General features: G+C 57.3%; 52 protein-coding genes, 5 tRNA genes and 1 riboswitch (2 of these 58 only partly in view). Of the genes, 24 read left to right on the top strand and 33 right to left on the bottom strand.

Translation table 11 applies throughout. From position 1 onward, the window contains the following. Both gcvH and gcvT read right to left on the bottom strand, forming a co-directional pair. A protein-coding gene (gcvH, locus tag ASB66_RS13885; protein WP_060717003.1) for a glycine cleavage system protein GcvH crosses the window boundary here: on the bottom strand, positions 1-282 show its 5' portion. Its footprint begins 81 nt before the window's first position; only the first 282 of its 363 coding nucleotides appear in the window; it begins with the start codon at positions 280-282; its stop codon lies off the left edge, out of view. A gap of 16 nt (positions 283-298) precedes the next feature. Next, positions 299-1,438, bottom strand: coding sequence for a glycine cleavage system aminomethyltransferase GcvT (gcvT, locus tag ASB66_RS13880; RefSeq protein ID WP_060717002.1), 1,140 nt, complete (start codon positions 1,436-1,438; stop codon positions 299-301). Positions 1,439-1,589: 151 nt separating this feature from the next. Beyond that, a riboswitch (glycine riboswitch) is annotated at positions 1,590-1,676 on the bottom strand. 266 nt (positions 1,677-1,942) lie between these two features. On the opposite strand from gcvT, the gene ASB66_RS13875 reads away from it, so the two are divergent. Further along, positions 1,943-2,455, top strand: coding sequence for a copper chaperone PCu(A)C (locus ASB66_RS13875; protein WP_060717001.1), 513 nt, complete (start codon positions 1,943-1,945; stop codon positions 2,453-2,455). 102 nt (positions 2,456-2,557) lie between these two features. Here the strand turns inward: ASB66_RS13875 and ASB66_RS13870 are convergent, their stop codons facing one another. Both ASB66_RS13870 and ASB66_RS13865 read right to left on the bottom strand, forming a co-directional pair. After that, positions 2,558-2,770 carry a hypothetical protein gene (locus ASB66_RS13870; RefSeq protein ID WP_060717000.1) on the bottom strand — a complete coding sequence of 71 codons (213 nt, stop codon included), beginning with the start codon at positions 2,768-2,770 and terminating at the stop codon, positions 2,558-2,560. A 210-nt stretch (positions 2,771-2,980) separates the two neighbouring features. Next, complete coding sequence (locus tag ASB66_RS13865; RefSeq protein WP_156544892.1) at positions 2,981-3,286, bottom strand: hypothetical protein; 306 nt, start codon at positions 3,284-3,286, stop codon at positions 2,981-2,983. 203 nt (positions 3,287-3,489) lie between these two features. Here ASB66_RS13865 and crcB point away from each other — a divergent pair, with 203 nt between their 5' ends. From crcB to ASB66_RS13845, 4 genes are all read left to right on the top strand, one after another. Further along, the gene (gene crcB / locus ASB66_RS13860; RefSeq protein ID WP_060717069.1) at positions 3,490-3,867 is read left to right on the top strand and encodes a fluoride efflux transporter CrcB; all 378 of its coding nucleotides are present in this window, start codon (positions 3,490-3,492) and stop codon (positions 3,865-3,867) included. 130 nt (positions 3,868-3,997) lie between these two features. Then, complete coding sequence (locus ASB66_RS13855) at positions 3,998-4,990, top strand: RluA family pseudouridine synthase (protein WP_060716998.1); 993 nt, start codon at positions 3,998-4,000, stop codon at positions 4,988-4,990. Further along, positions 4,987-5,640, top strand: a complete 654-nt coding sequence (locus ASB66_RS13850) for an HAD-IA family hydrolase (RefSeq protein ID WP_060716997.1) — start codon at positions 4,987-4,989, stop codon at positions 5,638-5,640. The genes ASB66_RS13855 and ASB66_RS13850 overlap by 4 nt, the downstream gene beginning before the upstream one ends. A gap of 9 nt (positions 5,641-5,649) precedes the next feature. Next, the gene (locus ASB66_RS13845) at positions 5,650-6,435 is read left to right on the top strand and encodes an ATP12 family chaperone protein (RefSeq protein WP_060716996.1); all 786 of its coding nucleotides are present in this window, start codon (positions 5,650-5,652) and stop codon (positions 6,433-6,435) included. Between the two features lie 18 nt (positions 6,436-6,453). Here ASB66_RS13845 and ASB66_RS13840 read toward each other — a convergent pair whose 3' ends face one another. Together ASB66_RS13840 and ASB66_RS13835 are read right to left on the bottom strand one after the other, a co-directional pair. Beyond that, on the bottom strand, positions 6,454-6,759 hold the full coding sequence (locus tag ASB66_RS13840) for a DUF1883 domain-containing protein (RefSeq protein WP_060716995.1): 306 nt from the start codon (positions 6,757-6,759) through the stop codon (positions 6,454-6,456). 357 nt (positions 6,760-7,116) lie between these two features. After that, on the bottom strand, positions 7,117-8,436 hold the full coding sequence (locus tag ASB66_RS13835) for an MFS transporter (protein ID WP_060716994.1): 1,320 nt from the start codon (positions 8,434-8,436) through the stop codon (positions 7,117-7,119). Positions 8,437-8,899: 463 nt separating this feature from the next. On the opposite strand from ASB66_RS13835, the gene ASB66_RS13830 reads away from it, so the two are divergent. After that, a complete protein-coding gene (locus tag ASB66_RS13830) occupies positions 8,900-9,526 on the top strand; it encodes a LysE family translocator (RefSeq protein WP_060716993.1) in 627 nt (208 codons plus the stop codon). A 110-nt stretch (positions 9,527-9,636) separates the two neighbouring features. Here ASB66_RS13830 and ASB66_RS13825 read toward each other — a convergent pair whose 3' ends face one another. From ASB66_RS13825 to ASB66_RS13810, 4 genes are all read right to left on the bottom strand, one after another. Then, positions 9,637-9,963, bottom strand: coding sequence for a flagellar basal body rod protein FlgC (locus ASB66_RS13825; RefSeq protein WP_060716992.1), 327 nt, complete (start codon positions 9,961-9,963; stop codon positions 9,637-9,639). A 131-nt stretch (positions 9,964-10,094) separates the two neighbouring features. Further along, positions 10,095-10,931, bottom strand: coding sequence for a RadC family protein (gene radC / locus ASB66_RS13820; RefSeq protein WP_060716991.1), 837 nt, complete (start codon positions 10,929-10,931; stop codon positions 10,095-10,097). Between the two features lie 3 nt (positions 10,932-10,934). After that, entirely contained in the window at positions 10,935-11,771 is an 837-nt protein-coding gene (map, locus tag ASB66_RS13815) for a type I methionyl aminopeptidase (RefSeq protein ID WP_060716990.1), read from the bottom strand. Between the two features lie 124 nt (positions 11,772-11,895). Next, positions 11,896-12,786 (bottom strand): LysR family transcriptional regulator, encoded by an 891-nt coding sequence (locus ASB66_RS13810; RefSeq protein WP_060717068.1) that lies wholly within the window; start codon positions 12,784-12,786, stop codon positions 11,896-11,898. Between the two features lie 106 nt (positions 12,787-12,892). Here ASB66_RS13810 and ASB66_RS13805 point away from each other — a divergent pair, with 106 nt between their 5' ends. Then, positions 12,893-13,930 carry a YeiH family protein gene (locus ASB66_RS13805; RefSeq protein ID WP_060716989.1) on the top strand — a complete coding sequence of 346 codons (1,038 nt, stop codon included), beginning with the start codon at positions 12,893-12,895 and terminating at the stop codon, positions 13,928-13,930. Here the strand turns inward: ASB66_RS13805 and sfsA are convergent. After that, the gene (sfsA, locus tag ASB66_RS13800) at positions 13,920-14,630 is read right to left on the bottom strand and encodes a DNA/RNA nuclease SfsA (RefSeq protein ID WP_060716988.1); all 711 of its coding nucleotides are present in this window, start codon (positions 14,628-14,630) and stop codon (positions 13,920-13,922) included. The two genes, ASB66_RS13805 and sfsA, sit on opposite strands and share 11 nt — an antisense overlap. 24 nt (positions 14,631-14,654) lie before the next feature. Beyond that, entirely contained in the window at positions 14,655-16,457 is a 1,803-nt protein-coding gene (locus tag ASB66_RS13795) for a PHA/PHB synthase family protein (RefSeq protein WP_060717067.1), read from the bottom strand. Positions 16,458-16,852: 395 nt separating this feature from the next. Here ASB66_RS13795 and ASB66_RS13790 point away from each other — a divergent pair, with 395 nt between their 5' ends. From ASB66_RS13790 to recJ, 4 genes are all read left to right on the top strand, one after another. Continuing rightward, positions 16,853-17,269 (top strand): hypothetical protein, encoded by a 417-nt coding sequence (locus ASB66_RS13790; protein ID WP_060716987.1) that lies wholly within the window; start codon positions 16,853-16,855, stop codon positions 17,267-17,269. Positions 17,270-17,549: 280 nt separating this feature from the next. Then, positions 17,550-18,767 (top strand): LL-diaminopimelate aminotransferase, encoded by a 1,218-nt coding sequence (locus ASB66_RS13785; RefSeq protein ID WP_015916051.1) that lies wholly within the window; start codon positions 17,550-17,552, stop codon positions 18,765-18,767. Positions 18,768-18,839: 72 nt separating this feature from the next. Then, positions 18,840-20,162 carry a homoserine dehydrogenase gene (locus ASB66_RS13780; RefSeq protein ID WP_060716986.1) on the top strand — a complete coding sequence of 441 codons (1,323 nt, stop codon included), beginning with the start codon at positions 18,840-18,842 and terminating at the stop codon, positions 20,160-20,162. A 40-nt stretch (positions 20,163-20,202) separates the two neighbouring features. After that, entirely contained in the window at positions 20,203-22,005 is a 1,803-nt protein-coding gene (gene recJ, locus ASB66_RS13775) for a single-stranded-DNA-specific exonuclease RecJ (protein WP_060716985.1), read from the top strand. 763 nt (positions 22,006-22,768) lie between these two features. Here recJ and ASB66_RS13765 read toward each other — a convergent pair. From ASB66_RS13765 to gloA, 5 genes are all read right to left on the bottom strand, one after another. Then, positions 22,769-22,843 (bottom strand) — tRNA-Glu (locus tag ASB66_RS13765). Positions 22,844-23,019: 176 nt separating this feature from the next. Continuing rightward, positions 23,020-23,094: transfer RNA gene (locus ASB66_RS13760), tRNA-Glu, on the bottom strand. Positions 23,095-23,306: 212 nt separating this feature from the next. Continuing rightward, positions 23,307-23,381, bottom strand: a tRNA-Glu gene (locus ASB66_RS13755). A gap of 102 nt (positions 23,382-23,483) precedes the next feature. Beyond that, positions 23,484-24,428, bottom strand: a complete 945-nt coding sequence (locus ASB66_RS13750) for a hypothetical protein (protein WP_060717832.1) — start codon at positions 24,426-24,428, stop codon at positions 23,484-23,486. 152 nt (positions 24,429-24,580) lie between these two features. Next, positions 24,581-25,021, bottom strand: a complete 441-nt coding sequence (gene gloA, locus ASB66_RS13745; protein WP_060717831.1) for a lactoylglutathione lyase — start codon at positions 25,019-25,021, stop codon at positions 24,581-24,583. A gap of 308 nt (positions 25,022-25,329) precedes the next feature. Here gloA and ASB66_RS13740 point away from each other — a divergent pair, with 308 nt between their 5' ends. The 5 genes from ASB66_RS13740 (at position 25,330) to ASB66_RS13720 (ending at position 27,082) form a co-directional block, all read left to right on the top strand. Further along, positions 25,330-25,908 carry a cold-shock protein gene (locus ASB66_RS13740; protein ID WP_015916056.1) on the top strand — a complete coding sequence of 193 codons (579 nt, stop codon included), beginning with the start codon at positions 25,330-25,332 and terminating at the stop codon, positions 25,906-25,908. A gap of 25 nt (positions 25,909-25,933) precedes the next feature. Next, a complete protein-coding gene (locus ASB66_RS13735) occupies positions 25,934-26,401 on the top strand; it encodes a DUF192 domain-containing protein (RefSeq protein WP_234613988.1) in 468 nt (155 codons plus the stop codon). Between the two features lie 96 nt (positions 26,402-26,497). Next, positions 26,498-26,574 (top strand) — tRNA-Pro (locus ASB66_RS13730). An 85-nt stretch (positions 26,575-26,659) separates the two neighbouring features. Further along, positions 26,660-26,965 (top strand): ETC complex I subunit, encoded by a 306-nt coding sequence (locus ASB66_RS13725; RefSeq protein WP_060717829.1) that lies wholly within the window; start codon positions 26,660-26,662, stop codon positions 26,963-26,965. Between the two features lie 40 nt (positions 26,966-27,005). Beyond that, positions 27,006-27,082: transfer RNA gene (locus tag ASB66_RS13720), tRNA-Arg, on the top strand. A gap of 174 nt (positions 27,083-27,256) precedes the next feature. Here ASB66_RS13720 and ASB66_RS13715 read toward each other — a convergent pair. The 3 genes from ASB66_RS13715 to recG form a co-directional block, all read right to left on the bottom strand. Then, entirely contained in the window at positions 27,257-27,496 is a 240-nt protein-coding gene (locus tag ASB66_RS13715) for a hypothetical protein (RefSeq protein ID WP_060717828.1), read from the bottom strand. 230 nt (positions 27,497-27,726) lie between these two features. Then, positions 27,727-27,858 carry a hypothetical protein gene (locus tag ASB66_RS27010; RefSeq protein WP_267889558.1) on the bottom strand — a complete coding sequence of 44 codons (132 nt, stop codon included), beginning with the start codon at positions 27,856-27,858 and terminating at the stop codon, positions 27,727-27,729. Between the two features lie 112 nt (positions 27,859-27,970). Next, positions 27,971-30,076 carry an ATP-dependent DNA helicase RecG gene (gene recG, locus ASB66_RS13710; protein ID WP_060717841.1) on the bottom strand — a complete coding sequence of 702 codons (2,106 nt, stop codon included), beginning with the start codon at positions 30,074-30,076 and terminating at the stop codon, positions 27,971-27,973. A 372-nt stretch (positions 30,077-30,448) separates the two neighbouring features. Here recG and ASB66_RS13705 point away from each other — a divergent pair, with 372 nt between their 5' ends. Both ASB66_RS13705 and mfd read left to right on the top strand, forming a co-directional pair. Next, positions 30,449-30,796: an FAD assembly factor SdhE gene (locus ASB66_RS13705; protein ID WP_060717840.1), complete on the top strand. Its 348-nt coding sequence runs from the start codon at positions 30,449-30,451 to the stop codon at positions 30,794-30,796. Further along, positions 30,793-34,320 (top strand): transcription-repair coupling factor, encoded by a 3,528-nt coding sequence (gene mfd / locus ASB66_RS13700; RefSeq protein WP_114386611.1) that lies wholly within the window; start codon positions 30,793-30,795, stop codon positions 34,318-34,320. Before ASB66_RS13705 ends, mfd begins: the two co-directional genes overlap by 4 nt. A 43-nt stretch (positions 34,321-34,363) precedes the next feature. On the opposite strand, the gene ASB66_RS13695 is transcribed toward mfd, so the two are convergent. The 5 genes from ASB66_RS13695 to ASB66_RS13675 form a co-directional block, all read right to left on the bottom strand. Continuing rightward, positions 34,364-35,002, bottom strand: a complete 639-nt coding sequence (locus ASB66_RS13695; protein ID WP_114386609.1) for a LysE family translocator — start codon at positions 35,000-35,002, stop codon at positions 34,364-34,366. Positions 35,003-35,104: 102 nt separating this feature from the next. Further along, on the bottom strand, positions 35,105-35,875 hold the full coding sequence (locus tag ASB66_RS13690; protein ID WP_060717825.1) for an alpha/beta hydrolase: 771 nt from the start codon (positions 35,873-35,875) through the stop codon (positions 35,105-35,107). Further along, entirely contained in the window at positions 35,875-36,798 is a 924-nt protein-coding gene (locus ASB66_RS13685) for a DMT family transporter (protein WP_060717824.1), read from the bottom strand. The genes ASB66_RS13690 and ASB66_RS13685 overlap by 1 nt, the downstream gene beginning before the upstream one ends. 93 nt (positions 36,799-36,891) lie before the next feature. Continuing rightward, complete coding sequence (locus ASB66_RS13680; protein WP_060717823.1) at positions 36,892-37,563, bottom strand: DsbA family oxidoreductase; 672 nt, start codon at positions 37,561-37,563, stop codon at positions 36,892-36,894. A gap of 75 nt (positions 37,564-37,638) precedes the next feature. Continuing rightward, positions 37,639-39,459, bottom strand: coding sequence for an extracellular solute-binding protein (locus tag ASB66_RS13675; protein WP_060717822.1), 1,821 nt, complete (start codon positions 39,457-39,459; stop codon positions 37,639-37,641). Positions 39,460-39,809: 350 nt separating this feature from the next. Here ASB66_RS13675 and ASB66_RS13670 point away from each other — a divergent pair, with 350 nt between their 5' ends. Continuing rightward, positions 39,810-40,445, top strand: coding sequence for an invasion associated locus B family protein (locus ASB66_RS13670; protein WP_060717821.1), 636 nt, complete (start codon positions 39,810-39,812; stop codon positions 40,443-40,445). A gap of 77 nt (positions 40,446-40,522) precedes the next feature. Here the strand turns inward: ASB66_RS13670 and hspQ are convergent, their stop codons facing one another. The 3 genes from hspQ to ASB66_RS13655 form a co-directional block, all read right to left on the bottom strand. Beyond that, the gene (hspQ, locus tag ASB66_RS13665) at positions 40,523-40,852 is read right to left on the bottom strand and encodes a heat shock protein HspQ (RefSeq protein WP_041697996.1); all 330 of its coding nucleotides are present in this window, start codon (positions 40,850-40,852) and stop codon (positions 40,523-40,525) included. 188 nt (positions 40,853-41,040) lie between these two features. After that, the gene (gene glnA / locus ASB66_RS13660) at positions 41,041-42,450 is read right to left on the bottom strand and encodes a type I glutamate--ammonia ligase (RefSeq protein ID WP_060717820.1); all 1,410 of its coding nucleotides are present in this window, start codon (positions 42,448-42,450) and stop codon (positions 41,041-41,043) included. Between the two features lie 61 nt (positions 42,451-42,511). Beyond that, complete coding sequence (locus tag ASB66_RS13655) at positions 42,512-42,850, bottom strand: P-II family nitrogen regulator (protein WP_015916113.1); 339 nt, start codon at positions 42,848-42,850, stop codon at positions 42,512-42,514. Between the two features lie 336 nt (positions 42,851-43,186). Between ASB66_RS13655 and ASB66_RS13650 the strand changes: the two genes are divergently transcribed. After that, on the top strand, positions 43,187-44,668 hold the full coding sequence (locus tag ASB66_RS13650) for a bifunctional ADP-dependent NAD(P)H-hydrate dehydratase/NAD(P)H-hydrate epimerase (protein WP_060717819.1): 1,482 nt from the start codon (positions 43,187-43,189) through the stop codon (positions 44,666-44,668). On the opposite strand, the gene ASB66_RS13645 is transcribed toward ASB66_RS13650, so the two are convergent. From ASB66_RS13645 to uvrA, 3 genes are read right to left on the bottom strand one after another with little or no spacing between them, the layout of a single operon-like run. Further along, entirely contained in the window at positions 44,665-45,204 is a 540-nt protein-coding gene (locus ASB66_RS13645; protein ID WP_081089006.1) for a GNAT family N-acetyltransferase, read from the bottom strand. The two genes, ASB66_RS13650 and ASB66_RS13645, sit on opposite strands and share 4 nt — an antisense overlap. A gap of 7 nt (positions 45,205-45,211) precedes the next feature. Beyond that, the gene (locus ASB66_RS13640; RefSeq protein ID WP_060717818.1) at positions 45,212-46,015 is read right to left on the bottom strand and encodes a DUF72 domain-containing protein; all 804 of its coding nucleotides are present in this window, start codon (positions 46,013-46,015) and stop codon (positions 45,212-45,214) included. Positions 46,016-46,036: 21 nt separating this feature from the next. Next, positions 46,037-48,958, bottom strand: coding sequence for an excinuclease ABC subunit UvrA (uvrA, locus tag ASB66_RS13635; RefSeq protein WP_060717817.1), 2,922 nt, complete (start codon positions 48,956-48,958; stop codon positions 46,037-46,039). Positions 48,959-49,239: 281 nt separating this feature from the next. Between uvrA and ASB66_RS13630 the strand changes: the two genes are divergently transcribed. Both ASB66_RS13630 and ASB66_RS13625 read left to right on the top strand, forming a co-directional pair. Next, positions 49,240-49,770: a single-stranded DNA-binding protein gene (locus ASB66_RS13630; RefSeq protein ID WP_060717816.1), complete on the top strand. Its 531-nt coding sequence runs from the start codon at positions 49,240-49,242 to the stop codon at positions 49,768-49,770. Positions 49,771-49,812: 42 nt separating this feature from the next. Continuing rightward, positions 49,813-50,067: an RDD family protein gene (locus tag ASB66_RS13625; protein WP_060717815.1), complete on the top strand. Its 255-nt coding sequence runs from the start codon at positions 49,813-49,815 to the stop codon at positions 50,065-50,067. Between the two features lie 74 nt (positions 50,068-50,141). Here the strand turns inward: ASB66_RS13625 and ASB66_RS13620 are convergent, their stop codons facing one another. Beyond that, positions 50,142-50,771 carry a MarC family protein gene (locus ASB66_RS13620; protein WP_015916119.1) on the bottom strand — a complete coding sequence of 210 codons (630 nt, stop codon included), beginning with the start codon at positions 50,769-50,771 and terminating at the stop codon, positions 50,142-50,144. A gap of 278 nt (positions 50,772-51,049) precedes the next feature. On the opposite strand from ASB66_RS13620, the gene gyrA reads away from it, so the two are divergent. Then, a complete protein-coding gene (gyrA, locus tag ASB66_RS13615; RefSeq protein ID WP_060717814.1) occupies positions 51,050-53,842 on the top strand; it encodes a DNA gyrase subunit A in 2,793 nt (930 codons plus the stop codon). 124 nt (positions 53,843-53,966) lie between these two features. Here gyrA and ASB66_RS13610 read toward each other — a convergent pair whose 3' ends face one another. Next, on the bottom strand, positions 53,967-56,426 hold the full coding sequence (locus ASB66_RS13610; protein WP_060717813.1) for a heavy metal translocating P-type ATPase: 2,460 nt from the start codon (positions 56,424-56,426) through the stop codon (positions 53,967-53,969). A 185-nt stretch (positions 56,427-56,611) separates the two neighbouring features. Between ASB66_RS13610 and ccoG the strand changes: the two genes are divergently transcribed. Continuing rightward, on the top strand, positions 56,612-56,658 hold the beginning of the coding sequence (gene ccoG, locus ASB66_RS13605) for a cytochrome c oxidase accessory protein CcoG (protein WP_114386605.1). The gene runs 1,540 nt beyond the window's last position; the window shows 47 of its 1,587 coding nt (coding positions 1-47); the start codon lies at positions 56,612-56,614; the stop codon falls past the right edge of the window.

The raw sequence follows: 56,658 nt of genomic DNA, 5'->3' as shown, positions 1-56,658 counted from the left end.
CCAGCCAGCGCCACGCGGATCGGAATTAACCAGCGATGGATCATCGACAATCGCCTGATTGATTTCGGTGACTTCGCCATCCAGCGGACAATAAACGTCAGACGCCGCCTTGACGCTTTCAACCGTTGCGGCCTGACCGTCTTTTGCAAACGTAGCGCCGACTTCCGGCAGCTCGACAAACACCAGATCGCCAAGCTGTTCGGCAGCGTGGGCTGTGATGCCAACCGTGGCGATATCGCCTTCAATTTGCAGCCATTCATGTTCAGAGGTGAATTTCAACATGGGTCTCTCCGGAGATTTAGCGTTTGTAGGTGGGTGTAATGAAGGGCAGGGTGGCAACAGTTACAGGCAGATATTTGCCGCGCACTTCTGCAAAAAGCTGGGTGCCAACATTGGCGTGATCGGCAAGCACATAGCCCATGGCAACGGGGCCTTCGACAGTCGGTCCAAAGCCGCCAGACGTGACTTCGCCAACCTCAACCTTGCCTTCTGCATCAGCAAACAGTTTGGAATGGCCGCGCACAGGCGCTTTGCCTTCGGGCTTCAGGCCAACGCGGCGGCGGGCAGGGCCGTTTGCCAGCTCGGCCAGAATGCGTGAAGCACCGGGAAAGCCACCTTCGCGGTCGCCACCTGCGCGGCGGGCTTTTTGAATGCCCCATTCAATCGCGCCTTCCACCGGGCTGGTGGTGGTATCAATGTCGTTGCCATAGAGGCAAAGGCCAGCTTCCAGCCGCAGGGAATCGCGCGCGCCAAGGCCAATCGGCTGACAATCGGGGTGATCCAGCAGCACCTTGGCCAGTGCTTCGGCCTTGTCAGCGGGCACGGAGATTTCAAAGCCATCCTCACCGGAATAGCCGGAGCGGGAGACAATGCAGAGCGTATCCAGAAGCGGAATTTCGCGCACATCCATGAACTTCATGCCGGAGACACCAGCCCAAAGCTCGCCCAACACCGCTTCGGCGCGAGGGCCTTGAAGCGCCAGAAGGGCGCGGTCTTCCAGAACCTCAATGGTGCAGGCATCCGCAAGATGCGCCCGCATATGGGCAATATCGGCATCTTTACAGGCGGCATTGACCACCACAAACAGATGATCGCCGCGATTGGTGATCATCAGATCATCCAGAATGCCGCCTTCAGCATTGGTGAAAAAGCCATAGCGCTGGCGGCCTTCTTTGAGGGCCAGAATATCGACCGGAACCAGCGTTTCCAGTGCAAGTGCGGCATCTTCCACCTTGCCGGATTTTGGCTTGAGCAGAACTTGGCCCATATGGGAAACGTCAAACAGCCCAGCGCTGGCGCGGGTGTGCAGATGTTCCTTCAAAACACCAGCGGGATATTGCACCGGCATGTCATAGCCAGCGAAAGGCACCATGCGGGCACCAAGCGACAGGTGAAGATCATAAATGGGGGTGCGTTTAAGGGCGAGATGGTCGTCCAAGAGGCGTCTCCACTGTCATGCGCATCGCGCATAGGCTCAAATTCAGGCACGGTTGTGCCGGTTCATGAGCCCCCTCTGTCCGTTTGCCTGAGATTGTTATCCCTTCGGCGCGGCTTGGTTTTGCAATCAAGCCTCTCTCCAGAGTGCAGTTTACGCCTTGTGGTCCGTTTGCCTGAGAGTTTCCGGGGCGGTTGCTCCTTCGGCACCGGATTAAACCGGATTCTCCCTACAAGGTGATGGCGCAATTATCCGGAGTGAGGGGCTCTTGGCAAGTGCTACCGGTCGTTCTCAGCCAAATTTTTGTCGCAGCGCAATGCTGTTTGATCCAAGGCAAATGCACGTCCAATGACCGTGATAAAGCAATGTTATTATACAGCCTGCGGAAACGGCGCCGGGCGCGGAGATCTCTTGCTTTCCCTCGCCAATTCGCTCAGGTTCAAGAAAAATTGCTTTTCGGCGCAACGGAGATTACCGCCGGAAGGCTCGGGAGAGAGGAAGACAGTAATGACCAAGACATTTTTAGCTTCAGCCATTGTCATCATGCTTGCCGCCAGCGGGGTTGCGGCAGAAGATATGGATCATGCCGCCATGGCGGCACAGGGCGATATGGCCGCACCAGCGCAGGCGATTACCGCGACGCTCGGGTCCCTTAAAATCAGCGGGGGCTATTTAAAAGCGATGATTCCGGGCCAGCCGGTTGGCGGTGGTTTCGTGACAATCAACAATACCGGCTCGGTGGAAGACAAGCTGATCGCAATTTCATCGCCGCGTGCCATGCGGGTGGAATTGCATGAAATGGTCATGCAAGGCACGATCATGAAAATGCGAAAAATACCAGATGGTTTTGCCATTGCCCCAGGTGCCACATTGAAAATGGAGCCGGGCGGTTACCATCTGATGTTCATGGGTGTGCAGATGCCCTTCAAGGCGGACCAGACTGTACCGGTGACGCTAACCTTCGAGAAGGCTGGCAAACTTGAACTGGCGATGCCAGTCGTGACCGTACGCGGCAGGTAAAACACCGCGCCACTGGACGCGGCGCGGTGCCTGTTCATATCGATAATGGTTCGACTTCATTCCTCATTCGAGGCCAGCTTTTGGTTTTCTGAAAGGCTGGCATCAACCGGTTCCTGCATCGACAGTTGGCCCATCTTGTTGCCCCGGCAGGGTTCCGCTGCCGGGCGTTTTCTCCCGGTCGATCAAATGTTCCTTGGAATGCGGACCGGCTGGAAGATTATCAGCCGCTTGTCCGGTGTTGCCAGACTTCGTTCCGGCAGGAATAGGTTTTTCCGTATGTTCGACAGCGTTACGGGCTTTATCGTCCTTATGCATCGCGAACCTCCTTTATGCAGCATCATCCCTTTGACCAGATCGGTTCAGGGCATAATGCGCCAGGTCTATACGCCGCATCCTGCGAAACTCATGCGCACTCGCGCAACAGCATGCAGCGTCGATGACAAACGCGGACTGTGTGATGTTGTTCCCGTAAGGACGGGTGGAGCAATTGGGACGCGGGGTTCGGTATGAGGCTTTAAGGCCCGATTACGCTTTCAGGCCGGCATCCTCGGATTCCTGATAGGCCTGTTTGGTTTCTTCCAGGCTGGCGCGGGGTTGCTTGTTTTCACCTGCCTTCATGAAATGCAAGCCGATGGCCGAGCTGTCGCGCAGGGTTTCAATGGCCGTTCGGTTGATGCCTTGCGTCTTGGCAAGTTCTTTCTTGACGCTGATCTGCCGGCTGATCTGTTCGACATAGGTTGAACGGCCCGGCTTTTGCACCGGTTTCAACGTGTCCGAAATATAGCCAGCCGTCGTGGCTGAAACTGACAAGACCTGAACCATGGCACTCACATGATCTGTTTACCTGTTGCCATTTGATCATGACAAACTCTATCGTCGCTTAAATGAATGAATCACATTTTAAAGACTTGCCGGATTTCAGCGCCTTGTGTTGAAGAAATATCTCGGAAAAGCTTTGGGTTGGGTTGATTTTCTGCGCCGGTCCTGCTCCGGCGTCCAAAGAGGCGCAAGAACCAGCGGGGGCGCAGGAAACCATGAAGGACGTGATATATGTCGCCCTTGGCGGCGCGGTCGGATCGGTGTTGCGATATTGGGTCGGCATCATTACCTTCCGGCTGTTCGGCCCTTTCCTGCCGTGGGGTACGTTTTCGGTCAATCTTATCGGGTCGTTCTGCATCGGTTTGTTTGCCGAAATGATCGCCCGCAAGTTCGATGCGTCAGCCGATCTGCGCGTGCTGCTGATCACAGGTCTGCTCGGCGGCTTCACCACGTTTTCAGCCTTCATGCTGGATACGGTCAGTCTGGCCGAGCGCGGCGACCTTCTATGGCCAGCCTTCTATGTGGCGGCGAGTATCGGCTTTGGGGTCGGCGCAGTGTTTGCGGGACTTGCCGTGGGCCGCTGGCTTTTCTGATAGCTTTGCTGTTTCAGGCGTTTTTTCGCAATCGCGGTTTCACACGGGCGCAGAAATGGGGTAAAGCCAGCCCATAATAGAGTTGACAGGGTTTGGCGCGCGCGCGCCCAAGGGAACGAAAGACGTCCTTATGGCAGGCATAGAACATATTACCGTCGGTCCAGACGAGGCAGGCATGCGCCTCGACCGCTGGTTCAAGATCCATTATCCGGGCCTCGGCTTCGGCCCCTTGCAAAAGCTGATGCGCTCCGGCCAGGTCCGTGTCGATGGCGGCCGGGTGAAAACCGATGCTCGTGTACAGCCCGGCCAGGTGGTGCGTGTGCCGCCGATGGATGTCGATGCCAAGACCCCGAAATCCGGGCCGATTGCCTCCCATGATCTGAAGCACGCTGGCGACGGCGAATTGCTGTCGCGCATGCTGCTGCATGAGGATGAAAAAGTCTTCGTGCTGAACAAGCCAGCCGGTCTGGCCGTGCAGGGCGGCTCCGGCCTCAACCGCCATATCGACCAGATGCTTGAAGCCTGGACCAGCAAGAAGGGCGAAAAGCCGCGTCTCGTGCATCGCCTCGACCGGGATACGTCCGGCGTGCTTGTGGTGGCCCGCACCCGTGGCGCCGCACAAAAGCTGACGGCAGCGTTTCGTGAGCGCGACACCAAGAAGACCTATTGGGCGCTGGTCAAGGGTGTGCCGCGCAAGCATGATGACAAGATCTCCACCTGGGTGGTCAAGGAACAGACCGAAGACGGCGACCGCATGCGCATCGCCCGCCACGGCGAAGACGGTGCCGATCACGCCGTTTCCTATTACCGGGTGCTGGAAACAGCGGCGCAAAGCCTCGCCTGGCTGGAAATGGAACCCTATACGGGCCGCACCCATCAGTTGCGCCTCCACGCCCTGCATATTGGCCATCCAATCATCGGTGATCCGAAATATTATGTCGACGATCCGAACTGGGATTTCCCCGGTGGCGTCCAGAAGCGGCTGCATCTGCATGCCCGCCATATCGATATTCCCCATCCCGATGGCGGACGCCTGCGCATCACCGCGCCCTTGCCGCCGCATATGGTGCAGACCTGGAATCTTTTGGGCCTGGACATGGAAAATGGCGGTGATTTTGCATGAAACTGGTCCTGTTCGATTGTGACGGTACCTTGATCGACAGCGCTGGGACCATTCACGAGAGCATGCGCCGGACGTTTCTTGCTTTCGGCAAGCCGGAGCCGACGCTTGCTGCGACCAAAAGCATCATGGGCTTGACGCTGGACATCGCCATCGCCCGCATCGACGGCAAGCAGCATGTCGATGACGAGGCGGTGGCCATGCGGGACCACTATAAATCGCTGTTTACCGAAGTGCGCCAGGCGCCTGGTTATAGCGAGCCACTGTTTGACGGTATTCGCGCAGTCATCGAGCGGCTGGCTGCGGAAGACGAGATCCTGATCGGTGCTGTGACTGGGAAATCCCGGCGCGGCTTGAACTATGTTCTCGATGCTCACGGTTTTCAGTCCTATTTCACCGTGTCGCGTACGGCGGACGATTGTCCGTCCAAACCGCATCCGGCCATGGTGACGGAATGCTGCGACGAAACCGGCATGGATTTGAAAGATACCGTGGTGATCGGTGACGCGATCTACGATATGCAAATGGCCAGAAGCGCCGGCGTCAAGGCGATCGGCGTCAGTTGGGGCAGCGCCAGCACCGATCAGTTGAAGGCCAGCGGTGCGCATTTCGTCGTAGACCGGGCCGACGCGCTTCTTGCCCATATTTTGTGAGTGACCATCATGCGTGATATTTTCGAGGGCCTGACGCCTGAATTGAGTGATCCCGATCCGGTGCGCCGGGCGCAGATCCAGATGAAGAAGCCCTTGCCGAAGCGCTTCTATAAAGACGTGACCATTGCAGCGGGGCAGGACGGTCATGCAGTGCTTCTGGATGGCAAGACGGTCAAGACACCAGCCCGCAACGCCCTCGTGCTGCCGACAGAGCCTTTGGCTGCGTTGGTTGCCAGCGAATGGCAGGCGCAGGCTGAGGTGATTGATCCCGCAACGATGCCGGTCACCCGGTTGGTCAATACGGCGCTTGATGCCGTCAGCACCAACACGCAAGAGGTACTGGACGATATTGTCGGGTTCTGCGGCAATGACATGCTGTGCTACCGGGCCGATGCGCCGCAGGAGCTGGTGGAGCGTCAGAGTGTTAAATGGGACCCGGTTTTGGACTGGCTTGCCGATACGCATGGCGCACGGGTTCTTCAGACCAGTGGCATCATTCATCAACCGCAGCCATCAGAGGCAACCGAGGCTTTCGGGCGGGCTTTGCAGCGCTACCGCGATGGTGTGGCGCTCGCCAGCCTACATGTGATGACGACGCTGACGGGGTCTGCCATTCTGGCACTGGCGCTGGCCGATGGTAAGCTCGCCTTGCTCGATGCCTGGGATCTCGCGCATCTGGACGAGAACTGGACGGACGAGCACTGGGGCAGCGATATGGAAGCAGAAGCACGGCGCGCGGCGCGTTTTGTCGAGATGCAGTCCGCCTATAATGTGCTGAGGGCTGCGCGCGCCTGAGTTCGATGTATGATGCTGTCAGCCTGCCTTTCGGGATTTCGCTGGCGGGGTGACCATCTTCACCGAGGATTCCGCCAGACCATGATGGCCTTCCATATCCACGATCAGATGCCAATGGGCCTGTTCGGGAACGACGATTTTGACCGGAGCCTTCTTGGCGACGCCACCGGCATATTTGTAATCCAGCCCTTCCTTGAAGCGCTGGAAATTGCTGGCGGTCATCAGTCGGACGTTGTTGATGGCATTCAACTGGACTTCCAGAATGGTGCCCGCCCGCAATTCCTTCAGATCGTAATGGGTGAACCGAAAGCTCGGTTTGGTCATGATGGGCCTCCTCCCGCATGAGGCATGATTGGGGTTGTCGCGGCCAGAGCATAAGCGTGACTTCGTGACACCACGGCGATTTCAAATCGTATGATTGATTCGAAAATCTCGAAAGATCCGTCGCTTTTAAGTCCCGCTAAAATAAAACAGGATCATTAAGGAAATCCTAGATCAAAGAAGGGGAACTTATCGGTTCGCCACTCGTTGTTGGGTGGGGCTGATGTGAGGGTTTCGAACCCCCCTATCGAGGCCGGATCGTCGGTCCCCAACCTTTGTTACCCCGCCCAGGCCTTGCCGGGCGGGGTTTTTCATAGCCTTGCAGGTCATTTTTGACGTTTTAAGCACGTCAAGGGCCGCCTAAACCGACTCTCTGTCGATGTGGGAGGTTTTTTGTGTATCCGGCATCACGGCATAGACGATCAGCGACACCGCGATACATCCCGATACGTACCAGTAGAACCAGCTTTCATGGCCTGCCTGCTTGAACCATAATGCGACATATTCGGCGGTGCCGCCGAAGATCGACACGGTAAGTGCATAGGGCAAGCCAACACCCAGCGCCCGAACCCCGGTTGGAAACAGTTCCGCCTTCACCACCGCGTTGATGGCGGTATAGCCGGAGACGATCACCAGGGCCGCGATGATGATGAAAAAGGCTTCCAATGCATTGGAGGCGGTGCTCAGCGTTGTCAGAAGCGGCACGGTGCAAAGCGTGCCGAGTACGCCGAAGGCGATCAAGATCGGTCTGCGGCCGATCTTGTCCGACAGCAATCCGACGAGGGGTTGAAGGCACATGTAGAAAAACAGCGCACCTGCCGACACCAGTGTCGAATCGTCCTTGCTGAGATGCACGGTGTTCACAAGGAATTTCTGCATATAGGTCGTATAGGTGTAGAAGGCGACGGTGCCGCCCAGGGTCAGCCCAATCACCGTGAAGACCTGTCGTGGATATTTCATCAGTTCGCGCAGCGGATTGGTCCGCACCTTTTCCGATGCCCGCTGGAATTGGTCGGTTTCGGCCATGTTCCGGCGTAAGAAGAGGGCGATAATCGCCAATCCACCGCCGATCACGAAGGGGATGCGCCAGCCCCAGGCCTCCAGCTCCTCACCCGTTAGCAGCAGCTTTTGCAGCAGCAACAGGACCAGAATGGCGCAAAGCTGCCCGCTGATCAGCGTCACATATTGGAAGCTGGAATAGAAGCCACGCCGCTCTTTCGTCGCCATTTCGGAAAGATAGGTGGCGCTGGTGCCATATTCTCCGCCAAGGCTGAGGCCCTGCAACATGCGGGCCAGCATCAGGATAGCGGGTGCGGCATAGCCGATCGTCGCAAAGCCCGGCGTGACCGCGATCAGCAGCGACCCGAAACACATCAGCAGAACCGAAAGCGTCAGTGCCGATTTACGCCCCTTGCTATCGGCATAGACCCCAAAAAACCAACCGCCGACGGGCCGCATGATAAAGCCGACAGCAAAGATACCGGCGCTGTTGAGCAATTGCGCAGTCGGATCGCTATTTGGAAAAAAAGCGGGCGCAAAATACAGGGAAAAGGCGGAATAGACGTAGAAGTCGTAATATTCGACCATATTGCCGATGGAACCGCTGAAAATGGAGCGCAGACGGCGTGCCATATCCCCGCTATTTTCGCCCGCCGGTGGTGCGCTTTGTCTCTCTGCCATATTGCTTCCTCACCTGTGCCGATTCTCTTCCCTATAGCGGAATGCATGATTCGTGATTCATACGACATGCCATAGGTTTTTGTTTTCTCATGTCTTTTTCCCGAAACTGCTGCAACCTTTCGGGAGGCATGTTTTAACAGGCAAAACCGTTGCACGGTCGGCTGGTATCTCGCAAGACGGGAATTCTCTAAAATTGTGGTTGTCGTTGCTGTGTGGTTCCCCGCTCGAATTGCAGTTCCAGCTTTTTCTTTAATCGGTTCCGGTTTCAGGAATTATGCAGTACAGCGTCTTTGGCCCGTGCTCTTTGCCTGCGCTCTTGGGCCGTTGCAGTGCTGGGACGGCATAATTTGCGAACCGAATGGGGTTCTCGACGTTATGCCTCGTCAAGGCTCGCCGCACTGCCGGTACATGACTGTTTCTGCTTTCATCCGTCACGGATAAGGCCTCTGTGACGGAGAAAAACATGCTGATTATCCTGCTGCTCAAGGGCGTGTTGCTCGGCATTGCCGTGGCCGCACCCATTGGGCCTATCGGTACGCTCTGTATCAACCGCACCATGGAACGCGGTTTCTGGCATGGGGTGTCAGCCGGGCTTGGTGCTGCCATCGGCGACATGGTCTTCGCCATTGCCGCCGCGGCGGGCTTTGCCGCCATGCAGGATCTACTGGCTGAAATATCGCTGCCGTTGAAACTGGTTGGCGGCACGCTGATACTTTTGATTGGTATCCGCATGCTGAAAGCCCGGCCACCACGACCGGCAGCACAGATCAAGGCCAGCGATTTTATCCGCACCACCATGTCCACCTTCGGGCTGACCATTACCAATCCTGCGACGATCTTCGGTTTCGCAGCGCTCTTTGCAGGCGCGGGTCTCGCCGATACAGGCGAAGTCAGCCCGTTCTTTCTGGTGGCAGGGGTGTTTCTCGGATCACTGATTTGGTGGTTTGCACTCTGCGGCGCTGTCGTCTGGCTGAAAAGCCGATTGCCTGACCATTTCACGATCTGGGTACAACGCGGCTCTGCCGTGCTGCTGATCGGCTTCGGCCTGATTTCTCTCGGCCTTGCTGCCCGGCAATATTGGGGTGGGTGAGGGCGAGCATTTCCAGGAAAAGTGTGAAGCGGTTTTCCGTTCGGAAATGCGTAAAACAAGCAAGAGCATTTCCAGGAAAGTGGAACCCGGTTTTCCGTCAGGAAAATGCTTTAGTCGCGTTTGACGCTCATCAGCATGTCCCACATGTCGGCGCCGGTCTCGAACACTTTCGCATTGGCGGCGAAACCGTTTTCGGCACCGATCATGTCAGTGATCTCACGTAAGGGATCGACATTGGAGGTGTCTTGCGTCGCTGGCGCGTCCGTGGAGCGGGTTGTGGTCGCCGCAACACCTGAGCCACTGGCCGAAAGATTGGTGTTCAGCCGCTGATATCCGGGCGTATCGGCATTGGCAATATTGCTGGCAACATTGCTCAGCCGTGTCTGCTGGGCCAACATGCCTGACGTTGCCGTGTTCAAAATACCGGAAATGCTCATCTGATCCGTCCTTGGCTTGGTATGACAAGGTGTAGCGGAAGCGGTTTACCGAAAGCTGAATGGGCAGGCTTAACAATAGGATAGCGGCTGTCTCAAGCTGATACGTTTGTGATCTTAAGACAGCATCAAGCTCAGATCAGCCGCAGGCCCTTCAGGCTAGCATGGCCCTGTTTGCCAATGATGACATGGTCATGTACGGTGATGCCGAGCGGTTTGGCCGTATCGATAATGGTTTTGGTCATCTCGATATCGGCGCGGGATGGTGTCGGATCGCCGCTTGGATGGTTGTGGACAAGGATAATGGCGGTGGCGGATAATTCGAGCGCGCGTTTGACCACTTCGCGCGGATAGACGGGCGTGTGGTCGACCGTGCCACGGCCCTGCACTTCATCGGCGATCAGCGTATTGCGCTTGTCGAGAAACAGGATGCGGAACTGTTCAGTGGTTTCATAGGCCATAGCGGCGTGGCAATAGTCGATAACGCTCGACCAGGATGACAGGATCTGCTTGCCCTTCAACTCGCTTTTCAGCATCCGCTGCGCCGCCGATGAAATCAGCTTCAGATCAAGCGCCACGGCCTCGCCCACACCTTTCACTTCCTGAAGCAGGCTGTGCTTTGCGCCAAATACCCCCGCAAGGCTGCCGAACCGGTCCAGCAGGGCCTTGGCAATCGGCTTTGTGTCACGCCGTGGGATCAGCCGGAACAACAGCAGTTCCAGCACTTCGTAATCGGCGAGCGCCTCATCGCCCTTTTCCTTGAACCGTAGGCGCAGCCGCTCCCGGTGGCCATGGTAATGTTCCGGCTGCTTGACGCTGGTGTCCGGCACCTTTTTCATCGCCTTCGGCTTCTGGACCTGTTCGGCGAAAAAGCCGCGCTCGTCCTGCTCGTAATCGAAGCTCTCGTCCTGATCCGGCAGGAAGGACGGGGAGGCAGTTTCGTCAGCGTTAAAGCGCGGAGGCTTGTTCATTGCTTACCCTTGCAAGGGAGGCAGGCCCGGACGGTCCAGCCCGGCAGGCGACAGTGTGAAGATTTCGCAGCCGGACGAAGTAACGCCGACGGTGTGTTCATACTGCGCGGTCAACGACCGGTCGCGGGTCACCGCCGTCCAGCCATCGGCCAGCACCTTCACATGCGGCTTACCGAGATTGATCATCGGCTCGATGGTGAAAATCATGCCCTCACGCATTTCCGGGCCTTCGTCTGGCCGGCCATAATGCAGGATATTCGGGCTGTCGTGAAACAGTTGCCCAACCCCGTGGCCGCAGAAATCCCGTACCACGGAACAGCGCTGCGCTTCGGCAAAGCTTTGGATGGCGGCACCGATCGCGCCGGTTCGCGCTCCGGGCCTGACGGCCTCTATGCCGCGCATCAGGCATTCATGGGTGACTTCGAGCAGACGTTCGGCAGCGCGCTTGATTTCGCCGACCGGATACATCCGGCTGGAATCGCCGTGCCAGCCATCCACCACATAGGTGACGTCGATATTGACGATATCGCCTTCGCGCAAAGGTTTTTCATCGGGAATACCGTGGCAGACGACATGGTTGATCGAGGTGCAGACCGAATGCCGATAGCCGCGATAATTCAGGGTTGCAGGCAGAACACCGTTATCCATGCCAAAATCGAAGACAAACCTGTCGATTTCATTGGTGGTAACGCCGGGCTTCACCATCGGGGCCAGGGCGTCCAGGCAGCGGGCTGTGACCTGGCACGCCTTGCGCATCGCTTCGAAAGCATCCGCGCCATAAAGGCGGATCGCACCGGTGTTTTTGAGCGGCGCGGAAGCCGCGTCGATGTAATTTACCATTCCATTATCATCCCGCAATCAATTTCAGCTTTTTACATACCGCAGGCAAAGGTTGTTCGTCCATCACGATCCGCAGGGTACGATCAATTCTTAACCGCTTCCGGTCTGCTATACCCAGATCACTTTAATGGCTGTCGGGATCAGTCGTTAGTTGTAGGAAGGCACGGGCCGCGCCACTGATGCGCCTCTCACGGTGGCGAAGGGCGGTGAAGTGACGAGCCGGAAGCGGGATCGGAGCAATCTGCAATGCGCCGCTTGCCACAAGCGCTTGCACTGCCGACCGGGACAGCGCGCTGGCGCAGCCGCCAGCCCCAAGCGCCGATAGAACCGCTTCATTGGATGGAAAGGTCAAGGCCACCGTCAGCGACGCCGGTTCTATGTCCATCGCCTTCAATGCCTGCTCGAAATAGGCGCGCGTACCCGAACCCTGCTCCCGCAAGATCCAGGGCGTGGCCAGAATCGCCGCGTGCATATCTGCTGCGGGATCTGCCAGCGGATGACCGCAGGGGACCACGATGACCATCTCGTCTTCTGCGACCACCAGATGTGTCAATGTCTCCGAGGGTATTTCGGCCTCGACAAAGCCCAGTTCCGCTTTGCCCGTCTCAACTGCGTCAGCGACCGAGGCCGAATTGCCGATAGTCAGCGCCAGTTCGATATCCGGATGGAGGGCGTGAAACTGCATCATTTTGCGTGGCAGCCAATGGCTGGCCACCGTCTGGCTGGCATGGATGGTCAGCTTGCCCCGGCTCAACCCGCCCAACTCGGCTAGCACCAAGGCGGCATGGTTCGCTGCATCAAGCGTTGCGCGGGCCTCATCAATAAAGATCCGGCCTGCCTGGGTAAGCTCGATACCCCGCCCAACCCGGTCAAACAGCAGGACATCGTGATTGATCTCCAAGGCGCGGATAGCCGCGCTGACGGCAGACGGTGTCAGGCCGATTGCCTCTGCCGCCCGGGTGACATGCTGACGTTCAGCAACGGCAAGGAAAATGGTCAATTGTTCAAGCGTCATGGAGATCTCGATTGTGAAATTATTATGCATGAACTGTAGTCAATTATGCGTTGGAATAAAATGAATTCCCCATGCAAAACAGGCCAACCGATGGAAAGGTTTGAAAATGCGCCTGTTTCGCCCTGTTGTTTCGCTTGCGCCTGGGATTGCTTTGTCCAGTGCCGTTGCTTTGGGAGGCTATGCTCTTGCCTTTACGGTTCAGCGTGTCACGGGGCGGATGCCTGTGGATGCCCTGGTCTGGTGCATTGTACTCGGCACGCTGGTCAAAAGCCTGTTTATCCTGCCGGCGGTCGTGAACAAGGGTATTCACCTCTGCGCGAAAACCGTGCTGGAACTTGCCATTGTTCTTTTGGGTGCATCGGTCAGCCTCGGTCAGATCGCCGGGAGTGGGTTCACCCTGATAGCCTGGGTCATTGCCGTGCTCTGTTGCGGCTTGGTCAGCAGCTATTTGATCGGGCGTGTTATCGGATTGCCGCATCCGCTGGCGTTGCTGGTTGCCTGCGGCAATTCCATTTGCGGAAATTCGGCCATCATGGCGGCAGCCCCGGTGATTGGCGCCGATGCCGACGAGGTCGCATCGTCCATTGCCTTTACAGCCGTGCTTGGCATTCTCGTGGTGCTTCTGCTGCCGCTGGTGGCTTTTCAAGCCGGTCTGGACCCGCGACATTACGGAATTCTGGCGGGCATGACGGTCTATGCCGTTCCGCAAGTGCTGGCGGCCACAACGTCCTTCGGGCTTGTCAGCCTGCAAATCGGCACGCTGGTCAAACTGATCCGGGTGATGATGCTGGGGCCTGTCCTGCTGGGACTGGGCGTGGGTGCCAGAGGCATGGAAAGGGGAACGGGGCATGCTAACGAACACAAGATTGAGCATAATTTCTCATTTGCCCATCTGGCGCCCTGGTTCATCATCGGTTTTCTGGCATTGATGGTGGCGAGATCTCTGGATGCCCTGCCGCATGGTCTGTTGGAGCCTTCGCAGCATCTGTCGGGATTTCTCACCACCCTGTCCATGGCCGCACTTGGTCTCCAGGTTGATCTGCGCAGCCTGCTAGCGTTCGGGGGCAGGGTGCTGGCGGCGGGAAGCCTTTCCATCCTGGCACTGGGGGCGATTGCGCTGACGGCCATTCATTTCATGGCGTAGTCAGGCGCACGGGAACGCTGCATGCCGGAATGATCCCGCCCGGTGTGATCGTGCATTTCACCGCATAGGCTTCGACGCCCTGACTTATGGCGGCGTTAAAGGCCCGGCCATAGGCGGGATCGAGATCGGCGCAGATCGCCAGCGCATCGCAATCCTGCCGCTGGATCACATAGAGCATCGCCGCCCGCTTGCCTGCCGCCACCAGCTTGGCCATTTCGATTAGATGTTTCGCGCCTCTCGTGGTGACGCTATCTGGAAATTCCGCCAATCCAGTTTCCCTGATGAAATGGACGTTCTTCACCTCGACATAGCAATCCGCTTTGCCAGGACCCGACAACAGAAGGTCGATCCGGGAGTTCTCGCCATACCGCTGCTCGGTGCGGATCTGCGGATAGTGTAAGAGATCGCTGACCAGACCAGCGCGGATTGCCTCCTGCGCCAGACGATTGGGAAGGCTGGTATTGACACCGACCAATGTGCCATCGGCTTCGATCAACTCAAACCCATAGCGATACTTCCGGCCCGGCTTGTCGCTTTGCGACAGGTAAATACGGGAGCCGGGCGCGGTCAGTCCGCGCATCGAGCCAGTATTGGCGCAAAATCCGGTAATTTCGCTGCCGTCTTGTAACACCGCGTCGAAGAGAAAACGTTTGTAGCGTCGCACAAGCGTGGCCGCGACCAATGGTGGATCGAAAATCATGGCGGTTTTATCGTTCGGCCAATCTCAGACACGCTCCAGAACGTAAGCGCCCGGCGCATCCCCTATGGCATTCAGTGCCGTACCGCCCGGTTTGCGGGCCGCCACGCGGCGTTTGTCCAGTCCTTCGATCCATTTCTGCCAATGCGGCCACCAGGAGCCGGCGGTTTCCTCAGCCCCTGCCACCCAATCCTCAAATGTGCCCTCCGGCTTACCATTGGTCCAGAATTGGTATTTGCGCTTGTCGGGCGGATTGACCACGCCGGCGATATGACCGGACCCGCTCATCACATAGGTGACTGGACCGCCGAAGCACGCCGATCCGACAAAAACCGATTTCGCCGGGGCAATATGGTCTTCCTTGGTGGCGAGATTGTAGATCGGGATTTTCACGTCCTTCAGCGACAGGGTCTTGCCATCCAGCTGCATCTTGCCGCGCGCCAGATTGTTTTCCAGATAGCAATTGCGCAGGTAAAAGGAGTGATTGGCCGCCGCCATCCGCGTCGAATCGGCATTCCAGTACAAGAGATCGAAGGCGGTCGGGTCCTGACCCTTCAGGTAATTGTTGACGAAATAGGGCCAGATCAATTCGGACGAGCGCAGCATATTGAAGGCCGATGCCATTTTCGAGCCGTCCAGATAGCCCTTCTGCCGCATCTTTTCTTCCAGCCCGCTCACCTGTTCCTCGTCCACGAAGACTTTCAGGTCGCCTGCATGGGTGAAATCCACCTGGGTGGTGAATAATGTGGCGCTTGCAATACGGCTATTGCCTTCCTTGGCATGGAGCGCCATGGCAGCAGATAGCAGAGTGCCGCCAACGCAATAGCCGATGGCATTGACCTTCTTTTCGCCGGTGGCTTTCTCGACGGTGTCGAGAGCAAAATCCACGCCTTCGCGAATATAGGACAGCCAGTCCTTGCCCGCATGGCGTTGATCGGGATTGACCCAGGAGATCACGAAGACCGTGTGACCCTGGTCGACACAATATTTGATGAAGCTCTTTTCCGGGTTGAGATCGAGAATATAGAATTTGTTGATCCAGGGCGGGCAGATCAGCAGGGGCCGTTTCAGCACCTTGTCGGTGGCGGGTTCGTATTGAATGACCTCGCAGACATCGCTTTGGGCGACGACCTTGCCTGGCGTCAGCGCCATATTGGTGCCCAGCGCGAATTTGCTGGTGTCGGTCTGGCGCATCCGCAATTCGCCCTGACCGGCGGCCATGTCCTCGGCAAACATTTTCATGCCTTTGACCAGATTGGCACCGCTGGTGGCGACTGTCTCGCGGTAAAGCTGCGGATTGGTCATGACGAAATTGACCGGCGACAGCGCCGCCGTCATCTGCCGGACGTAGAACAGCGCTTTATGGCGCGCATGCTCGTCCATGCCTTGCGTATTTTCCACCAATTTCTCAGCCCAGTCGGACAAGACCAGATAGGCCTGGCGCAAAAAATCGAAGAACGGATTGCGTTGCCAGTCGGCATCCGCGAATCGCTTGTCCTTGATCGGTTCTGGTGGTGGAGGTGTTTGGGCAGGCATCGAAAGGCGGCTCAGGCTCTTCATCCAGACGCCGAACAGCGAGGTCATCAGATGCGTCTGCGCCTCCAGGCTGCGCTGCGGATCGGTCATCCAGTATTCCGCTACGCCTGACAGGGTCTTGACCAGTTCGACGGCGGGTTCCGCCACCGGATCGACAAGACCAGCTTTTTCACGCGGCGCGATCCAGGAGGAGGCCGCCTTGCCGAGGTTTTCAAGCGCCTTGGCGAGATTGACGGCCAGCGCTTCGGGGTCCTTGACGATATAGGGATCGATCAGGGAAGGGTCGAAACCCATTTGATTGAAACCGGCCTTTTCGGATTCAGAACCGTCAGCGTTGTTTGCTGTTTTGCTGGTTTTCTGCCCGGTTTCTTGGCTGGTTTCCGGCCCACATTCTGGCGTGTCGGACGCGGGACGGGATTGACCGGCGCGACCCTGGTCCTTCGATGCTGTGGTCAATGCCATCTCCCCTTGGCTCTTCTCTTTTTTATATTTGCGTATCTTGCCTGAAAATGACTACAAGTTCCAGACAGATGAAAGGTGTGGGTGTGGTTTGACTCACATGTTTTACAAGGTTTGCGCGTTTTGTCGCGGGTTATTCACGTTTGCGTTGCAAACAGCATCGTGTGAATAATCACACGGCTTATGCTGCTGTTTTTCCCGGTACCGGGCGAATTTGGTTGGGTTTGAATATGGTTTCGATCGTCTCTTTGGTTGGGCAGTCTTCGCGTTTGAACCTGGCTCTGCGCCTGGCGAAAGCCGGTGCGGCGGGATCTGGCATGGCCTGCCTGCTTGCGCTGGCCGGCTGCAATAGCACGACCGCCTCGCAGCCTGCCGTGCGCCAGGGCCATGTTGATGTGACGGTGACCGACAAGACCGACCCAGCCGCTGCGGCCTATACCACGCCGGATGGTTATCCGGATTTTTCACGTCCGTTGACGGCTGCCAATGTGCAGATGAGCAATGACGAGGCGAAGGACATGGGCAAGCGCCTGTCTTCGCTCTCTTATCTGCGCAAGACCGGGCAGATCAGCCAGGCGGAATATGAGCGCCGCGTTGAGGAAATGCGCAAGCTGGCGAAGACCAACGGTCAGGTTCAGGGCCAATAGGACAAGCCGTACCGCCCGCTTGTAAATAGCCCTTGCCTTGCATGGCATTTGGCCGCAAAGCAAATGCAATGTGACAGTTGCATTCTGCCATGTCGAATGTCCCCGGAACCGATGACGGGGCGGGACAGGGCAGGGTGCAGTTGGCCAAAATCTACCGCGAATCATTGCAATTTGCGGTATTGTCACTGCACCCCGATTTGCCAGATCCGTTTTCGGGGATGCTGCAATGGAAAACGGATCGTCCGCAAGGCGGGGAGCCTGCGGTTCAACGAGGTCTGAGATGGAAGAGTTTCACAAAGTCCGGCGTCTGCCGCCCTATGTTTTCGAACAGGTCAATCGTTTGAAGGCAAGCGCGCGAGCCGGTGGCGCTGATATCATCGATCTCGGCATGGGCAATCCCGATCTTCCGACCCCGCAGAACATTGTCGACAAGCTGTGTGAGGCCGTGCAGGACCCGCGCACTCATCGCTATTCGTCGTCTAAGGGTATTCCGGGGCTGCGCCGGGCGCAGGCCGCCTATTATGCCCGCCGTTTCAATGTGAAGCTCAATCCGGAAACCCAGGTGGTTGCGACACTGGGATCGAAGGAAGGCTTTGCCAATATGGCGCAGGCAATCACCGCGCCGGGTGATGTTATCCTTTGCCCCGATCCGACCTACCCGATCCATGCCTTTGGCTTCCTGATGACCGGCGGCGTGATTCGCTCCATCCCCGTCGAGCCGGATGAAACCTTCTTCCCGCCGCTGGAGCGCGCGGTGCGCCACTCGATTCCCAAGCCCCTGGCGCTGATCATCAACTATCCGTCCAATCCGACGGCGCGTGTCGCCTCGCTGGACTTCTACAAGGACGTGATCGCCTTTGCCAAAAAGCATGAGCTGATCGTGCTGTCGGATCTCGCCTATTCGGAGATCTATTTCGATGGCAACCCTCCGCCATCGGTATTGGAAGTGCCTGGTGCCATGGATGTGGCGGTTGAGTTCACCTCGATGTCGAAGACCTTCTCCATGCCCGGCTGGCGCATGGGCTTTGCGGTCGGCAATGAGCGGCTGATCAGTGCTTTGGCCCGTGTGAAATCCTATCTGGATTACGGTGCGTTCACGCCGATCCAGGTGGCCGCTACCCATGCGCTGAATGGCGATGGCACGGATGTTGCCGAAGTACGCAATATCTATAAGCGCCGTCGTGATGTGCTGGTCGAAAGCTTCGGCAAGGCCGGTTTCGAGGTACCGCCACCGGCGGCCACGATGTTTGCCTGGGCAAAAATTCCGGAAAAATTCCGGCATCTCGGCTCTCTGGAATTCTCCAAGCTTTTGGTGGAAAAGGCCGATATGGCCGTAGCACCGGGCATTGGCTTTGGCGAGCAGGGTGATGATTACGTCCGCATCGCACTGGTCGAAAACGAGCACCGCATCCGCCAGGCCGCCCGCAATCTGAAGCGGTTCCTGTCGACAGCGGACGACACGTTGCACAATGTTGTATCGCTCAACGCCCACCGTTGAGAATTTCTTATCGGAGCGGCCCATTCGCGGCCGCTCTCTTCCGAATATTGAAAAGCATATCAGGATTGTCTCATGGCTGATGCCCTTAAGATCGGCATTGCGGGTCTCGGAACCGTTGGTGCGTCACTGGCGCGTATTTTGCAAACCCGCACCCAAGCGCTTACCGTCGCCTGCGGTCGGCCTATTGCCATTTCTGCGGTTTCGGCACGCGACAAGACCCGCGATCGCGGCGTCGATCTTTCCGGTGTCACCTGGTTCGATAGCCCGGTCGAGATGGCTGAAAAGGCCGATATCGATGTGTTTGTCGAGCTGATCGGCGGTGCGGAAGGACCAGCCGAACATTCCGTTCGCGCGGCCCTTGGCCGTGGCGTGCATGTGGTCACCGCCAACAAGGCCCTGCTGGCCCGCCACGGTGTGGAACTGGCCAAGCTGGCGGAAGAAAAGGGCCTTTTGATCAACTATGAAGCTGCTGTCGCCGGTGGTATCCCGGTTATCAAGACGCTGCGCGAATCGCTGACCGGCAATGATTTTTCGCGCATTTACGGCATCATGAACGGCACCTGCAATTACATCCTCACCCGGATGGAAAAGGAGGGCTTGAGCTTTGCCGATTGCCTGGCTGAAGCCCAGCGTTTAGGCTATGCCGAGGCCGATCCGACCTTCGATATCGAGGGCAATGATACCGCGCACAAGCTGTCGATCCTGACCACGCTGGCCTTTGGCAGCCAAATTGCTGCCGACGAGATTTATCTCGAAGGCATCAGCAATATTTCCATCGACGACATCAACGCAGCCCGCGATCTTGGCTACCGAATCAAGCTGCTCGGCGTGGCGCAAAAGACCGCCACCGGTATCGAACAGCGCGTCCATCCGACCATGGTGCCGCTCGATTCGGTGATTGCCCAGGTCGATGGCGTGACAAATGCGGTGGCGCTGGAATCCGATATTCTCGGCGAATTGCTGATGGTCGGCCCCGGCGCCGGTGGCAATGCGACGGCATCCGCCGTGCTGGGTGACATTACCGATATCGCCAAAAGCCGCCCCGGCGCGCAGATGGTTCCGGTTTTGGGCCGCCCGGCGCATCTGCTTGAACCCTATGTTCAGGCTGAGATGACCCGGCATGAAGGTGGTTACTTCATCCGCCTGACCGTGGTCGATCGCACCGGCGTTTTCGCCAGTATTGCGACGCAGATGGCGGAAAACAACATTTCGCTCGAATCGATTGTCCAGCACTCCCAGACATCGTCTGATGCGGACCAAACTAAGACGATCATTCTCGTCACCCACGCTACATTGGAAAAATCCGTGCGCCAGGCCGTTGCCGCCATCAAGGAGGAAGGCTATCTGCTGGGTGAACCGCAAGTGATCCGCATCGAGCGGCCGAAAACAGCTTAGCTCCAGACTGTGGAGCGGCGATAACCGAGTTGCTTCATCAATGCTTGAACCCGCCGACCCGATCGAACGCGCCTTTTTGAATGTCGAGACCTCGGTCAGCGGTCAGCGCTGGGTGTCTCGGCTGGATCAGGCTGGGTTGAACCGATCACTGGCAATTGCGCAGGTGCATGGCATTCCCGATCTGGTGGCGCGGGTTCTGGCTGGGCGGGGCGTGCCGGTTGCCGATGCGCAAGCCTTTCTCGATCCGACCATCCGCGATTTGATGCCCGATCCGTCCAGCCTCACCGATGGTGACAAGGCCGCCGACCGGCTGGTGGCCGCAATCATGCGCTCTGAGCGCGTGGCGATTTTCGGTGATTATGATGTCGATGGTGCTGCTTCGTCGGCGCTTTTGTGGCGGTTTCTCGCGCATTTCGACATTGAAGCCGAAATCTATATTCCGGACCGAATTTTTGAAGGCTATGGCCCGAATGCTGGTGCCATCGGTCAGTTGATCGAGCGCGGCACGCAATTGATCGTCACGGTGGATTGCGGCTCGACAAGCCACGATGCCCTGGAGGAAGCCAGACGCCGAGGCGTGGATGTGGTGGTGATCGACCATCACCAGATGGGCCAGGATTTGCCCGCTTGTCTGGCGCTGGTCAATCCCAACAGGAGTGACGATCTGTCAGGGCAGGGCCATCTCTGCGCAGCGGGCGTGGTATTCATGGTGCTGGTCGGAACGCTGCGCAAGCTGCGTGAGGCTGGTCACGGAGCTGCGCGCTCGCTCGATCTGCTGGCCTGGCTGGATCTCGTGGCGCTGGCGACGGTCTGCGATGTCGTGCCGCTGAAGGGGTTGAACCGCGCCTATGTGGTGAAAGGCTTGATTGCTGCCCGCCATCAACAAAATGCCGGTCTTGCATCCCTTCTGAAGATCGCCGGGATTGGCGGCCCGGTAACACCCTATCATTTCGGTTTTCTGGTTGGACCACGAATCAATGCCGGTGGCCGGATCGGCGATGCGGCGCTGGGCAGCCGGTTGCTGACGCTGGACGACGCTGCCGAGGCCGATGAAATTGCCGCCCAACTGGACGACCTGAACCGCCAACGTCAGGCGATGGAAGCGCAGATGCTGGCCGAAGCCGAGGCCGAGGCCATGGCCGAATATGGCACCGGCGAGCGCGCCGCTGTGATTCTCACAGCACGGGAAGGCTGGCATCCCGGCATTGTCGGGCTCCTGGCGGCCCGTCTTAAAGAGCGGTTCCAGCGGCCTGCCTTTGCCATTGCCTTCGATGGCTCTGGCAAGGGGACAGGCTCCGGCCGGTCCATTGCCGGTTTTGACATGGGCAAGATGGTGCGTGCGGCGGTGGACAATGGCCTACTGGTCAAGGGCGGCGGCCACGCCATGGCAGCAGGGCTGACGGTGGATCGCGGCAATCTCGGCAAGCTGCGGGCGTTTTTTGATGAACAGGCGCAGGAAAAGGTCATGGCGCTTTCCACCAACAGGGCCTTGAAGATCGACGGTGCGGTTGGCGCATCCGGTGCGACGCTTGCGTTGATCGACCTCCTGGAAACCGCTGGCCCCTATGGCTCCGGCCATTCCCAACCGATCTTCGCCATCCCCGCCCACCGCATTCGCGATTCTCGGCTGATTGGCACCAGCCACGTCAAGGTCACGCTGGAAGCACCAGATGGCAGCCGAATCGACGGCATTGCCTTTCGCGCCAAGGAAACACCGCTCGGTGATCTCCTGCTTGGTCGCCGAGGCGACGCCGTGCATGTCGCCGGCTGCCTTGGAGCAGAACTCTGGCAAGGCACACGCCGTATTCAGATTCGCATTCTGGATGCAGCGCCAGCGTTTTGAGCGTGTTGAACATTGGGACGTCAGATAGTTCGATTAAGGAAAGAGTGCGGCCAAGACTACCCAGAAGATCAATCCAAAAAATAATCCCACGAACGCCGACATAGCGCTGTTTCCGGTAGAAGGAATAGGGCAAATACGATTATCGCATAAATCATGCGCAGCGAACCGGCGATGAATGCGATCCATTTGATAGTGCCTGTTATTGCTGGACTTCCAAAGAGAATTATACCGGCAATTATTGCCAGTAGAATGTTTGTTGTGGTTCTATCGCCTGTTTTGGTATCTCTTCAGGAGCGACGAGAGGTCCTCCCAAAGTATAGCAATACCGATAGAAAAGCTGCTAATCGGGACCATCCAGAATAGAATTTTGACAGGTCCACTGTGCTTTAGCATGTAGAAAAAGCCCCAAAAGCCCACAATAAGTAAAGCGAGTCCCAAAATGATCGAGATAACTTTACGCAAGCAATTTCCCCCAATGTACACCCCACTCCAAGCTTCTAGCTTATAACTGAATCAACGGAAATTCAATATTCTCTCTTTGGTTGTGGCTGTTGACAAAGGGGGGGGCGGTTCACCCAAAAGGATTTTAAGCCTCCTTGCACTGGACCTGTTACCCCAATGTGCAGGCCTAGGCCTATCTTTGAATGATCCCATTACTATGCGAGTGCTATCTTACCGACGGGATATCGTTCGCGCAAAGTCATGAGCGAACATATCACTCGCGCTTGGAAGCGATTGAATCATAGATGTGCTGGAGGTTCAGTGGCACGCCCTAGGGGAGTCGAACCCCTCTTTTCAGAATGAAAATCTGACGTCCTAACCGATAGACGAAGGGCGCGTGCTGTGGGGCCGCTTATAGGCAGACGGATGATTCATGGCAAGCAAAAAAATGAGCTTTTTCCGTAGGCTCAGTGATTTTTTTCATGCGATCTATTAACTGGCTGACCTTAGGTCGCGCAGTCTTTTCCGCTTCAATAAGCAGAATGCAGAAACGAATTTTCCAGGGAAACGCAGTGGCACGCCCTAGGGGAGTCGAACCCCTCTTTTCAGAATGAAAATCTGACGTCCTAACCGATAGACGAAGGGCGCGTGTTGCGTGCGGCTCTCTTAGTGCGAACGGACTTTAGCTGCAAGCGAATTTTTCAGCTTTACTGCCGATTTTTCCTTAGCCTGTGGAGAACCGCGAATGCAGGGCAACCCTACTTTGAATGGGTATCGGAATGTGCCTGGTCGAATCAGCACACTCAATCGTTATCTTTGAAACGATCAGTATTTCGCAAATATGTTGGAGAGTTAAGAAGTGGCACGCCCTAGGGGAGTCGAACCCCTCTTTTCAGAATGAAAATCTGACGTCCTAACCGATAGACGAAGGGCGCGTGCTGTGGCGCCCTTATAATCACGTGTTTGGAGGCTGGCAAGCACTGAAATCCAAAATTTTACGGAAAAATGACAGCCTGAAAAACGAGCCAGTCAGCCCGTCATTTGCGTATTTTGGCAAGGAATTTCTTAATGAAACTGTCCTTCGTCATGCCCTGAGCCCCAGGCGCGCCCTCGATTTTTTCCATTTCGGTCACGCCTGCCGAATTGGCCATGCCGGGTGCTGCGGTCGGCAGGCTTGTCTGCAACTGCGCTGGTACCGGTGACATCTGTTGTTGTGGCATCGTTGTCTGTTGCGCCTTTGGCACTGTACGAACCTTCTTCGGGTTCGGAGCGAGACCTGCGAGAATTTCCGCTTTTGAGGCCGGGCGTTGTTTAACAACAACCGGCGCCGGGGTAGGGGCGACCACAGGCTCTATCGGTTGATTGGCCTGCATCTGAGGCTGTGTTTGTGTTTGTGTTTGTGACGGTTCCATCGGCTTTTGTACGCTGTAAACGCTGTTTACCGTGGCCTGGAACGGACGAACAGGCATGTTCGGCGGCACAATGCTATTGGCGGGGCTATTGGCCGATGCAGTGCCGTCATCCGCTGGATGGGATGCGGAATAGAGCCCGGATGAGTTTGGCGATGCCGTCTGCTCAGGTCTGGACTGGTTCATCGCCACAACCTGTTCGGCTGACGGCCCGGAGGAGAGATTGGCGCTGGCATCAGTTCCGGCAGGGCCAGACACTGTTACTGGCTTACGATGGCCGGTATTGACCAGAGGATCGCGATACAAGCCACCCTTATTGGGCTGCGGCGAGACACTGGCTGGTTGCGCAGCCGTTTCCACGACATCCGCGTCGCCAATCGCGCCTTGTTCAACGACGGGAGGTGGGGTTTTCGTGGTCGCGCAGCCCGCCAGCAGGGCAAGGCCGAAAACGACGGCAATACTTGTTGACGCTGGCTTGCCATTCGCACCCTTAAAAAGCCTGGGCGCACCCTCGAAAAACATGGAATTGGCAGTCCAAGGCTTTTGCCCGAACAGACGGTTTGGGGACATCATGTCGCTCTCCTTGACGAGACCGCCCGGACCTATCGATGGGGCGGGCAGTGTCTATGGTTGGAGCGACCGTGACACAATGAGCTTGCGTCAGGCATGATGCCGCCGCGATCACGGCGGCATCGGCGATAGTGAATGCACGAATAAAACGCAGGCTACCAGGCGCCGGTATTGGGCATGGAGAGCCAAGGCTCTGCAGGTGCCAATGCGCCATTTTTCTGGAGGATTTCGATGGAAATGCCGTCTGGTGAGCGTACGAAAGCCATATGGCCATCGCGGGGCGGACGGTTGATCGTCACGCCATTATCCATCAATTTCTGGCAAATGGCGTAGATGTCATCCACTTCATAGGCAAGATGGCCGAAATTGCGCCCGCCGGCATAGTCTTCCGCATCCCAGTTATAGGTCAATTCGAGACATGGGGCCATGTCCTGGCTGGCTTTGGCCTTGTCTTCGTCGGCGGCAAGGAAAATCAGCGTGAAACGGCCCTTTTCATTGTCGATTCGGCGAACTTCGCTCATGCCGAACAAGTCGCAATAAAATTTCAGGGAGGCATCGACATCCTTGACCCTGACCATTGTGTGAAGATAGCGCATCTTGAAATTCTCCCTGTTGCATGCCGCATATGTCGCCTGAGAGCGACGGCTTCAAGCATTGTCATGGCCGTGCCTGAAAAAAATGACATCATGAGAGAAAATGACCGGCCCGAAGAAAATTGACTGAATAGACCAAGGGGAAAGCGGGAAATCTGCACTCGTCAGTTTCGAACAAGCTACAGGCGCGAAAAAGCAGATGCGAATAACTGAAACTAGGGCTTGCGCAACAGTATTAACAAAATGTTAATCTAGCCTTCGGGAATCAGTAAGCGTTATCCATGTTTGGCGTGTCGAGGGGCGGTTTAGAGATGGCGGATAGAATTTCAGCGAAAGAGTTCGTGGAATTCAGCGGGCTCTCGGAAGAGCCCCTGGATCTTGTCGAAATCACCGGTGTGGTGAAATGGTTCGACGTTGCCAAGGGTTTTGGCTTTATCGTACCGGATAATGGCATGCAGGACGTCTTGCTGCATGTGACCTGCCTGCGCCGGGACGGTTACCAGACTATCCTGGAGGGAACACGGATCGTCGCGCTGATCCATAAGCGCGACAGGGGATATCAGGCCTTCCGGGTTTTGTCGATGGACCAATCGACTGCGACGCATCCCTCACAAATGCCGCCTGTGCGGACCCACGTTCAGGTGACGCCATCGAGTGGGTTGGAGCGGGTTCTGGTCAAATGGTTCAATCGCACCAAGGGCTTTGGCTTCCTGACGCGGGGCGAGGGCACCGAGGACATTTTCGTTCACATGGAAACGCTGCGTCGATTCGGCTTGACAGAATTGCGGCCCGGACAGACAGTGCTGGTGCGCTTCGGCAATGGCGACAAAGGCCTGATGGCGGCAGAAATTCACCCGGACAACCCTGCGCCGCATGTTATGGCGCATTGATTGTCCCGTTTTGTGAGTGATGGGAATGCTGGTTTTTTATAGAAGCGCCTTTTGGGCGCTTTTTTTCTATATTGCACTTACACTATCCCCGGCCATGGCCGAGCAATTCCTCAAAGGCCCAGCTGTCATTCAGACGCCGACCGGTCAGCAGATTCGTCTGAAGATGGAATACGCGATCTCCGTTGCACAACGGGAGCAGGGCCTGATGGGCCGTACCAAGCTTGGCACGAATGAAGGCATGGTTTTCGATTTTGGCGACAGCCGTAATGTGGTGATGTGGATGAAAAACACGCCTTTGCCGCTGGATATGCTGTTTATCGATGAAAAAGGCTTGGTGACCGGGATTGCAGCACGCACAAAACCCTATTCCGAGGATTTGATACCTTCGCCTGGTCCGGTACGTTATGTGATTGAGCTGAATGGTGGGCGGGCACAGGCGCTTGGGATCGGTCCCGGCAGCATGGTTATACAGGGAATTGCCCCCCCTCCATAACGCTGCGAACAAAATCATGGAAAAGACGGTTTTTTTTGAGTTTTTCCTGTTGCGATTAAAGAGTGAACCGTGTATCTCCCCATCATTCGGCGGTCACGGAGTGTAGCGCAGTCTGGTAGCGCATCTGGTTTGGGACCAGAGGGTCGGGAGTTCGAATCTCTCCACTCCGACCATTCTTCCGGCGAATCCTTTCGCTGGAAGATGACGGCGAGGAAGGGAAGAGATATAGTCTCTTCGTTTTCATGAGGAATCGGAATTATGTCCGCTAAGATTTACCGCCCTGCAAAAACAGCCATGCAATCCGGAAAAGCCAAGACCCATCTATGGGTTCTTGAATTCGATGCATCCGAACCTCGGACGATCGACCCGATGATGGGCTATACCAGCTCCGGCGATATGCTCCAGCAGGTCAAGCTGACGTTTGAAACGCAGGAATTGGCCGAAGCCTATGCCCAGCGTAACAACATCGATTATCGCGTCATTCCGCCAAAGGAACCACGCCGCCAGTCGGTTTCCTACACAGACAATTTCCGCTTCAGCCGCCTCCAGCCCTGGACGCATTAATCCCATCTGCTGATGCCCCTGGCCCGTACGGGCCAACTTAGGCCCCTTAGCTCAGCTGGATAGAGCACCTGCCTTCTAAGCAGGTTGTCGCAGGTTCGAGTCCTGCAGGGGTCGCCAATCCTCCAGTATTTTCTCATAATTGTTTGAAATATATTGATGCTTTGAGTTTGGCATACCGCCCAACACAGTGCGTTTTTGAGAGGTCGATTTTTGGGATGCCCAAGTGTCGCGTCCTCAAAAGCGGAAATGACATCGCGATCTTTGGAAAATTTGGTTTGATGCGCTGCTCAATCAGTCCGGCATCAAGTCCGAGATCTGTCCGTGCGATACCAGTAAGCGTGGGTTCGTCATGCTTCCATTTTCTTCATCGATTGTGACCGCGTATGCGGCAACGCCAATGTAGCGAGCTGCCATAGCGCCAGCAATTTTCTCTGCTGAAGCCACGCTTGATGCTTGGCGCATATCACCCGGCACAATACCGGCGCGGTTCTTTTTAAACTGCACGACAATAATTTTTTCAGCGTCAGACATGTTATGATCTTCTCTCGTTTGTTCTTCTTATGTTCTTTTTTCGGGAAGAGTCAACGCCGTTTTTTACGTATCAATTGAAACGCGGTGAGCAAAATTATTCGGGTTGCCATTTGTGGCGAACCAGTCGCCGCAAACGGAAGTCGCGGCGGCTGGCCAAAGTGGGTGAACGTGATTTAGAAATTGCGAAGAACTGGTGTTTGTCCGGCCTTGCTTTGGCAGGCCTTCCGCACTTACTTCTTTTTTGTCGAGGATTCGCTGTTCTTGACCTGTGAGCCGAGCGTGGGCGCTACGGCTTTATCAACTGTCTTGTCCTTCTTCGGCTTGCGCGTTTCCTTGTTGCCGCGTACCTGACCTTTAGCCATTGTCGTTTCCTCCGTGTTGAGAATGACAGCTAGCCGCGATTGCCGGGTGAATAGCAAGCGAAATCCGACGGATGAGCAGTGCCTCAAACGTGTTTGCCTACCTTGTCATTCCTCATCCAGCCCGCAAGAACCGGACAGCTTCATCGCGGCGGTGCAGGTAGAGCAATGTGCGCACAGCTTCGCCGCGTGCCGAGGTCAGGTCGGGGTCGCGTTCCAGCAGATAGGCGGCGTCCTTGCGGGCGATTTCCAGGAGGTCGGCATGGTGTTCCAGGCTGGCGATGCGAAAGCCGGGCGTGCCGGATTGGCGGGTGCCGAGCAACTCGCCTTCGCCGCGCAGTTTCAGGTCTTCTTCGGCAATCAGGAAGCCATCCTCGCTGTCGCGCAGGATTGACAAGCGGGCCTTGCCGGTTTCGCCCAGCGGGCCTTTGTAAAGAAGGATGCAGGATGAAGCTTCCGCGCCGCGTCCGACCCGGCCACGCAACTGGTGCAGTTGCGCAAGGCCGAAGCGTTCGGCATGTTCGATCACCATGATTGTCGCGTCCGGTACGTCCACGCCGACTTCCACCACTGTGGTTGCTACCAGCAGCCGCGTTTCACCGCTCTTGAAAGCCAGCATGGCAGCGTCTTTTTCCTCGCCTTTCATGCGGCCATGCACGAGGCCAATCGGTGCCTTGAGGCACATTTTCAGCACCTCGAAGCGCTCCTCCACCGACATCAGTTCCGATTCCTCGGTCTCTTCGACCAGAGGGCAGATCCAATAGGCTTTTTTGCCGGAAGCAATCGCGGCCTGGAGCCGGTCAACGATATCGCCGATTCGCTCCACCGGCACGGTCACGGTCTGGATCGGCTTGCGCCCCGCCGGTTTCTCGGTGAGCTTGGAGACATCCATGTCACCGAAGGCGGCCAGAACCAGCGTGCGGGGAATGGGCGTGGCGGTCATAACAAGCATATGCGGCGAAACGCCCTTGGCCGTCAGCCGCAGCCGCTGGTGTACACCGAAGCGGTGCTGCTCATCCACCACGGCCAGCATGAGATTGTGATAATTGACCGAATCCTGAAACAGCGCATGGGTGCCGATGACGATTTGTGCCGCGCCGGAGGCGATTCGCTCCAGCACCGCTTCGCGCTCGCGGCCCTTGGTGCGTCCGGTCAGCACATCGACGGCAATTCCGGCAGCAGCCGCCATTTTCGAAAGCGTGGCGTGATGCTGGCGCGCCAGAATTTCGGTTGGCGCCATCAGCACGGCCTGGCCGCCGTTTTCCACCACAGCCGCCATCGCCAGCAGCGCCACCAGCGTCTTGCCCGCGCCGACGTCGCCCTGGACCAGGCGCAACATGCGGCTGTCGCTTTCCATATCTCTCAAGATATCGGCAACAGCATCCTTCTGGCTCTTGGTGGGGGTAAAGGGCAGGGCGGCAAGGATTTTTCCGCTTAATTCCCCCGTGGCGCGAACCGGCGTTCCCGCCACCTTGCGCAAACGTTGACGCACCAGTGCCAGTGAGACCTGTCCGGCTAGAAACTCGTCATAGGCCAGCCTGCGCCGGGCCGGGGCCTGCGGGTCCACATCCTTTTCATCGCGGGGGCTGTGCAACCGCTCGAAACTTGGTTTGACAGCGTCGAAACCTTGTTTTGTCACCAGTGCCGGATCGATCCATTCGGCAAAATCCGGCAGGCGTTCTACCGCGTGGTCTACCGCTTTTTTCAGCACTTTCGGTGAAAGGCCCGCCGTTAGCGGATAGACCGGCTCGACCAGCGGCATAGCCGCCGCTTCGCTGGCCTTGACCATGAAATCCGGATGGACCATCGAGGGGCGGCCATTGAACCAGTCGATTTTTCCCGAAACGGTGATGATCTCATCGACCGGCAAGGCTTTTTCCAGCCAATTGCCCTTGGCGCGGAAGAAGGTCAGCACTAATTCACCGGTCTCGTCATGCAGGAAAACCCGGTAGGGCGCGTTACGATTTTCCTTAGGCGCAGGTGTGTGGCGGTCCACTCGGCCCGTCACTGTCACGATGGCGCCTTGCGGCGCGCGGGCTATGCCCGGCTGATTGCGTCGGTCGATCAGGCGATGCGGGCTTAAGAACAGCAGATCGACAACGCGCGTATCCTCGGCGTCTTCGCGCCCCAACAGGCTCGCCAGCAATTGCGCCAGCTTCGGACCAACGCCCGGCAGGGTGGAAACGGAAGCGAACAGGGGATCGAGCAGGGATGGACGCATGATGGCGGCAAAATGCCGTGTGATGAGGCGCATTGCAAGGCTGACAAGGCAATTGTGAGCGGGTATACAGCATCGGACCGAAAAGTGGGAACCGGTTTTCGGGGATATCCGATGCGGTGAGAAAAGCATCGGACTGAAAAGTGGCTACCGGTTTTCGGGAGGGTGATGTTGTGAGAAAGCATCTGGTTCTCGGCTTCGCCGCCCCCTCATCCGCCTGCCGGCACCTTCTCCCCGATGGGGAGAAGAAAGCAAGAGCCGTTGCGGAGGTGGGGTGAGGGAAGCCGCATGCTTCGTCATGACTTGCGAGAACCGGTCTACGAGAAAATTCGATGCGAAGCCAAGAGGTTCAGCATCAACAGGAAGGTGAATGACATGACTGGTCTGGTTCGCAGCAGCGCCGATCTCGATCCCCGCCGCAGGCGTATTCTGTTTCGCTGCTGGCATCGGGGTATCCGGGAGATGGATCTGATGCTCGGCCAGTTTGCCGAAGCCGAGATCAGTGCGCTCAACGATGCTGAGCTGGATGATCTCGAACTGATCATGGCGGAAGAAGATAATGACCTGATCAGCTGGATCAATGGTGCCGCCCCTGTGCCCGCCCATATGCAGATCCCTTTGTTTGACCGCATTGCCGCCACCCGCCCTGATTTTTCGCCTGTCGATGGTTCGGCCATTGCATTGTCGTCCAGGCCTGATGCGAGTGCTGTGACCGAAAAATGATTTCCCTGTTTGATGCAAAGAAGACGGCAGCGGCTGCGTCCGCTGTCACCCTCTCGCCTGTGCCTGATGGCATGGACGCTTTTCTGGTGGCGGAACTGGCGCGGCAGGGCAGGCCTGTCGCCTATCTTCTGTCGGATTCCAGCCGGATGAACGATATCGAGCAGATGCTCGGCTTCTGTGCGCCGGAAATTCCGGTGCTGACTCTGCCTGCCTGGGATTGTCTGCCCTATGACCGGGTATCGCCCAGCGCCGATATTTCCGCCCGCAGGCTTTCGGCACTGTCGGGTTTGATTGCCCATGCGCGAAAGCCGCATCCGGGCATTGTTCTTGTCACCGCCAATGCCATGCTGCAAAAGCTGGCACCGGCTGATGTTATTGAAAGCCTGTCCTTTTCGGCCCGCCCCGGCAATCAGGTGAAGATGGACGACATTGCCGCCCGCTTGTCGCGCAACGGCTTTGAGCGCGTCGATACGGTGCGCGAAGTCGGCGAATATGCGGTGCGTGGTGGCATTCTCGATGTGTTCGTGCCGGGCTCTGAGGAGCCGGTGCGGCTGGATTTCTTCGGCGATACGCTGGAAAGCATTCGCAGTTTCGATCCGGCCAGCCAGCGCACAATTGGTCAGGTCCGCTCGCTGGACCTTAACCCGATGAGCGAAGTGACGCTGACGCCGGAAAGCATCAGCCGGTTTCGCAAGAATTATCTTTCGCTGTTTGGCGCGGCCACCCGCGACGATGCGCTTTACACTGCTGTGTCCGAAGGCCGCCGTTATGCGGGCATGGAACACTGGATGCCGCTGTTTCATGAAAAGCTGGAAACGGTGTTCGATTATCTCAGCGATTTCCGGGTGGTGCTCGACCATACGGTGCGCGAATCCGCCGAAGAACGCGGCAAGCTGATCCGTGACTATTACGAGGCGCGTTTGAACAGCGCGACGCCGGGCAAGGGCCATTTGGCCCAAGGCACGCCTTATAAACCGATACCGCCGGAATATCTGTATCTGGGGGCGGCGGAGTTTGCCAAGAAGCTTGAAGCGCTCAACCCGATCCGCCTGACACCATTTGCCGAGCCGGATAGCGAAGGCCGCAAGATTGTCGAACTCTCGGCGCGCTCCGGCCCGCGCTGGGCGAAACTGGCCGCGCAGGAGAGCAGCGAAACCAAGGCTGATGGCGAGGCGCAGCGGGTCAATGTCTTTACCCAGGCGGTAAAATACATTGCCGACAAGCGGGCCTCCGGCTCAAAAGTGTTGATTACTGGCTGGTCGGAGGGGTCTCTCGACCGGCTGTTGCAGGTGTTGAACGAGCACGGGTTGGAGCGGCTGAAGCCGGTCTCGGCGCTGAAGGATCTCGATCAGCTTGGCAAGGGTGAGGCGGCAACCGCCGTTCTGGCGCTTGAAGGCGGGTTCGAGGCCAACGAACTTGTAGTGGTCGGCGAGCAGGATATTCTCGGCGACCGCATGGTGCGCCGGTCCAAGCGCCGCAAGCGGGCTGCCGATTTCATTTCCGAAGTTGCCGGACTGGATGAAGGCTCGATTGTTGTCCATGCCGAGCATGGCATTGGCCGGTTTATCGGATTGCGCACCATTCAGGCAGCAGGCAGCCAGCATGCCTGTCTGGAGCTGCAATATGCCGATGAGGCCAAGCTGTTCCTGCCGGTCGAAAATATCGAACTTCTGTCGCGCTACGGCTCGGAGGGCAGCGAGGCTCAACTGGACAAGCTAGGCGGCGGCGCCTGGCAGATGCGTAAAGCCAAGCTGAAGAAACGGCTGCTGGATATGGCAGGCGGGCTGATCCGCATCGCCGCCGAGCGGATGATGCGGTCTGCGCCGGTGCTTGCCACGACTGAAGGTTTTTACGACGAGTTCGCGGCCCGGTTCCCCTATGAGGAGACCGAGGACCAGATGAACGCCATCGAGGCGGTGCGCGGTGATCTGGCTGCCGGACGTCCAATGGATCGGCTGATCTGCGGCGATGTCGGCTTCGGCAAGACGGAAGTGGCGCTGCGCGCCGCCTTCGTGGCAGCGATGAACGGTATCCAGGTGGCGGTCGTGGTGCCAACCACGCTGCTGGCCCGCCAGCATTTCAAGACGTTTTCCGAGCGGTTTCGCGGCTTGCCTATTCGTATCCAGCAGGCATCGCGGCTGGTGGGCACCAAGGAACTGAACCTCGTCAAGAAGGAAGTGGCCGAGGGCAAGACCGATATCGTCGTCGGTACCCATGCTCTTCTGGGGTCGGGCATCAAATTCGCCAATCTTGGCCTGCTGGTGATCGATGAAGAGCAGCATTTCGGTGTCAAGCACAAGGAACGGCTGAAAGAGTTGAAGAGCGATGTGCATGTGCTGACGCTATCGGCGACGCCCATTCCGCGCACCCTGCAGCTGGCGATGACCGGCGTGCGCGAATTGTCGCTGATCACCACGCCGCCAGTGGACCGCATGGCGGTGCGCACCTTCATTTCACCCTTCGATCCCCTGGTGATCCGTGAAACGCTGATGCGTGAACATTATCGTGGCGGGCAGAGCTTCTATGTCTGCCCGCGTCTGGCGGATCTTGCCGATATCAAGGCATTTCTCGATTCGGATGTGCCGGAATTGAAAGTGGCGATTGCTCATGGCCAGATGGCAGCGGGCGAACTGGAAGACATCATGAACGCCTTTTATGAAGGCCGCTACGATGTTCTGCTGTCCACCACCATCGTCGAATCCGGTCTGGACGTGCCGACCGCCAACACGCTCATTGTCCATCGCGCCGACATGTTCGGTCTCGCCCAGCTCTACCAGATCCGGGGCCGGGTCGGACGCTCCAAGGTCCGGGCCTTCGCGCTGCTGACCTTGCCGGTCAACAAGGTGCTGACGACCAGCGCCGAACGGCGACTGAAAGTGTTGCAATCGCTGGATACGCTGGGCGCGGGCTTCCAGCTCGCCAGCCACGATCTTGATATTCGCGGCGCTGGCAATTTGCTGGGTGAGGAACAATCCGGCCACATCAAGGAAGTCGGCTTCGAGCTTTACCAGCAAATGCTGGAGGAGGCTGTGGCCGAGGTGAAGGGCGAGGACGAAGTGGTCGATAGCGGCTGGTCGCCGCAAATTCAGGTCGGCACCTCGGTGATGATCCCCGACGAATACGTGCCAGACCTACATCTGCGTCTTGGCCTGTATCGCCGCCTGGGCGAATTGACCGAGTTGAACGATATCGATGGCTTCGGCGCCGAGTTGATCGACCGTTTCGGACCGCTGCCAGCGGAAGTGCAGAACCTGTTGAAGGTTGTTTACGTCAAGGCGCTGTGCCGCAAGGCCAATGTTGAAAAGCTGGAAGCCGGACCGAAGGGCGTGGTGGTGCAGTTCCGCAACAAGCTGTTCCCCAACCCGGCAGCTTTGGTCGGCTTCATCGCCAAACAGGGCAGCATGGCCAAGATCCGCCCCGACCATAGCGTCTTCCTGACCCGAGATCTGCCGACGCCGGAAAAGCGGTTGGCTGGTGCGGCGACTATCATGGCGCAATTGGCTGAACTGGCCAAGGTGAAGTGAGAGCAGAGGCGGTCCATCGACCGCCTCCAGGCCACCGCTGACGTCAGGCGGCCGCCTTGCGCCAACCGGCGGCAACCAGACCCGCGCCGATCATCAGTGAACCACCTGTCCTGTTGACCCAGCGCTGCACATTGGGCTTGCGGATCGATTTGCGCGCCATTGACGCCATGATGGCATAGGTGGCGGCGTTCAATGTAGCGAGCACCAGGAAGGTCGCTTCGAAAATCACCATCTGCAAGGCCAGCGGCTCGGCCGTGTTCAGGAACTGCGGCAGGAAGGCCACGAAAAACAGAATGCTTTTCGGGTTGAGCGCCGTCACCACATAGGTGTGCAGGAAGATTTTTAGCGGTTGTTCCGCGGTTGGTGGATTTTCATCCGAAACCTCCTGGCTTACCATCACCGGCGCCCGCCAAAGCTTGATGCCGAGATAGATCAGGTAGGCCGCGCCGATATATTTAAGCAGCGTGAAAATCATCGCCGAGGTGGCGAGAAGTGCGCCAAGCCCCAGCATGGAGGCGGTCATGGCGGTAAAATCACCCAGCGCCACCCCCGCCACCGTTGCCTTGGCCACAGAACGCCCGTGTCCGAGCGCATAGGAAATTACCAGCACAATCGTCGGACCTGGAATGGCGAGAACGACCGCGGCAGTGGCAACAAATGCAAGCCAGATTTGAAATGTCATGGAACCCTCCTGAAAAAGCCTTCAGTCAGCAATCCATGAACGAACGAGTTTGGCAAGTAGCCTGATATGAGGTCTGTCAGGTTCAGTTTGAACCGGCAAACTCTACTTTAATTGCTCGGCAAGAAAACGGGCAGCCCGTTTATGGGCTTGTTTCGCGAGAGGCGTTTCTGGTTTCAGAAAAAAGTCATGGCTTCCGCCATCAAATATCGAGAATTCAGCCTCTGTTCCCAAGGATTTCGCCTGTTCTGATAATGCTCTTGCCATCGAGACAGGGAACACACGGTCCTCGCTACCCCAGACGATCAGAAGGGGAGGAATCGTGCGAACGGATTGAGAATAACCAGCGGGGAAACCACCGTCCACGAGCACCAAGGTATTGGCATCTTGTCGGTTTACTGTTGCGGTAATGGCAATTTGCGCGCCCAGCGAAATTCCGAGAACGCCGATTTTCCGATCCTCTGGAGACTGTGCTTTGAGAAACAGCAGAACGTCGCGGACAGCCGCGCTCCATTGGGCCATGTGGCTTGTGTAATATTGGATACGACCTGCCGCACCCTTCGCATGGCCAATGGCAGTCAAATCTGCGTCTGACACGGCGTGGACGAGATAGGCATCAAGCCCCGCCTTATCGAGGCTTTGAGCAAGATTGTCATAGGCTGCCGATCGGAAGCCTTTGCTGCCGCTCAGGATGATAACGGCTGGACGCTTCTGAGATGCGCGCCTCTCGAATGCCTCTATTGCGATGTCGCCCTGAGTCGTCTTGATCGTCGCCGTTTGACGGTCGTTTGCCTGTGACGGGCTGCAAGCGATGAAAGCCAGACACAATACCGTCGTGGCCAATAGAAAAGCATTAGAAAGACGGCAACGCGGCATTACTCCTCCTCCACCGCCAGACTGGCCTGCGGGCCGGAGGCAACAGCCGGTGGGAGGGGAACGCCCTTGGTTCTTTCTCGCATCAGGGTAATCAGGCCGGAGCCGATGATCAGGGTGATGCCGACCAGCATGGGCATATCGACATGGTCGCCGAAGATCAGGTAGCCGAACAAGATGGCCCAGAGCATCTGGCTGTATTGCGCAGGCCCCAGCACGGCGGCTGGAGCAAAGCGGGTCGCCAGCATCATCAGCACGGTGGCCAGCGCGGCAAACAGGCCGTAGCTGAGCAGCAAAAGCCAGTCCGTTCCCTGCGGCCAGGAAAAGGCAGGCAGCATAGCGATGCCGGAAATGATGATAGTGCCGAAGGCGCCAGCGCCGTAGAGCGAAGTGGATTTTTCACGCGGGCCGATGGCGCGGTAGACGACGATGGAAATCGCCCCGCCCAACCCGCCGATGACGGCGCCGAGATGGCCGATCGATAATTCCCTGAAACCCGGACGCAGCACCACCAGCACGCCGATAAACCCGAGGATCACCGCGCTCCAGCGGCGGATGCCGACCTGTTCCTTGAGGAATACCACCGACATAATGGTGACGAAGCAGGGCAAAAGGAAAATCAGGCAGAAGGCCTCGGCCATAGACAGATGCGTGAAGGCCGTCACCGCGCCGATGGCGCTGGTGCCGGAGGCGACGAAACGCAGCAGCCAGAGCTTCAGGTTTGAGGTTCTGAAAACATCTGTCAGCGCATCGCCGCGCTTCAGAAGAAAGGGCAGGGCAGCCAGACCGAACAGCGATCCGAAGAAAGCTGATTCGAACGGACTGATTCGGCCATCCACGAGTTTGACCGAGGCATCACTGATGGCATAGGCAGCAAAGGCTGCAAAAGCGAGCGCAAGGCCGCGAGGTGTCGTATCGGAGGTCACGAGCAGGTCGTCCTGGAGTTTGGCCGGGGAAAACCGTTATCAGCTTTCCACCGGCAGGGGGCCTCTCGTGAGTATGGCCGATATTGCGTTGCGTCAATTCAGTTTCGACTGTTCGACGGCCTTTTCAGCGGCGATGTCGCGCAGGGCATTGGCCAGAACATCTGTCGGCTGGGCGCCACTCACGGCATATTTCTGGTCGATGATGAAGAACGGCACACCATTGACGCCCATTTTCTGGGCGGCGTCGATTTCATCGATCACCATGTCCTTGTCGGCATCGCCGGCCAGCAGTGCCTGCATCACCTTGCGGTCCAGTCCGGCCTTCTCTGTAATATCCAGCAGGACAGCATGATCGCCGAGATTGCGGCCGTCCTCGAAAAATGCCTTGAACAGGCCTGAGACCACAGCACCCTGCGCTTCACGGCTTTCCAATCCGGCCCAATGGATCAGCCGATGCGCATCCAGCGTATTGGGGCCGATCTTGATGGCTTCGAAATTGAAGGCAATACCAACCTCGCGGCCAAGCTCCGCCAATTGCTGATGGCCGCGCTCGAGGTTTTCCTTGCCGCCAAATTTTTTGGCCAGTTCGGCCTGCTGGTCGACCCCTTCGGGTGGATAGTCCGGATTGAGCCGGTAGGGACGCCAGTTGACGTCGATGCTGACCGTGTCCTGTACCTCGGCAATGGCCAGATCCAGCCGGGCCTTGCCCAGATAGCACCACGGGCAGACGACATCGGACACGAGATCGATGGTAATGCGTTGCATGAAAGGGTCTCCATCGGTATGCGGCAGCGATGACACGCCGCAGATCCGTGCGCAGTCAGCGCGCGGTGGTTGAATTCATTGCGCCCTGGCGTCCCACCACGTGGGGAGTTGATAGCCCAGCATCGGCACTTGGTCAGGCCTTGCGATGCGTTTCCAGCGCGCCAGCCATTGCTCGCCATTATAATAGAGTGGCACCACGTAATGCCCGGCCACCAGCAGGCGATCCAGGGCCCGCACGCTGGCCTGATAGTCCTCGAGGCTTCTGGCATTGACCATGGTGTTCAACACCCGGTCGATATCCGGATTGGCAACCCCGGCATAATTGAAACTGCTTTGCCGATCTCGGGCTGTGGAACCCCAGCGGTTGAATTGCTCGATACCGGGAGCCAGCGTCGAAGGATAGGCCATGACGACCATGTCATAATCGAAGCTGTTGGAGCGCGCCTGATATTGCGCGTCATCCACCGTGCGGATGGTCATGCCGATGCCGATCAGCCTTAGGGTACGCTGATAGGCAAGCGCCATTTTCTCCTGGCCGGCATTCTGGGTCATGACCTCGAAGGACAGTGGTTTGCCCTGGGCATCGACCATTTTTCCATCATTGATCGAATAGCCAGCCTGGCTGAGCAACGCGACGGCCTGGCGCAGAATATTACGGTCGGCGCCCGAACCATCGGAAATCGGCAATGTATAGGTGCCCGCCAGGATTTCCGGGGCAATCGTGTTGCGCGCATTGCCAAGGATTGCCAGTTCGCGGTCGTCGGCGGCATGGCCAAAGGCGCCGAGCGGCGAATTCTGCCAGTAACTCTGGATTCGCTTGAACGCATTGCCGTAGATGTTTTTGTTGACCCACTCGAAGTCGAAGGCGAGCGTCAGCGCCTCGCGCACCTTCACATCGGCAAAGATCGGGCGACGGGTGTTGAACACGAATCCCAGCATGCCCGTCGGTTTTTGCGGGGTAAAGGTTTCGCGTACAACATCGCCATTCACGGCTGCGGGGAAATTATAAGCCCGCAGCCAATGGGCCGAATCACCATCAGGGTAAATATCGATTTCACCCTTCTTGAAGGCTTCGAACAGGGTGCTGTCCTGCAAGAAATAGGTTACGCTGACTTCGTCGTAATTATCGAAGCCCACCTTTGAAGGTAGATCCTTGCCCCAATAATTCGGGTCGCGCTGATAGGTAATCCGCTCGCCTGGGCGGATATCCTTGATCTTATAGGGGCCGGAGCCAACAGGCACATTCAGCGAGGATTGTTCGAAAAGATCCGGATCGATGGCATGCTTCGGCAGGATTGGCGTTGCATAGGCCAGAAGCAGCGGAATTTCCCGGTCAGCCTTGTCGTTGAAGGTGAAGCGAACGCTATGCTCGCCGACCTTTTCCATCCTGGCGACGCCGTTCAACCGCTTGTCGAAAGGCGCACGGCCCTTCTGCTGGAGAATCTGCAACGTGAAAATCACGTCATCCGGCGTTACAGGCTGGCCATCCTGCCAGCGGGCCTTGGGGTTGAGGTTGAACTGGATGAAGCTGCGGGCATCATCCCACTCGACGCTTTGCGCCAAAAGACCATAGAGCGTGTAGGGTTCGCCGGCAGAGCGGGTCATCAGCGTTTCGTAAAACAGATTGCCGTATTCCGGGTCCCAGATGCCGCGCGCCGTTGTGCGCATGCCCTTGATGACAAAGGGGTTGAAACTGTCGAATGTGCCAACCACGCCGTAGGAAATCCGGCCGCCTTTCTTTACGTCAGGGTTGACGTAAGGCAAGTGCTTATAATCGGCGGGCAGGGCGGGTTTGCCATACATGGATATGGCATTGACGGGCTCGGCCAAGGTAGCCGATGCGGCAAACAAGCCGCAGAACGGCAGGACCAGCAGGGTCGACAAAAGACGCCGCAAACCATTTCCTCTCGAGATCAGTATTTTAAATTTCGCGGCAAATTATCACGAACTGCCGGAAAGCCAACCGCTATGGCACAATTCCTGCTATGGAAGCGCCATGTAAGTGAATGGGTGAAATTGTCCAGTAAAACAAATGTCGCGCGCGCTCAATCGTTCCATAAATCGGACGTATCTTTCGCAAACACCAAAGAAGCACTGGATATTCGCAGCGATGCGCTGTAACAGGATCACCACACACATCGGGTCATCTATTTGCCTCATTTAAAACCCAGGGGATGAACGAATAGGCCGATCTAATCGGGTGAGAACTTCGGTTCGACAAAAGTTTTCAGGAGACGGATCTCGTTATGACGTTTACAGCAGCCAAAACCGCGCGTGCGGCACTCTCCGCTCTCGTTCTCTCCACTGGCTTTGCTGGCGCATCCTTTGCCCAGCAGCAGCCCGCTGGCGATGCCGGCTTGCCGCCGCAGGGTTGGTTCAAGACCTGCGCCAAGCAGGAAGACAACGATATCTGCACGGTGCAGAACATTCAGGTCGCGCAGAACCGCCAGATGATTATCGCCGTGGCGATCATTTCCATCGAAGGCAAGATGAACCGCAAGCTGATGCAGGTCTCCGTGCCGTCCGCACGGCTGATCCCGCCGGGCGTAGTTCTGCAGATCGACGGCGGCAAAGGCCAGAAGATCGATTACGCCGTCTGCTTCCCGGACCGTTGCACAGCTGAAATTCCGCTGACGGACGCGATGATTGCCAGCCTGAAGAAGGGCCATGACGTGGTGTTCACGTCGATGAACTTCCGCCGCGTTCCAAACCCGATCAAGATTTCGCTGGATGGCTTTACTGGTTCCTACGATGGCCCGGCTATCACCCAGTCCCAGGCGCAGGAGCGCCAGCGTCTGCTGGAAGAAGCCATGCAGAAGAAGAACGAAGAATCGCAGAAGGCCCTGGAAGACGCCCAGAAGGCCGCCAAGGAAACCAAATAATCGGTTGTTCCTTTCCTTCATTGTCAAAAAGCCCCGGTCGTTAAACCGGGGCTTTTTTACGAGATAATGTCAGCCGCTCAGTGAGCCAAATTCATCCGCGGCTTGTAATGACCGGCCTGCTCTTCCACGAAGATCTGGTTGATATGCGGATTGCGCAGCGGTTCGCCGCTTTCGTCTGTCTCCAGATTTTGCTCGGAGACATAGGCGACATATTCCGTCTCGGCATTTTCAGCCAGCAGATGATAGAAAGGCTGATCCTTGCTTGGCCGCAATTCTGCGGGGATCGCGTTCCACCATTCTTCCGTATTGGCGAATTCCGGATCGACGTCGAAAACGACGCCGCGAAACGGAAATACCTTGTGACGAACAATGTCACCGATTCCAAACTTTGCGTTGCGTTGTTTCATGGCTTTGTTTCCTTTCGTCAAATATTTGGGAAACGGGACAACGAACATCAAGGGCCTCGACATGGTTTTGTCACAAAACGGCTGAGGCATGGCCGCCCGGTTTAACGAGATGTGCAATTGCAAAAAATATCAATGATACTGCAATAAAAAAGCCGGCAGGGTTGCTGCCGGCTTTGGTGTCGATCGGATCAGACCGAGTAGTACATGTCGTATTCCACCGGATGAGGGGTCATTTCGTAGCGCATGACCTCCTGCATCTTGATGTCGATGAAGGCGTCGATCTGGTCGTCGTCGAAGACGCCGCCCGCGGTCAGGAACTTGCGATCCTTGTCGAGGCTTTCCAGCGCTTCACGCAACGAGGCGCAGACCGTTGGGATCTTCTTCAATTCCTTCGGCGGCAGGTCATAGAGATCCTTGTCCATGGCTTTGCCAGGATGGATCTTGTTCTTGATGCCATCGAGACCAGCCATCAGCATCGCGGCAAAACCGAGATAGGGGTTGGCGGTCGGGTCAGGGAAGCGGACTTCGACGCGCTTTGCCTTCGGGTTGGAGCCGAATGGAATGCGGCAGGAGGCGGAACGGTTGCGGGCGGAATAGGCCAGCAAAACCGGTGCTTCATAGCCAGGCACCAGGCGCTTGTAGGAATTGGTCGAGGGGTTGGTGAAGGCATTCAGTGCCTTGGCATGCTTGATGATGCCGCCGATATAATAGAGGCAGCTTTCCGACAGACCGGCATATTCGTCACCGGCGAAGGTCGGCTTGCCATCCTTCCAGATCGACTGATGCACATGCATGCCCGAGCCATTGTCGCCAAAGATCGGCTTCGGCATGAAGGTTGCGGTCTTGCCATAGGCATTGGCGACCTGATGCACGACATATTTGTAGATCTGCATCTTGTCGGCGTTGCGCACCAGCGTGTCGAACTTGATGCCAAGCTCATGCTGGGCCGCGGCCACTTCATGGTGATGCTTTTCGACGACGACGCCCATTTCGGAGAGCACCGTCAGCATTTCAGAGCGCATATCCTGGCAGCTGTCGATCGGCGGAACCGGGAAATAGCCGCCCTTGACGCGCGGACGGTGGCCGAGATTGCCGGTTTCATAATCGGTATCGTCGTTGGACGGCAATTCGGTGGAATCAAGCTTGAAGCCGGTATTGTAAGGATCGGCCTTGTATTTCACGTCATCGAAAATGAAGAATTCAGCTTCAGGGCCGAAAAATGCCGTGTCGCCGATACCCGACGCCTTGAGATAGGCTTCCGCCTTCTTGGCAGTGCCGCGCGGATCGCGGTTATAGGCTTCACCGGAAACCGGATCGAGAATATCGCAGAGAATGACCATGGTCGACTGGGCGAAGAACGGGTCCATATGTACCGTTTCTACGTCTGGCATCAGCACCATGTCGGATTCGTTGATTGCCTTCCAGCCGGCGATGGAGGAGCCGTCGAACATCACGCCATCGGCGAACATGTCTTCATCGACACAGACGATGTCCATGGTGACATGCTGCAACTTGCCCTTGGGGTCGGTGAACCTGAGATCGACAAATTTTACGTCGTTGTCTTTGATTTGTTTAAGAATATCCTGTGCGGTCGTCATTAGGTTTGTTCCTCGATTTGATGACGATTATAAGACCCGACCTCCCTCAGCCGGGCCGCATTCAAATAGCGTCGACGCCGGTTTCGCCGGTTCTGATCCGGACGACTTCCTCGACGTTGGAAACGAAAATCTTTCCATCGCCAATGCGCCCTGTTTGCGCAGCATTGCGGATCGCGTCGATGACGGCCTCGACGTTTTCATCGGCCAGCACGACTTCGACCTTCACTTTAGGCAGGAAGTCGACCACGTATTCGGCGCCGCGATACAGCTCCGTATGGCCCTTTTGCCGCCCAAATCCCTTGGCTTCCGTGACCGTTATGCCTTGCAATCCTACTTCCTGAAGGGCTTCCTTCACTTCGTCCAGCTTGAAAGGCTTTATGATCGCTTCGATCTTTTTCATGAGAAAATTTCTCTCCGCTTCCCTCATTGATGCAGGTAACACCTGTTTGCCCTGCGTTGATGCACTTACCGTGCCAATTTGGTCCGCGAATTGCGAAAAAAACAGAAAATCACCCGCATTGCCGAAACAGTTTTGCCTAAACCCGGGCAAAACACCAGAGCTAAGTGCCTATTTTTTGTGAGAATTAGGTGGATTGAATTTTTTGCCGATTTTAACGATTGCGCAGATTTTTTGCATGAATTCGTGCCGCCTTGATAGGCATCTGCATAATAAATATTCAATATTAATTTCCTCGACGCCATTGCCGTTTGCTGCGGCTTTCGATTTGATATTTGCATGATGCAAACATCTTTTCATCACCTGATTTCTCCCTCTTCCATGGCCCTGGTGGACCGCGATGCGGCCAACTCGGGGATCGATAGTTATGGGCTGATGCGCAAAGCCGGTTCTGCCGTAGCGGCAGCGGCACTCCGGCTTTTCCCACAGGCGCTGAGGGTCGCGGTGCTGTGTGGGCCGGGAAATAATGGCGGTGACGGCTATGTCGCGGCTGAGGCGCTGCGGGTATCAGGGGTTTCTGTTCAGGTCTTTTGTCTGGGTGAGTCGGAAAAGCTGAAGGGAGATGCGGCTCTGGCTTTTGCGGACTACCAGGGCAAGGCCGAACCGCTGGCGCTCTATGATCCCAAGGAGGGGGATCTAGTGGTCGATGCATTGTTCGGTGCTGGCCTGGCGCGCGACCTGCCTTCGCCGGTGTTGGTGCTGATCGAGCGGGTCAACCAGGCCGGTATTCCTGTTCTGGCGGTCGATCTGCCCTCTGGTGTCGATGGTCGTACGGGTCAGCCCCGCCCGGTGGCGTTTCAGGCGGTCCATACGGTGACATTCATGGCACGAAAGCCGGGACATATGCTGCTCCCGGGACGGTCGCTGTGTGGCACAGTGGAGGTCTACGACATCGGCATTCCGCGTCGCATCGTTGAACAATATCGGGGCGAGGTTGCCGTCAATCATCCCGATTTATGGGCGCATCTCCTGCCAAAAATCTCTGGCGCCAGTCACAAATTCACCAGGGGCCATCTCACGGTGTTTTCCGGCCGCACCAGCACGACAGGCGCCGCCCGGCTCGCCGCCATGGCTGGATTGAAGGCCGGAGCGGGGCTGGTAACGCTGGCCTCACCGGCCAGTGCCGTCCTTGTCAACGCCGCCCAGAACACAGCCGTGATGGTGAAGACCGTCGATGATCTTGACGACCTTGAAGACTATCTGACCGACCAGCGGATGGGCGCCTTCGTGCTCGGACCCGGATTCGGGATTGGTGAAAAGGCGCGGGCATTTACCCTCTCGCTGTCCAAACGCAGGCTGGTTCTTGATGCTGACGGTATTTCCTCTTTTAGGGATCAACCAGACGAACTGTTCGACGCATTTTCCGGCAATGAAGCCCGCTTGGTTCTGACGCCGCATGAGGGCGAATTCGCTCGGCTGTTTGCCGATATTGCCGGTGACAAGATGTTGGGCAAAGTCGAAAAAGCCCAGGCCGCTGCCAGAAAAGCCAATGCCGCCGTGGTGTACAAAGGTGCTGACACCGTGATTGCGGCCCCCGATGGCCGGGCGATGATCAACGAAAATGCGCCGCCCTGGCTTGCCACAGCCGGTTCCGGCGATGTGTTGGCCGGGATCATCGGCGGGCTGTTGGCGCAAGGCGTTCCGGCTTTTGAGGCGGCAGCAGCAGGTGTCTGGCTGCATGCGGAAACGGGCGCAAGGGTCGGCGAGGGACTGACGGCGGAGGATCTGGCTGCGGCTGTGCGGCCCTTTCGCCAAGGTTAAAACACCAGCATCATGGCGACACGGCGAAGTGGATTGAGGCCTTTAGCCGCTTCTGCTGCAAGGATCTTTTTCAGGCGCATAGGGCAGGCATCCCCCTCGACGGCTTGAAACCCAAGAGAGGAATAAAAGGGCGCGTTGAAAGGCGCGAAACGATCTGTTGTCAGCGTCGAACCCAAGAGATGTCTGGACCGTCCTTCGTTAAGCAAAGCATTTATCAGTCGCCGCCCAATTCCCCGCCGCTGCCATTGCGGATGAACATCTGCTTCTCCTATGCGCAACCAGCCTTCGCTGACATAGCCACCAGCATATCCGACCGGACTTTCCGCTCCATCGAAAGCTGCCAGAAGCAGACCGGCATCGAGATAAACCCGCAATTCCTCGTCGCTGCTTGCAACAGGGTCGCCTGTTACGGCCCCAGCAGCCCGAAGGGTTTCGAACGAAGCCAATTCCACATCTCGCAAACTGCAAAAATGCTGCCTCGTCGCGGGACCGATATGGATCGTATCAGCAGGGTCGCCGATGGCTGTCGTCATCATCAGACCTTCAGTTCAATAGCGCTTTCTGAAGCAATTGCGCTCCATTCGGCGCATTGACCTTGCCGCCCGTGATGAAAAACGCAAAGACATCGCGTGGCTTTTTATCCGCGATCCGTTGCGGCGCGATCAACGGTAAATCCTGCGGTACGCTTCCTTCAGCATAGGCAGAAAACCGCTTTGCCCAGTCATTCACCTGGGTTTCCTGATAGCAGGTCTTGACCTCATCCGTTCCCTTTTGCAGCCGGGCATAAACAAAATCTGCCGTGACATCGGCAAACATCGGATAATCATGGTGATCAGCACAGACTGCAGCCACGCCATGCCGCTCCAGCATGGTGATGAAATCAGGCGTCTGGAACGATGGATGGCGTGGCTCGACCACATGCCGCAGCGTTAAACCATCAAGGGTTTTCGGCAGGAGCGACAGAAAACCCTCGAAATCCTCAGGTTCGAACTTTTTCGTTGCCATGAATTGCCAGAGAATAGGGCCAAGATGGTGACCCAGTTCCGCGATGCCTTGATTCAGGAACTTCTCGATAGACGGACCGGCCTCGGACAAAATCTTGCGATTGGTGCAATAACGGCTGGCTTTCAGCGAAAAGATGAAATCGTCAGGTACATCCGAAGCCCACTTGGCGAAGGTCTCCGGCTTCTGGCTGGAATAATAGGTGCCGTTGACTTCGATGGCCGTGAGCTGGCGACTGGCGTGTTCCAGCTGCCGTTTCTTCGGCAGCTTTTCAGGATAGAACGTGCCTTCCCAAGGCTCGAACGTCCAGCCGCCGATGCCGGTGCGGATTGTGCCTGCGGTCATCTGCTCACTCCCTGTTGATCGCTATTCCGCGGCTTGTGGCTTCTTCATCGGACGGCGCTCCAGCAATTCCCTGAGGAAGTGGCCGGTATAGGAAGCCTCAACCTTGACGATCTCTTCCGGCGTGCCTTGGGCGACGATCTGGCCGCCGCCATCGCCCCCCTCGGGGCCGAAATCGATGATGTGATCGGCAGTCTTGATGACTTCAAGATTGTGCTCGATGACCACGACGGAATTGCCCTGATCGACCAGTTCCTGAAGCATCTCCAAGAGCTTGGCGACGTCATGGAAATGCAGGCCGGTGGTCGGCTCGTCCAGAATATACAGGGTGCGGCCCGTCGATTTCTTCGAGAGTTCCTTGGCAAGCTTGATGCGCTGGGCTTCGCCGCCCGACAGCGTATTGGCCTGTTGTCCAACCTTGATATAGCCAAGTCCGACATCGAACAGCGCTTGCAGCTTATCGCGCACCGCAGGGACAGCCGAGAAAAACTCAACACCTTCCTCGACCGTCATATCCAGCACGTCGGCAATAGACTTAGTCTTGAAGGTCACGTCCAGGGTCTCGCGATTATAGCGCTTACCATGGCAGACGTCGCAGGTGACATAGACATCCGGCAGGAAGTGCATTTCGATTTTGATGACGCCATCACCCTGACAGGCTTCGCATCGCCCGCCCTTGACGTTGAAGGAAAAGCGACCGGGCTGATAACCGCGCGCCTTGGCCTCCGGCAGACCCGAAAACCAGTCGCGGATCGGGGTAAATGCGCCGGTATAGGTGGCCGGGTTGGAGCGCGGCGTACGGCCAATTGGCGATTGGTCGATATCGATCACCTTGTCGATGAATTCGAAACCATCGATACGGTCGTGATCGGCCGGGTTTTCCCGAGCGCCCATCACCCGTCTTGCTGCGGCCTTATATAACGTCTCGATCAGGAAGGTCGATTTGCCACCGCCGGAAACGCCGGTAACGGCGGTAAACACACCAAGCGGAATGGCCGCCGTGACATTCTTCAGATTGTTGCCCCGCGCGCCGATCACCTTGATCTGCTGGCCTTTTTTCGGCTTGCGCCGCGCCTGTGGTACTTTAACGCCAAGCTCGCCGGTCAGATACTTGCCGGTCAGCGACTTGCCATTGGCCATGATGTCCTGCGGGCTGCCCTTGGCGATCACCTGGCCGCCATGAATGCCTGCCGCAGGCCCGATATCGACCACATAATCGGCGGCCAGAATGGCGTCCTCGTCATGCTCAACGACAATCACCGTATTGCCGATATCGCGCAGATGCTTGAGCGTATCGAGAAGGCGGGCATTATCGCGTTGATGCAGGCCAATCGACGGTTCATCCAGCACGTAAAGCACGCCGGTTAGCCCTGAGCCGATCTGTGAGGCAAGCCGGATGCGCTGACTTTCACCGCCAGACAGAGTGCCGGAATTGCGCGACAGGCTGAGATAGTCCAGCCCGACATCGTTGAGGAAGCTCAGGCGCTCGCGGATTTCCTTGAGAATACGAACAGCGATTTCGTTCTGCTTGTCGGTGAGGAGACCAGGCAGGGTCTCGAACCAGCCGCCGGCAACGCGGATCGACATTTCCGTCACCTGGCCGATATGCAGACCATTGATTTTCACCGCAAGCGCTTCTGGTTTCAGCCTGAAACCCTTGCAGGCCGGGCAGGGCGCGGCGGACATGTAGCGCTCGATTTCTTCGCGCGCCCAGGCGCTGTCGGTTTCCTTCCAACGGCGCTCGAGGTTCGGAACGATGCCTTCAAAGGTTTTTGTCGCGCTATAGGAACGTGCGCCGTCGGCGTAGTGAAACTCGATCTTTTCTTCGGTACCGTGCAGGATGGATTTTTGCGCCTCGGCGCTCAGGTCCGACCATTTGCTGCTCAGCTTGAAGCCGAAAGCTTTGCCGAGGCCTTCAAGCGTCTGGTCGTAATAAGGCGAGCTGGATTTTGCCCAGGGCGCAATCGCGCCGTCCTTCAGCCGCTTGTCGGCTTCAGGAATGATCAGCGCTTCATCAATCTTCTGCTGGAAACCAAGGCCGTCGCAGGTCGGGCAGGCGCCAAACGGATTGTTAAAGGAAAACAGCCGGGGCTCGATTTCCGGAATGGTAAAGCCGGAGACCGGGCAGGCGAATTTTTCCGAAAACAACACCCGCTCATGGGTTTCGTTCAGGGATTTGTTGGCCGAGCCACCAGCCGATGTTTCATTGGCTGGCAGCGGCTTGTCGGCAAATTCGGCGACCGCCAACCCATCGGCAAGGCGAAGGCAGGTTTCCAGGCTGTCGGCGAGCCGAGAGGCCATGTCAGCCCGCACCACGACGCGGTCGACGACGATGTCGATATCGTGCTTGTATTTCTTGTCGAGGGTGGGCGCCTCGGCGATTTCGTAGAACTGACCGTCGATCTTGACGCGCTGGAAGCCCTTCTTCATCAGCTCCGCGAGTTCCTTCTTATACTCGCCCTTGCGGCCCCGGATCAGCGGCGCAAGAATATAAAGTCGCGTCCCTTCCTCAAAGGCCAGGACACGGTCAACCATCTGGCTGACGGTCTGGCTCTCGATCGGCAGCCCGGTTGCTGGCGAATAAGGTACCCCGACGCGGGCAAACAGCAGGCGCATATAATCGTAGATTTCGGTGACGGTCCCGACCGTTGAGCGCGGATTGCGCGACGTGGTCTTCTGCTCAATGGAGATTGCCGGTGACAGGCCCTCGATCAGGTCTACATCAGGCTTCTGCATCATCTCCAGGAACTGCCGAGCATAGGCCGACAAGCTTTCGACATAGCGGCGTTGACCCTCGGCATAAATCGTATCGAAGGCCAGCGACGACTTTCCCGAGCCGGAAAGGCCGGTCATCACGATCAGGCTATTGCGCGGCAGATCAAGGTCGATGCCCTTGAGATTGTGCTCGCGCGCGCCACGGATGGAAATCGTCTTCAATTCGCTCATAACAAAACTCGGTTTGGGACAAGAGCCGCAGGCAGGAATGCCGCTCCTTATTTAGTCACTGCTGCCGTCCTGTCGAGACGGGTGCGGCGATTCTGCATTCGATTCCGGTAGAGTTGACTGCATCATACAAATTTATTAGAACAAAGAAAGAACATTTTTTTAGTGACGATTCTTCGCTGTGGATTACAGGTGATCTGCCTGCCCTTAATCGGCAGGGATAGGATAAGGTTAAAATTGATTGGATTTGTAAGCCGCCCGATGGTGGCAGCGAGGTGAGTATCATGGCTGGAAGCGTCAACAAGGTTATATTGATCGGCAATCTGGGCGCGGACCCGGAAATTCGTCGTACCCAGGACGGTAAGCCAATTGCCAACCTGCGCATTGCCACGTCTGAATCCTGGCGCGACCGTAATTCCGGTGAGCGCAAGGAGAAGACCGAATGGCACAGCGTGGTGATCTTCAATGAAGGTCTCTGCAAGGTAGCCGAACAATATCTGAAGAAGGGCGCGACCGTTTATATCGAGGGCCAGCTTCAGACCCGCAAATGGCAGGACCAAAACGGCAATGACCGTTACTCGACGGAAATCGTCCTGCAGGGCTTCAATTCGACCCTGACCATGCTTGGTGGCCGTGGCGAAGGTGGCGGAGCGGCCCGTGGCGGCAGCGATTTCGGCGGCGGCGGCGGTGGTGGCTACGACGACTATGGCTCAGCCCCAGCCCGCAGCGGCGGCGCATCCTCGGGTGGTGGTCGCGGCGCCAGTGCGCCATCCGGCGGTTTCTCCCGCGATATGGATGATGATATTCCGTTCTGATCGGTGGGATCAGAGACGTTTTTGACCTGATTGGAGGGATGGATGCCGGAAGACGAAATCAAGCGCAGACCATCTCAGTGGCGGATTATTCTCGCTTTCATACTCGATATGTTCACCTCGTTCTTTATTCTTGGCTATCTCGTCGGGTATCTGAGCGGCGGTTTGACGCCGGATGGCTTTCAGTTGAACGGCTTACCGGCCTTGATCATGTTTGCTTTGGTTGTCGCCTATTTTGTCGTGTTCAATCGATTCCTGGGCGGTACGATCTGGAAACGGATATTGCGGGCGAACTATTAGAAAATGTCATTCCTAAACGGATAGGAAGGCCTTGATCTTGCAATGGCGATGCTTCACCGCCATTGCATAAGGTCTCAAAGGTGAAACGCAGACTTGATGCCGTCAACGACGAATTGAACGGATAGGGCAGCCAATATGACGCCGAGCAGGCGGGTCAAGATTGCCCTCCCGGTGACGCCCAGAAAGCGATCAAGCCGATCGGCGATCACCAGCGCCAACAGTACGACGCCAATGCACAGTCCGATGACCAGGATGAGTTCCGTGCGCTCTACCGGGCCGGGCAATGCGCCAGCCAGCAGGATGGTGGCGGAAATGGCGCCAGGGCCAGCAATGAGCGGCAAAGCCAGTGGGAAGACGGCGATATTGTGCATGTGATCGCGGGTAATCGCGTCTTCCGAAGTCTTTTCCTTACGCTCCTGGCGTTTCTCGAAAATCATCTCGAAAGCGATGGCAAATAGCATCAACCCGCCAGCGATGCGGAACGCGCCGATGGAGATACCAAGCGCTTCAAGAATGCTGGCACCGAAAACAGCAAAGACCGCCAGGATACCAAAGGCGATGGCCGCGCCACGCAAGGCCACTTGCTTGCGTTGCTGCCGGGTCATGCCCCGGGTCAGACCAAGAAACAGCGGTGCCAGACCCGGCGGGTCGAGCGTCACCAACAGGGTGGTAAAGGCATTGAGGAGAAGTTCGACATTGGTCATGGATGTTCTCCTGTTTCTGTCCGGATAAAGGTCGCAGGTTGCGCGAGACTGTGGTGCGATAGAATCCTCTACCATATCCGGGCCGTTGGAGAGTGATTTCCGGCGCGTGGAGGCAACGTCAAGCCACCGGTGGCGGTCATTCGGGCAGATAGCGCCTGCGGGTTCAAGAAATGCCTTGTCATAGCCGCAAAAGCCTGTTCAAAACCTCCCAGCAAATTGGCGCGGAAAGGGGCTTTCCGCTATAAAATCCCTAGTGATTCTAACAGGCGTGACCCGTTTTGACTGAGCAAAGCACACCCGGCGGCAAAACGCCGTCCGATATCGAACCCATTTCGATCATGACGGAGATGCAGCGGTCGTATCTCGATTACGCGATGAGCGTTATCGTCAGCCGCGCGCTTCCCGATGTCCGCGATGGTTTGAAGCCCGTTCATCGTCGTATCCTGTTTGGCATGTCCGAACTGGGTATCGACTGGAACAAGAAATATGTGAAATGCGCCCGTGTAACCGGCGACGTGATGGGTAAATTCCATCCGCACGGCAACTCGGCGATCTATGATGCGCTGGCCCGTATGGCGCAGGATTGGTCGCTAAGGTTGCCGCTGATCGATGGTCAGGGCAATTTCGGCTCCATCGACGGCGATCCGCCAGCGGCGGAACGCTATACAGAGTGCCGTCTGCAAAAGGCCGCGCATTCGCTGCTGGACGACCTGGACAAGGACACGGTCGATTTTCGTGACAATTACGATGGCACGCTGTCCGAGCCTGTGGTCGTGCCGGCGAAATTCCCCAATCTTCTCGTCAATGGCGCTGGCGGTATCGCCGTCGGCATGGCGACGAATATTCCGCCGCACAATCTGGTCGAAGTCATCAATGGCTGTATCGCGTTGATTGAAAACCCGGCTATCGAATTGCCGGAGTTGATGCAGATCATTCCCGGTCCCGACTTCCCGACCGGCGCGCTGATTCTGGGCCGTAGCGGTATTCGCTCCGCCTATGAGACAGGACGCGGTTCGGTGATCATGCGCGGTGTGGCTCGGATCGAGCCGATGCGCGGTGACCGTGAGCAGATCATCATCACCGAGATTCCCTATCAGGTGAACAAGTCGACGATGATCGAGAAAATGGCCGAATTGGTGCGTGATAAGCGCATCGAGGGCATTTCCGACCTGCGCGACGAATCTGACCGGCAGGGCTACCGCGTCGTGGTCGAGCTGAAGCGCGATGCCAATGCGGACGTGATCCTCAACCAGCTCTACCGTTATACCCCGCTGCAAAGCTCGTTTGGCTGCAACATGGTGGCGCTGAATGGCGGCAAGCCGGAACAGTTGACGCTGCTCGACATGCTGCGGGCTTTCGTCAGCTTTCGCGAGGAGGTTATTAGCCGGCGAACGAAGTACCTGTTGCGCAAGGCGCGTGACCGCGCCCATGTGCTGGTTGGTCTTGCCATTGCCGTTGCCAATATCGATGAAGTCATCAGGCTGATTCGCCAGGCGCCGGACCCGCAGACGGCGCGCGAGCAGTTGATGGAACGCCGCTGGCCGGCTTCCGACGTGGAAAGCCTGATCCGGTTGATCGATGATCCGCGTCACCGCATCAACGAGGACAATACCTATAACCTGTCGGAAGAGCAGGCCCGCGCCATCCTCGAATTGCGTCTTGCCCGCCTGACGGCCCTTGGTCGCGACGAAATCGACGAGGAATTGAACAAGATCGGGGCGGAAATCTCCGATTATCTCGATATTCTGTCGTCTCGCACCCGTATTCAGACCATCGTTGTCGATGAGCTTGTCGCCGTGCGCGACGAGTTCGGTACGCCGCGCCGTAGCCAGATCATGGAAGGCGGTCCTGACATGGACGATGAGGATCTCATCGCCCGTGAAGACATGGTGGTGACCGTTTCGCATCTTGGCTATATCAAGCGGGTTCCTCTCGTTACCTATCGCGCCCAGCGTCGCGGCGGCAAGGGCCGATCCGGCATGGCGACACGGGATGAGGATTTCGTTACCCGGCTATTTGTTGCCAATACCCATACGCCCGTACTGTTCTTCTCGTCACGCGGCATTGTCTACAAGGAGAAGGTCTGGCGCTTGCCGATCGGTACGCCACAGTCGCGTGGCAAGGCGCTGATCAACATGCTGCCATTGGAGCCGGGTGAACGTATTACGACCATCATGCCGCTGCCTGAGGATGAGGCAAGCTGGGATAATCTCGACGTGATGTTCTCGACGACGCGGGGCACTGTGCGCCGTAACAAGTTGAGCGATTTCGTTCAGGTCAACCGCAATGGCAAGATCGCCATGAAGCTTGAGGAAGAGGGCGATGAAATCCTCTCCGTCGAAACCTGCACGATTGACGACGATGTGCTGCTGACCACGGCCTTGGGTCAGGCGATCCGCTTCCCTGTCGATGAGGTGCGAGTGTTTGCCGGTCGCAATTCCATCGGCGTTCGCGGCATTTCCTTGCAGCCGAATGACAGAATCATATCGATGACAATTCTCAGCCATGTTGATGCCGAACCATGGCAGCGTGCGGCCTATCTGAAGCGTTCTGCTACCGAGCGACGCGCCAGTGGCGTGGACGAGGACGACATCGCACTGGTTGGCGAAGAGGTGGGCGAAATCGGTGATCTGTCCGAAGAGCGCTATCAGGAACTGAAGGCCCGCGAGCAATTCGTGCTGACGATCTCCGAACGCGGTATTGGCAAGCGCTCATCTTCTTACGATTTCCGTACGTCGGGTCGAGGCGGCAAGGGCATTCGGGCCACCGACACGTCGAAGACATTGGAAATCGGCCAGTTGGTCGCTGCCTTCCCGGTCGAAGACAAGGACCAGATCATGCTGGTATCGGACGGTGGCCAGTTGATCCGCGTGCCGGTCGATGGCATCCGGATTGCAAGCCGCGCCACCAAGGGCGTGACGATCTTCAATACCGCCAAGGATGAAAAGGTCGTCTCGGTCGAGCGCATCAACGAACCGGAAGGCGAAGAGGATGGCGAGATCGGTGCAGAGACCAGCGCTGACGAGGGTGTCTCCGCCGATCCGGCAACACCGGATGAGAGCGCGACCTAAGAAATATCGTTCAGGTTAAAAACCAGAAGGCCATGGCGCTACCCGCGCCATGGCCTTCTGCATTCTGATAATATTTGTAACAAGCATCTGCCCCGGTCTCGTTAGTCAGATGCGGAGTGTGCCTTCACGCCGGGCGTAACTTGCGCAGCCTGAGCGCGTTGGTCAGCACAAAGACACTGGACAGTCCCATCGCACCGGCGGCGAAGATCGGCGATAGCAGCATCCCATTGACGGGGTAGAGCAGACCAGCTGCCAGCGGAATCAGCAGAACATTATAGGCAAAGGCCCAGAACAGGTTCTGGCTGATATTGCGGATCACCGCCTTGCTGATGGAGATCGCCCGTGCCACGCCTAGCAGGTCGCCGGACATCAGCACGACATCAGCACTTTCGATGGCGATATCGGAGCCGGTGCCCACTGCGATGCCGATATCGGCGGCGGACAGGGCCGGGGCATCGTTTATACCATCGCCAACGAAGGCCAGCTTGCGTCCATCCTTGCGAAGGCTAGCAATCGCCGCCACCTTACCGTCGGGCAGAACTTCGGCAATTACTGTATCGATGCCGAGGCGGGCGGCGATGGCCTCCGCAGTGCGGCGGTTATCGCCGCTGATCATCGCCACTTTGAGGCCGAGGTCGTGCAAGGCGCGGATTGCCGCCGGGGTGGTTGTCTTTATTGGGTCGGCGACGGCCATCAGAGCAGCGGCTTTTCCATCGACTGCGAGATAGAGCGGCGTTTTTGCGTCCATACCCAGCTGTTCGGCGTCCTCGGCAAATGCTGAGAGATCAATGCCATGCCGGGTCAGCGCCCGGTCGGCACCAACAAGCACCTTATGGCCGGAGACGATACCGCTGATACCGTAGCCGGGCTCTGCAACAACATCGGTTGCGATCTGGGGAGGCGCTTGTTCAGCATCGGCAGCGGCCAGAATGGCCGTGGCAATCGGGTGTTCCGAGCGCGCCTCCAGGCTGGCAGCGAAGGACAGAATTTCGGCGCGGGAAAAGCCGTCTGCCGCGACCAGATTGGTCAGTTCCGGCCTGCCTTCGGTTAGCGTGCCGGTCTTGTCGAGAGCGACGATTGTGACATCGCGCAGGCTTTGCAAGGCTTCGCCCTTGCGAAACAGCACACCCAACTCGGCGGCACGTCCGGTGCCAACCATGATCGAGGTCGGAGTTGCCAGCCCCATGGCGCAGGGGCAGGCGATGATCAGCACCGCAACCGCATTGACCAGCGCATAGCTGAGTGCAGGCGCAGGGCCGAACAACAGCCAGACAATGAAGGTGAGCAGAGCCGCCGCGATCACGGCTGGGACAAACCAGCCGGTTATCCGGTCCACCATGCCCTGGATCGGCAGTTTTGAGCCTTGTGCGGTTTCCACCATGCGGATGATTTGGGAGAGAAGCGTATCGGCGCCAACCTTGGTGGCGCGAAACCGGAAGGCGCCGTTTTTGTTGATCGTACCGCCGGTCACCGTGTCGCCATCCGCCTTTTCCACTGGCACAGGCTCGCCTGAAATCATCGATTCATCGATAAAGGAACGGCCTTCGATCACCACGCCATCGACAGGAAGTCTTTCCCCGGGGCGGATGTCCAAGATATCACCGACGATAACGGCGGCAATGTCGAGATCGATAGGCTTGCCGTCTCGGATCACCCGCGCGGTTTTGGGGCTGAGACCGATCAGCCGTTTGATGGCGTCGCTGGTCCTGCCTTTGGCACGGCTTTCCAGCGTGCGCCCCAGCAGCACCAGCGTGACGATAACGGCTGCCGCTTCATAATAGACATTGACGGTGCCTTGCGGCATCAGCCCCGGCATGAACGTGGCAACCAGCGAATAGCCATAGGCGGCGGATGCGCCCAGCACCACCAGCGAGTTCATATCTGGATGAAGGCGAACCAGGTTCGGCACGCCACGGCGAAAGAATGTCAGGCCAGGACCAAACAGCACCAGCCCGGCCAGCAAGGCCTGAAGCACCCAGCTGGTTTGCATACCAAGCGTGTTCATCACCCAGGAATGCAGGGCGGGAATGAGGTGTGAACCCATTTCGATGATGAAGACCGGAAGAGTCAGGAGAAAGGCAAGCACAGTCCTCTGCGTCAAGCGATGCGTCTCATCGGCGCGCCGGTCGGGCAGGGGGTCGGACGGCGCTTCCGGATTGGCGGGTTTACGAATGTGATAACCGGCCTGTTCCACGGCAGCGACGAGGGTCTGTCTATCCGTCTCTGCGGTGACGGTCACGGTGGCGCGTTCGGTTGCCAGATTGACCGCAGCTAAACTGACGCCCGGCACAGCAGCCAATGCTTTTTCGACCCGCCGCACACAGGAGGCGCAGTTCATGCCATCTATGTCCAATTCCTGGGTCTCGATACGCGGCGCATAGCCGGCCTGTTGAATGGCTGCCAGCACGGCGGCGAGATCCGGCTGCTGCGAAAACTGCACACTGGCTTTTTCACTGGCCAGATTGACCGAGGCAGACGATACGCCCGGCACGGCGGCAATCGCCTTTTCGACCCGCCGCACACAAGAGGCGCAATTCATGCCATCGATGGCGATCGTGGTTTCAAGGGTGTTGGTGGCATTCATCGGTCTGGTTCCTATCCGGCTGCCAGCCATAGATAAGGCTTCCCACCATGGGAAGGTCAAGGCATGAACTGGAGAAATCTCACCGTAGCAAGGGCTGCTGTTTGAGGCGCATCGCCGCAGCTTGACTTAAGTCAAGGTTACAAAGGGCGGGACGTGAAAAACCTCTGATAACGAGAGGTGCCGTCATGAATAGCAATGGAATAGAAACCCGACCGGATGTTGAGCGTTTTAC

Origin of the sequence: Gillisella vitis, assembly GCF_001541345.2 — a bacterium.
GTDB lineage: Bacteria > Pseudomonadota > Alphaproteobacteria > Rhizobiales > Rhizobiaceae > Allorhizobium > Allorhizobium vitis.
Note: the sequence above shows the minus strand (reverse complement) of the source record. Positions and strands in the feature narration are given on the sequence as shown.

What these genes read in the sequence shown, in the direction of transcription:
- ASB66_RS13790 (WP_060716987.1), top strand. Translation starts at nt 16,853, where the DNA reads ATGGTTTCGATCGTCTCTTTGGTTGGGCAGTCTTCGCGTTTGAACCTG.
- ASB66_RS13670 (WP_060717821.1), top strand. Translation starts at nt 39,810, where the DNA reads ATGACGTTTACAGCAGCCAAAACCGCGCGTGCGGCACTCTCCGCTCTC.
- ASB66_RS13830 (WP_060716993.1), top strand. Translation starts at nt 8,900, where the DNA reads ATGCTGATTATCCTGCTGCTCAAGGGCGTGTTGCTCGGCATTGCCGTG.
- ASB66_RS13850 (WP_060716997.1), top strand. Translation starts at nt 4,987, where the DNA reads ATGAAACTGGTCCTGTTCGATTGTGACGGTACCTTGATCGACAGCGCT.
- ASB66_RS13645 (WP_081089006.1), bottom strand. Translation starts at nt 45,204, where the DNA reads ATGATGACGACAGCCATCGGCGACCCTGCTGATACGATCCATATCGGT.
- ASB66_RS13610 (WP_060717813.1), bottom strand. Translation starts at nt 56,426, where the DNA reads ATGAATGCCACCAACACCCTTGAAACCACGATCGCCATCGATGGCATG.
- ASB66_RS13795 (WP_060717067.1), bottom strand. Translation starts at nt 16,457, where the DNA reads ATGGGTTTCGACCCTTCCCTGATCGATCCCTATATCGTCAAGGACCCC.
- ASB66_RS13835 (WP_060716994.1), bottom strand. Translation starts at nt 8,436, where the DNA reads ATGGCAGAGAGACAAAGCGCACCACCGGCGGGCGAAAATAGCGGGGAT.
- ASB66_RS13855 (WP_060716998.1), top strand. Translation starts at nt 3,998, where the DNA reads ATGGCAGGCATAGAACATATTACCGTCGGTCCAGACGAGGCAGGCATG.
- ASB66_RS13680 (WP_060717823.1), bottom strand. Translation starts at nt 37,563, where the DNA reads ATGCAACGCATTACCATCGATCTCGTGTCCGATGTCGTCTGCCCGTGG.
- glnA (WP_060717820.1), bottom strand. Translation starts at nt 42,450, where the DNA reads ATGACGACCGCACAGGATATTCTTAAACAAATCAAAGACAACGACGTA.
- sfsA (WP_060716988.1), bottom strand. Translation starts at nt 14,630, where the DNA reads ATGATTTTCGATCCACCATTGGTCGCGGCCACGCTTGTGCGACGCTAC.
- ASB66_RS13780 (WP_060716986.1), top strand. Translation starts at nt 18,840, where the DNA reads ATGGCTGATGCCCTTAAGATCGGCATTGCGGGTCTCGGAACCGTTGGT.
- ASB66_RS13825 (WP_060716992.1), bottom strand. Translation starts at nt 9,963, where the DNA reads ATGAGCATTTCCGGTATTTTGAACACGGCAACGTCAGGCATGTTGGCC.
- crcB (WP_060717069.1), top strand. Translation starts at nt 3,490, where the DNA reads ATGAAGGACGTGATATATGTCGCCCTTGGCGGCGCGGTCGGATCGGTG.
- ASB66_RS13735 (WP_234613988.1), top strand. Translation starts at nt 25,934, where the DNA reads ATGCTGGTTTTTTATAGAAGCGCCTTTTGGGCGCTTTTTTTCTATATT.
- recJ (WP_060716985.1), top strand. Translation starts at nt 20,203, where the DNA reads ATGCTTGAACCCGCCGACCCGATCGAACGCGCCTTTTTGAATGTCGAG.
- ASB66_RS13695 (WP_114386609.1), bottom strand. Translation starts at nt 35,002, where the DNA reads ATGACATTTCAAATCTGGCTTGCATTTGTTGCCACTGCCGCGGTCGTT.
- ASB66_RS13810 (WP_060717068.1), bottom strand. Translation starts at nt 12,786, where the DNA reads ATGACGCTTGAACAATTGACCATTTTCCTTGCCGTTGCTGAACGTCAG.
- ASB66_RS13715 (WP_060717828.1), bottom strand. Translation starts at nt 27,496, where the DNA reads ATGTCTGACGCTGAAAAAATTATTGTCGTGCAGTTTAAAAAGAACCGC.
- ASB66_RS13805 (WP_060716989.1), top strand. Translation starts at nt 12,893, where the DNA reads ATGCGCCTGTTTCGCCCTGTTGTTTCGCTTGCGCCTGGGATTGCTTTG.
- radC (WP_060716991.1), bottom strand. Translation starts at nt 10,931, where the DNA reads ATGAACAAGCCTCCGCGCTTTAACGCTGACGAAACTGCCTCCCCGTCC.
- uvrA (WP_060717817.1), bottom strand. Translation starts at nt 48,958, where the DNA reads ATGAGCGAATTGAAGACGATTTCCATCCGTGGCGCGCGCGAGCACAAT.
- ASB66_RS13725 (WP_060717829.1), top strand. Translation starts at nt 26,660, where the DNA reads ATGTCCGCTAAGATTTACCGCCCTGCAAAAACAGCCATGCAATCCGGA.
- ASB66_RS13690 (WP_060717825.1), bottom strand. Translation starts at nt 35,875, where the DNA reads ATGCCGCGTTGCCGTCTTTCTAATGCTTTTCTATTGGCCACGACGGTA.
- hspQ (WP_041697996.1), bottom strand. Translation starts at nt 40,852, where the DNA reads ATGAAACAACGCAACGCAAAGTTTGGAATCGGTGACATTGTTCGTCAC.
- mfd (WP_114386611.1), top strand. Translation starts at nt 30,793, where the DNA reads ATGATTTCCCTGTTTGATGCAAAGAAGACGGCAGCGGCTGCGTCCGCT.
- ASB66_RS13785 (WP_015916051.1), top strand. Translation starts at nt 17,550, where the DNA reads ATGGAAGAGTTTCACAAAGTCCGGCGTCTGCCGCCCTATGTTTTCGAA.
- ASB66_RS13840 (WP_060716995.1), bottom strand. Translation starts at nt 6,759, where the DNA reads ATGACCAAACCGAGCTTTCGGTTCACCCATTACGATCTGAAGGAATTG.
- ASB66_RS13640 (WP_060717818.1), bottom strand. Translation starts at nt 46,015, where the DNA reads ATGACCGCAGGCACAATCCGCACCGGCATCGGCGGCTGGACGTTCGAG.
- ASB66_RS13705 (WP_060717840.1), top strand. Translation starts at nt 30,449, where the DNA reads ATGACTGGTCTGGTTCGCAGCAGCGCCGATCTCGATCCCCGCCGCAGG.
- ASB66_RS13650 (WP_060717819.1), top strand. Translation starts at nt 43,187, where the DNA reads ATGATGCAAACATCTTTTCATCACCTGATTTCTCCCTCTTCCATGGCC.
- ASB66_RS13620 (WP_015916119.1), bottom strand. Translation starts at nt 50,771, where the DNA reads ATGACCAATGTCGAACTTCTCCTCAATGCCTTTACCACCCTGTTGGTG.
- ASB66_RS13750 (WP_060717832.1), bottom strand. Translation starts at nt 24,428, where the DNA reads ATGATGTCCCCAAACCGTCTGTTCGGGCAAAAGCCTTGGACTGCCAAT.
- ASB66_RS13655 (WP_015916113.1), bottom strand. Translation starts at nt 42,850, where the DNA reads ATGAAAAAGATCGAAGCGATCATAAAGCCTTTCAAGCTGGACGAAGTG.
- ASB66_RS13740 (WP_015916056.1), top strand. Translation starts at nt 25,330, where the DNA reads ATGGCGGATAGAATTTCAGCGAAAGAGTTCGTGGAATTCAGCGGGCTC.
- gloA (WP_060717831.1), bottom strand. Translation starts at nt 25,021, where the DNA reads ATGCGCTATCTTCACACAATGGTCAGGGTCAAGGATGTCGATGCCTCC.
- ASB66_RS13845 (WP_060716996.1), top strand. Translation starts at nt 5,650, where the DNA reads ATGCGTGATATTTTCGAGGGCCTGACGCCTGAATTGAGTGATCCCGAT.
- ASB66_RS13630 (WP_060717816.1), top strand. Translation starts at nt 49,240, where the DNA reads ATGGCTGGAAGCGTCAACAAGGTTATATTGATCGGCAATCTGGGCGCG.
- ASB66_RS13625 (WP_060717815.1), top strand. Translation starts at nt 49,813, where the DNA reads ATGCCGGAAGACGAAATCAAGCGCAGACCATCTCAGTGGCGGATTATT.
- ASB66_RS13875 (WP_060717001.1), top strand. Translation starts at nt 1,943, where the DNA reads ATGACCAAGACATTTTTAGCTTCAGCCATTGTCATCATGCTTGCCGCC.
- ASB66_RS13870 (WP_060717000.1), bottom strand. Translation starts at nt 2,770, where the DNA reads ATGCATAAGGACGATAAAGCCCGTAACGCTGTCGAACATACGGAAAAA.
- map (WP_060716990.1), bottom strand. Translation starts at nt 11,771, where the DNA reads ATGGTAAATTACATCGACGCGGCTTCCGCGCCGCTCAAAAACACCGGT.
- recG (WP_060717841.1), bottom strand. Translation starts at nt 30,076, where the DNA reads ATGCGTCCATCCCTGCTCGATCCCCTGTTCGCTTCCGTTTCCACCCTG.
- ASB66_RS27010 (WP_267889558.1), bottom strand. Translation starts at nt 27,858, where the DNA reads ATGGCTAAAGGTCAGGTACGCGGCAACAAGGAAACGCGCAAGCCGAAG.